The organism is Paenibacillus doosanensis (genome assembly GCF_025060755.1).
Classification (GTDB): Bacteria; Bacillota; Bacilli; order Paenibacillales; family NBRC-103111; genus Paenibacillus_S; species Paenibacillus_S doosanensis.
This window is the reverse complement of sequence record NZ_JANYUY010000018.1, coordinates 1-57,671: the sequence shown is the minus strand read 5'-3', so window position 1 is coordinate 57,671 and position 57,671 is coordinate 1. Positions and strand designations below refer to the sequence as shown.

The window sequence follows — 57,671 nt, the reverse complement described above, 5'->3', positions numbered from 1 at the left end:
GAACGATCCGGCCAAAAATAAAGTCATTTCCGGCGTCGATACGCTGCTGACGATTTCCAAAAACAGCAAGCATCCCGAAGAAGCCAAGAAATTCATCGAATTTATGCTGAAGCCGGAAAATGTGCAAACTTATATCGATGAGCAAAAAGCGTTCTCCGCTGTAAAAAATGTGAATCAAACCGATGACAGCGTGCAGGATTTGAACGCCTCGTTTGCGAGCGGCGCCATTGAAGATTTCTCCGACCACTACATTCCGGGCGCTGTGAAGGCCGATACGATTATTCAAAGCTATTTGCAGAAAAAAGATGTAGATGCTTACGTGAAGCAATTTGATACCGAGTGGGACAAAGTGGCCAGCCGCAAGTAAGCGCCGCTGCAATTTGCAGATGCAGGGCGCCGCGAGGCGCCCTCTCCCTATGGATTAAAGGAGGATCACCATGGTTTCGAGAAAAGCGGCGTTTTACAGTATGGCTGTGCCGGCGTTGCTGTTGTTTTTCGCCTTCCATACGTTTCCGGCCTTGCAGGGCGTTTATTACGCCTTTACGAATTGGGACGGATACAGCGAAAGCTACGACTTCGTCGGCTTCAAAAACTTCATTGGCCTATTTCAAGACGACAATGTGATCCATTCGTATGCGTTCACATTCAAATACGCTATCGTCGTTACTATACTTATCAATGTGATCAGTTTGCTCATCGCATTGGGGCTTAATTCGCGGATCAGATTCCGCAACTTTTTTCGGGGCGTTTATTTTCTTCCCAACGTGCTCGGCGTTCTGATTGTCGGTTATATTTTCAATTATATTTTTTCCAACGTAATCCCTGTGTGGGGAGAGAAGCTGGGAAGCGAATTTCTGTCAACGAACATTCTCGGCAACGAGCAGTGGGCATGGATCGGAATCGTGATCGTGGCGGTATGGCAGGGGATCGCTTTTAACACGATTCTGTATTTGTCAGGACTGCAGACGATTCCTCAAGATATTTACGAGGCGTCCGACTTGGACGGAGCCGGCAAATGGCAGACGTTTTGGAAAATTACGTTTCCGATGATTTCCTCCTTTTTCACGATCAATATGGTGCTTGCTATGAAAAGCTCTTTGATGGTTTTCGACCAGATCGTCGCTTTGACGGGAGGCGGACCCGGACGCGCTACTCAGTCCATCGCGTTCCTGATATATCAAGGCGGCTTCCAAGGCGGAGAATTTGCTTACCAATCGGCGAACGCCGTGATTTATTTTATCGTTATTGTGGTCATCTCCGTCATACAGCTTAAATTTTTGCAGAAACGGGAGATGGGTGCATAATGGCCAAACAATCCACGAACTGGGTCGTCACAATATTGATCGCATTGGGATCGCTGCTCATTTTGTTCCCTTTATATATGGCTGTCGCCATCGCTCTCAAAAACCCGGAAGAGATGGCCGAATCGGTCTTTTCGCTGCCGACCGGGCTGCATTTCGAGAATTTCGCGAATGCCATTGAGGCGACCGACTTTTTCTTGGCTTTAAGGAACAGCTTCATCATTACCGTATGTTCCGTCGCTTTTATTCTTTTGACCAATTCGCTCGTATCCTATGCGATCGCGCGGAATATGAACAAACCCTTTTTTAAAGGCTTATACTTTTATTTTATCAGCGCGATGTTCATCCCGTTCCAGATTATTATGCTTCCGATCGTCAAGCTGACGACGGCGCTGCATATGAACAACATGCCGGGATTGATTATTTTGTACATCGTGTACGGACTCGCGTTCAACATTTTTGTCTACGTCGGCTATATCAGAACGATCCCGATAGAGCTGGAGGAGGCCGCTACGGTAGACGGCGCTTCGACGTACGGCACCTTTTGGCGCATTATTTTCCCGCTGCTCGCGCCGATTAACGCGACGATCGTCATTTTGAGCTGCTTGTCGACGTGGAACGATTTCATGCTGCCGCTGATTATCCTCGGCAAGCCGGAATCCTACACGCTTCCGCTGGTGCAGTACGTGTTCCAAGGGCAATTCAGCACCGACTTTAACCTGGCGTTCGCTTCGTATTTGTTGGCGCTCGCTCCGATGGTCATCGTCTACCTGATTGCGCAAAAATGGATTATTAACGGCATTACGCAGGGCGCTGTGAAATAAAAGGACAGAAATACAAAGCGGATAGGAGCTTGAAGCATGAACAACATGAATCGAACCTGGTGGAAAGAAAGCGTCGTCTATCAGATCTATCCCCGCAGCTTTCAGGACAGCAACGGGGACGGCGTCGGAGACATTCCCGGCATTATCTCGAGGCTGGATTATTTAAAACAACTCGGAGTGGACGTCATCTGGCTCTCTCCGGTGTATGAATCCCCCAATGACGATAACGGCTACGACATCAGCAATTATCAAAGCATTATGGACGAATTCGGCACGCTGGACGATTGGGAGCAGCTGCTCGCCGGCTTGCACAGCCGCGGCATGAAGCTGATTATGGACCTTGTGGTCAATCACAGCTCCGACGAGCATGTATGGTTCGCCGAGTCCCGCAAGTCCAAGGACAATCCTTATCGGGATTATTATATATGGAGAGACGGGAAAGACGGCCGGGAGCCGAACAATTGGTCGTCCTTTTTCAGCGGACCGGCTTGGGAGCTGGACGAGCGGACGGGGCAGTACTTCCTTCATTTATTTTCCAAGAAACAGCCGGATTTGAATTGGGAAAATGAACGCGTACGCCGCGAGGTGTACGATATGATGACCTGGTGGCTCGATAAAGGCATCGACGGCTTTCGGATGGACGTTATCAACCTGATCAGCAAAGTAGAGGGCTTGCCTGACGCAGCGGGAGAGGGCGACTATCAGTTCGGCGGAGAATATTTTATGAACGGCCCGCGCATTCACGAGTTTCTGCAGGAGATGAACCGGGAGGTTCTGTCCAAATACGATATTATGACCGTAGGCGAAACGATCGGCGTAACGCCGGATGAAGCCGTTAAGTACGTGGGCGAGGATCGCGGCGAGCTGAACATGGTGTTCCAGTTCGAGCTGATGGATATCGACTCCGGCCCAGGCGGCAAGTGGAACATTCAGCCGTGGACGCTGTCCGAGTTTAAGCGCATTATGAGCAAATGGCAAAATGAGCTGTACGGCCGGGGCTGGAACAGCCTGTATCTGAACAATCACGACCAGCCGCGCATGGTGTCGCGCTTCGGCAACGACGGGCCGTACCGCAAGGAATCGGCCAAAATGCTGGCTACGCTGCTGCATACCTTGCAGGGGACGCCGTACATTTACCAAGGCGAAGAGCTTGGGATGACGAATGTCCGATTCGATTCCATCGATCAATATCGGGACATTGAGACGCTGAACATGTTCAACGAATATCGGGAAGCCGGGCATAGCGTGGAGAGCATCATGGCTTCCGTCTACGGCAAAGGGCGCGATAACGCCCGCACGCCGATGCAGTGGAGCGCGGCCCCGCACGGCGGCTTTACGACCGGAACGCCGTGGCTTTCCGTGAATCCGAACTACACGCGGATCAACGCCGAAGAGGCGATGAACGATCCGGATTCCGTGTTTCATTATTACCGCCGTTTGATTGAGCTGCGCAAGCGGCATGATGTGATCGTATACGGCAAATACGAGCTGCTGCTGGAGCAGGACGAGCAGATTTACGCCTATACGCGCACATTGGGAGACGAGCGCCTGCTCGTCGTGCTGAACTTCCGTGAGACGCCGGTCACCTTCGAGCTTCCGGATTCGGTGCCGAGCGGGTCGGCCGAGCGGCTCATAGGCAATTACGAGCTTCAGGAAGGATGGAATTTGCAGGCTCTTCCGCTGCGCCCTTATGAAGCCCAGGTGTTCAAACTCAACTAATGCCGTTCTCCGTTCTGCTTGCGAGCTTCGGCAGCACTGCAAAGTATCACATTGATGAAAAAGAGTTAAGCCGTATTTTGAAGATAATTCCTGTATTGCAAGAGGCCACTGGAAAGTCCTTGTTATGTAAAGAAAGCATAATTCTTCTCGAATTGGAGGAGGATTGTGCTTTTTTTCTGTATAATAAGGGTACTAAACCGAGTCATAAAAAGCTTATTGGTGGAAAAAGGGAAAGCTAGTGAGTTAATTGATCGGTCGTAGAAAAAATCATTATAAAAGAGGTGCTGTATGAAGGTATATATTCTGGAGGACAAAGATTCATTTTTATCCATTGTTGATGATAGTAAGATTAGATTATTGTATAACGGATTTAATGGTAAACCGATGAAAGAATCGTGGGAGGATATACTCCTAGAAGATATCAAGCCTAACATAAAGAAATATGATATTAGTAAGCTCTCATGTAACCCCATTTTTACAGAAAATGCTGTATCCGCTCTTAATGACTTGATGGTCGGGAAGGTTGAAATTCTGCCATATACTCATAAAACAGAGAAATATTTCGCAATCAATGTTGTTAATGTGTTAAATTGTGTTGACTTCTCCAAAGCTGATTGTCAGAAATATACAGATGGATTCGTTAAGTCAATAACAAAATATGCTTTTTATGAAAATATGATAATGGACGAGACTATATTTAAAATACCAGAGTTTATAGCTACTGAAGTTTTTGTAACAGATCAATTTCGGGATAGAGTACTTGAAGCCAAGCTTACCGGATTTGAATTTATAGAAGTATGGGATTCTTCTAAATCTTCAGAAAAAGAAATAGCTATAGAACAAATTCAATATCATGGTCAATCCTATCCCTTTAAAGAGGCCGTGCAACTAGTTATGCAGGGGAAAACCTTGGCAAGCGATATATGGCTGATGCAGCGAGTAAACGGAGAACTCTACATCAGAAGGACGGAGCGAAATGGGAGTTTTACATGGGTTCAGCCTATCTTTATCCCCCCGATTTTGCTCGATTTGCAGTGGTACATTGTGGACAAGGTTAACTATCCTGAGAAGTGAAAAGGGTTATGTATAATAAATATGAAATTCATAATTTACTTATATTCATAGAGGTGTCTATATGAAAGTTTATATTTTATTAGCGGAAAACTCGAATCTAGCATTTGAAAATGAAGAAGTACTAAAGGCTTTTCGTTTTAAATTTAAAGGGTTGCCAATGAGTAGCGATTGGGAAGCAGTTTGGATCGAAGACATTTCACCGAATGCTCCCAAACATGACATGAACGAATTAAAGTGTAACCCTATTTTTAGTGAAAAAGCAGTCTCGGTTCTTAATCATTTATTAGAAGGGAAAGCTGAAGTGCTTCCGTATCAGCATAAACATGACAAATATTTTGCTATTAATGTTACTAATATGATTGATTGCATTGATTTCTCTAAGGCGGATTTTTCCACGTATACAGGAAGTGATAGTGTAAAAGAAATTAATAAGTATGTGTTTATCGAAAGCCTTATTGCTAATGAATCCATTTTTAAAATTCCTCAATTTAGGGGGACACGAGTTTTTGTAACAGATCAATTTAGGGATAAAGTACTTGAAGCCAAGCTTACTGGATTTAAATTTAGAGAGGTATGGGATTCTGCTAGATCATCGGAGAAAGAACCGGTCATTGAACAAATTAAATATCAAGGGCAATCCTATCCCTTTAAAGAGGCAGAGCAATTAGTTATGCAGGGGAAAACCCTGGCAAGCGATATATGGCTGATGCAGCGAGTAAACGGAGAACTCTACATCAGGAAGACGGAACGAAATGGGAGTAATACATGGGTTGAGCCGATCTTTATCCCCCCGGTTTTACTCGATTTGCAGTGGTACATTGTAGACAAGGCCCAGTTTCCTGAAAAGTGAATGCCGGCTTCGGCACTCATAGCAAGAAGCCCCTGCCTTCAAATGAAGGCGAGGGACTTCTTTTTGCTTCTCCAATCCTCTAGGTCAGATGCCTTGGACCGTCTGGAATGACGAAGGATACGACGGTTCCTTCGCCGGGCTTGCTGATCACGGACAAGCCATGGCCGTACAGCTGTATGAGCCGCCGGTTCGTATTAGCGACCCCGATGCCTCCCTTGCCTTTCATGGTCGGCTGCAGCAGCTGCTCCACTATTTCCCGGTCCATGCCTTTGCCGTTATCCTTCACTTCTACGAGCGTAGAACCGGGTTGACGAACGACCCGAATGTGCACCGTGCCGCCTTTGCTGCGGCTGAGAAGGCCGTGCTTGACGGCATTTTCGACCAGCGGCTGAATGGACAGCGGAGGCAGAAACAAGCTGATGCCTTGCTCGACTTCCCATATGACAGCCAGCCTGTCCCCGAATCGCTCCTTTTCGATAAACAAATAGGCTTGGGTCAGCTCCAATTCATGCGATAGCTCGACCAGCTCCCCGGTATTTAGAAAGTCGAAGCTGATCCGCAAAAACGATGTAAACGCGTCCCCCAAATTCCGCATCTTCTCCGTGTCGATCTCGCTCAGCGCCATAATCGAGTTCAGCGCGTTGAACAGAAAATGCGGATGAATTTGCGCCTGTAGATATGCGGCTTCGATGCGCAGCCGTTCGTTGATGGACTGCTTCAATGAAATCAGCGCTCGGATGCGGTATTTGAGCTCCATCGCGTCCACAGGCTTGGTTACATAATCGTTCGCTCCCGATGAGAATCCGGTGTAGATGTCGGTAGGCTGGCTGCGCGCGGTCAAGAGCAGCACCGGAAGCTCCGATACGGAGTACTGTTCGCGTACTCTTTGGGTCAGCTCGTAGCCGGACATCTGCGGCATCATCACATCGGCAATGAGCAGATCCCATGGCTGCGCGCCGAGCAGCTCCAGCGCTTCCCGGGCCGAATGAGCCGTCGTAATCGCGTACGGCTCCGTCGACAAAATGCCGGCGAGCACATTCAGATTCACCGGATCGTCATCGACGGCAAGAATGTGCATCTTCCCTTCGTGCAGCAGCGGCGGGATCGCGGCGGAGGCGGCCGTCTCGGCGATTGCCGCGTCCGCCGCCGCGAAGTCGGCGAGCTCGATTTCCATCACGTCCGAGCCGGAGGGGCGATGAGCATCATCCTGCGGCAGCGGCAATTTCGACGCCTCGGCGAGCGGCAAATTGAAGCTGAACACGGAGCCTTTGCCGGGCTCGGAGCGGACGGTCAGCTCGCCTCCGTGCAGATCGACCAGCTGCTTGCATATGCTTAAGCCGAGCCCGATCCCCCGTCCGTCGCTGATGCCGTGAGAGCCTTGCTCATAAGGCAGGAACACCTTTGCCTGCGTTTCCTCGTCCATGCCGACGCCGGTATCGGAGACGCGGATGACGGCAAATCCGCCGCTCGTTTCGGCAGAGACGCGAACGGTTCCCTCCTCGGTGTACTTGAGGGCATTATGCAGCAGATTGTACAAAATTTGCACGAGCCGCTTCTCGTCCGCCATCACCCGAGGCAACGATTCTGGGACGTCCGCGCTCAACTTAATAGGCTTGCCCTCGATCATATATTTGAGCATGCCGATCACGCCGGGAACGACCGCTTGAATGTGCAGCGGTTCTTGCTTCAGCACGATGCGGCGCTCCTTCAGGCGAGCGACGTCCAGCAGATCGCCGAGCATATTCGACATGCGCCTGCTGATCGTAATGAGCAGCTCCATCTCTTTAAGGCTTTTCTCGTTAAGGGTCTCTTTCTCTTTGATGACGACGGTTTGAGCGATATTCATAATGCCGTGCAGCGGCGTTCGCAGCTCATGGGAAGTATTGGCGAGAAACTGGTCTTTCAGCTTATCGGCCTCCATCAGCTGCCGGTTCAGTTTGGCGATTTCTACGGCGTTGCGGAAATATTTTTTGAACCAATAGGTAGAGAACCCGATGATAGCTACGATAATATCGATCGGATAATAGACGGTGGTAACGTCTTTAGCCGCTTCGGCCAGGCTCCACAGCAGATTCGAAATAATTCCCGCGGCGCTCAGCAGCAGGAAGACGACATCTTTGTCGGTTTGCTTCTTGAAGATCATTGTCCCGACGATATACAGAAACCAGACGAACGGGAACATATAAAAGGCGGCGAACGCATAATAATCGTAAAATCCGTTCGCCCAGGAAGCCGGCGCGGCCGCCAGGAACGCCGTCAGAGCGGCGAGCGCCGCGGTATACGCCCGCAGCCATACGTTGCGCGACGGGGCCGAAGCGAATCTTCGGAATACGAGAAGAATAAACAGATTTTGCCATAGAAGCGAGATGAATCTGATTTTCAGACTCCATGCGTAACTGAGATGCAGCCATAGCGTCAGCAAATTATCGTGACCGGCCACAACGGCAATGCCGACCGATAGCGTCAGCAGACTCGTGATAAGCAGCGCCCGTTCACGGGGATAGAACAAGTAAAGGGTGTAGGAATATAAACCGTGCAGCAGCAAAATAATGAGCGCAATCATTTGAAAGCCGATCGAATACCAGCGTACGAAATCGATCGAGGCTTGAGAGCCGAAGCGGATCGTGCGCGTAAGTCCTCCGCGATAAGGCTCGTCGAAATTGGCCGCCCGTATAAGCACCTCGATCTCTGTCGCGCCCTCGGACATGTAAGAGGCGGTGTAAGAAACATTCCAGGGCGTATATTCGGCGGCATTGTCGGCAATCTTGCCGATGTGGGACGTCAAGACCCCGTTGATTTCCACCTCCGACGAAGCTTGAATGCCCTGCAGCCACAAAGCGACCGGCTGCTTGAGCGGATCGGTCAATATGCGCAGACGGTACGTTCCGTATCCGTACGAGGAGCCGGATTCCGGATCGAGCACGCGGCTCCAGTCTCCGGGCACCTGAATGCGTCGCAGCGAGGACGGCTCCGCCGGCTCATCCTGCCGGGTGACGAACGCCCCCGGATAAAACTGCCACTCGCCGTCCAACGCGAACGAGGGTGACTGTTCCAGATCCAAGCCGCGCAGGTCGAGCACGCCGTCGACGGGACTGGGATGATTGGCCGTATAAAAAGCCCCCGACCAAGCCAAGCGCAGACCGATAAGAACGCTAAAAAATACAATCATCAATGTCGCATATTTGAGGGCGGTATTGTTTATTATTCGCATCATACAAAAAACATTCGACGTGTACGGCGGGATTCCTTTTCGAGGAAAGTGCAGCTTGCGCCACAAAAATACGTATTTCGACAAAATTCATAAGTTTATTCAAGTCATCGGCGGTTAATGGTATACTTAGCTTGAATCTTGCTTGTTAATAAGTTTGCAAGGAGAATCGTTTGCATGACCAAAACATGGGGCGCCACCGCAGTTGCTATCCTCGCTGTCGCCGTCTTATTCGGATGCTTCTATCGGCTGTTGATCGGCGATATGGAGCTGCCGCACCGTTTGGGAGCCGACGGCTTTCCGGTCCATGAACGCACAATCAAAGTAATGTTTTCCGAGACGGATAATCAGAAAATAAGGGCGAACACGCCGATTCAGCAGGAAATCGCCAAGCGGACGGGGTTCCGGCTGATGTACACGGCGGTGCCGACCAGCAATTATAACGATAAGAAGAAGACGCTGCTGGCTGCGCAGAACGCGCCTGATATTATGCAGATCGATAAGCAGGACGTGAACGAATTTTCCTCGGCGGGCGCGTTTTTGCCGTTAATGGATTATATGAACCGGGGGCTAATGCCCAACTTCAAGAAGCTGTGGGACGAGAATCCCGATCTGGTCCGCTTGACCGTCGACGGCGAGCTGTACGGTTTCCCGGCCATCGTGCGCGACGAGGCGAAAAACGGCTTCGGACCGGTCATCCGGATGGATCTGCTGCAGAAGCATCATCTGCCGGTTCCGCGTTCGTTCGACGAGCTGCTTGATGTGCTGAAGCGATTGAAGGAGCTGTATCCCGAGTCGGCGCCGTGGTCCGTCCGCAAAGGAACGTCGCAGCTATTGGCGGCTTCCTCATACATGCTGGGAAGCGGTTATAACGTCGGCAACGGAATCTATTTCGATAAAGATAAGGACGGCGGCCGGTATGTGTACGGTCCGGCGTCGCCGCAGTTTAAGAACGTGCTGACTTTTCTGAATAAAGCGTATACATCGGGTGTGCTGGACCCGGATTATGCGGTTTTGACCCAGCAGCAGTGGACGGAGAAGCTGACCGGCGGCGAATCGTCCTTTTTCCTTGATAACAGCGGCTTCGGCCTGAATTTTACCAGAGCTTTGCGTACGGCCCATCCCGAAGCATTTTTTCAAGTGATGCCGATTCCCGAATATGCCGAAGGGAAGGCAAGAGCGCAGTTTTACATGAATACGTTTTCCGGCAAAATGTTTGCCGTCAGCTCCAAGGTGCAGGACCCTGAGTCGGTCGTAAAGCTGCTGGACTGGATGTATTCGGAGGAAGCGTTCCGGCTGATGAATTTCGGGATCGAAGGCGTGCACTATACTTTGGATGGCAACGGCCGGCCCGTTTACAAGAAAGATTTCGTCGAGACGTTCATCCACGCCCAGCCGACGCCGTATTATGCGCTCTATTCGGAACTGGGCTGCTGCCAGCTCAGCTTCACGCCTTATTATTCCAACACGTTGTCCCAGTTTCAGATCGAAAAGATGACGGGCACCTGGGATAAGCTCAACGAAGAGTATTGGAGTCTGATCGCCTCCGATCCGGCCTACCGTCCCTCTGTGATGGAGCCGCCGCTGACCAAGCGGGAAGCTGCCAGAGCCAAGGACATCCATTCGACGCTCAACGATATGCTGGACGAGCAATTCGACAAATTTATTATGGGGCTTAAGCCTATAGAAGGGTACGATCAAGTGATACGGCAAGCCCGCGAGCTGGGAGCGTCCGAATTGGAGGATATATACAACCGGGCGGCGGCCCGTTTGAATTCTGATAAAGAATCGGTCCGATGAAGGGAGGGGGACGGGAGTTGCGCTGGAACAGCTTCTTCCGCAATAGAGAGAACCGGCTGTATTTCAAAATATTATTTTATTTTCTCACACTGTTGATTCCGATCGTCATTATCGGGCTGTCCACGTATATGTACTCGCTCTATATAATGAAGAAAGATTTTAACGACCGGATCAAAACGAATCTGCAAAACGCCGCTCAGACGATCGACGCCAAAATGGGCTCGCTGCAAGAAATCAGCTTTAATTTTTTCAGCGATTACACCGTGCGGATGCTGTTAATGCCCGAGGAGCAGCAAAGCTTGGAAGTGAGGACGGAAATATGGCGTCTGCCAAAAATTATTCAGCGCAATGAAAACATTGTCAGCGACTTCACCGACCGGATGTTTGTGTACATCGATACATCGAACGTTTATGTCAGCGCGGGCGTGAACCGATTCGATTCTTTTTTTGGCACGATGTACAAATACGATCAATACGACGCCGATTACTGGGCGCAGAAGCTAAATTCGGACAAGTACATCGAGCTGCTGCCCGCAGCCTCCGTCAAGCGCGAAGGAATTTACGACAAGCAGGTCGTGCCCGTCGTCATCCGCGACCGGCTGCAAAGCTATAATGCCGTGATGGTCATCAACGTGGCGGTAGACGCGATTGAGAAAGCGCTCAAAGGCAACGCCGTCTTCGAATCGACCCGCTATGTGATTACGGACGGCAGCGGCAAGGCGCTGCTCGATCCGAACGGCTATATGGCGGACCCGCTATTCGCGGAAGCCGCTGCGGACCGTCAGGGCGATCAGGCGTTAAAGGGAGAAATGGACATCGCGGGGGAGCGTTATGAGGTGTCTCACGCCAAATCGGCGCTGTACGGCTGGGACTATTACTCGTTTACGCCGATCAGCGAATTTCACCGCCATACTTCAAGCATTCTTCTGATGACCTTGCTCTTATGCCTGGTGTTAGTCTTGATGGGCATCGTATTCTCCTTTGTGTTCAGCTCGCGAATTTATAATCCGATACGCAATATTCGCAATATTATCCTGGACAAAAGCGATTTATGGAGCCATGAAGGCCACGCGCCGGCGCAGCAGGTTAACGATTTTGAACAAATCCAACAGAGCCTTCGTTCGTTAACCGATTATCATCGGCAGTATAAAAGGAAATACGATCAGCATACGAGCGAATATGTCGAGTCATCCTTTTTATTTTTGCTGAAGGGACATACCTTGAATCAAGAGGAAATATTGCAGGAGACGCTGCAGGCGGAATTCGGCCTCGACAGAGCCGGGTATGTCTGCTGCGGAGTGTCCTTCGACTTTAAGGAGCCGTTCTACCAGGACATTCAGGATACGGACCGGATGCTGGTGATGAACGGGATTAAGAAAATCATTTGGACGCTGCTCGGGGAAATTGCGCCGTCGTACGTCATCGAGTACCGGCAAAATTTGTTCGTGGCGATCATCAACGTCGAGAATCGGGAACAGGCGGCGGCTTTGCATCCCACGTTCCAAAAGCTGATGAGCCTGTTTCAATACGACATTCATATGTACTACGACATGACCGTCGGCATCGGTACGTTCTATTCCGGTATTAACGAGATCGGAGCCTCGTATAACGAAGCGATGACGGCGATCGGCAAGCGCAGCGGCAAAGACCGGTTCCAGATCGTCGATTCCGAACAGCTCCAGATTGAAAACCGGTTCATGTACTCGCTGTTCGACGAGCAAAAAATATGGAATCATTTGAAGCTGGGCCATAAGGACGCCCTTCGCGATATTATCGACCAGATTGTGACGGCGAATGTGCAGGGCAGCATCTCGTACGAATATTTGGGGCTGTTGTTTCAGGAAATGTACACGACCGGCGCGCGGTTTCTTGTGGAGCGGGGAATGGATGTCCATTCCATCGCCGCGGACGAGAAGTTAAGCCGCCTGCTGGAGGGCGAGCGCAGCGTATCGTTCTCCGAGTATAGGGACATGCAGGAGGCGATTTACGCCTATTACGTGCAGATCATCGATGCGACGCGAACGGGCGGCGACGGCAAATCCGGCAGCCTCGTCTCCTTGATCGAAAAGTATATCGAGGACAATTACCGGCAGGATCTCGGCCTGGAACAAATCGCCGGAGAAATGGGCGTCTCGCTCAAATACGTATCCCGCGTGTTCAAAGAAAAGACGGGCGTCAATCTGACCGATTACATTAACCAGGTTCGCATGGATAAAGCGAAGAAGCTGCTGACCGAGACGGATATGCGGGTAAGCGATATCGCCGAGCAGATCGGCATCCCGAGCCGGACGACGTTTCTGCGGGTATTCAAAAAAATGGAAGGAATCGCGCCTAACGATTATCGTTCCCTGCACCGGAAATGAGGGCGCATCCGAATCAAGCTTGTTCATAACAGTTCAATAGAAGCCATAGACCCGCCTTGGTCTATGGCTTTTTGGCTATCTTATTTGGATTGGAAGGCAAGACTTTATGCGGCCGGGGAAAGACATGCGGCACGGCTTCGGCGGCGGATTGCCGGGGCTTCGCTCCCGTTTCTGGCGGCCCAAGGGGGAAAAATGGACACCGGTAGAAAGTTGAATCAAGCCCGCCGGAGTGCGAAAAGTGCATCGTCGGGTCGGGTATCGGTTCTTTTCAGACGGCGGCGGCGGTTTCTATAATAAGCTCACCGGGCGATGACCGGCTAGGGAACGTCCGAATCAGAAAGCATCCTGAAGCAACCTGTGCATACGGGAGAGGGATATGCGTTAAACCGGGAGGGGATTATGATTCATAGTCAAGAGACCAAACAGGCGGCCGCGTTCAGCTCGGCGAGAATACGCCACCCTGTCATCCAGGGGATGGCGAGGAGCAAATATTTGTACGCGATCTTTTTTATTCCGTTCTGCTATTATGTCATCTTTCATTATTGGCCGATGTACGGAATCATCATTGCGTTCAAAGATTACAACATCGTCAAGGGCATCTCGGGGAGCCCGTGGGTCGGGTTTCATCATTTCGAGAAATTTTTGAAAGACCCGTATTTCTGGAAGCTGATCCGCAACACGCTGCTGATTAACATTTATGAATTGATATGGGCGTTTCCGGCGCCGATCGTGCTTGCGCTCATGCTCAACGAGCTGAAAAATCAGGCGTTCAAACGGATCGTGCAAAGCATCAGCTATTTGCCGCATTTTATTTCGACTGTCGTCGTCTGCGGGATGATCGCGAACTTCTTGTCCTCGGACGGGCTGATCAATCAGGTTATTCAATGGCTGGGATTTGAACCCGTTAAATTTCTGATGCTGCCCGAGTGGTTCCGTACGATTTTCGTTGCCTCCGGCATATGGCAGAGCGTCGGCTGGGGCTCGATCATTTATTTGGCTGCACTGACCGGGGTCGACGTGGAGCTGTACGACGCCGCCAAGATCGACGGAGCGAACCGTTGGCATCAGCTGCTGAGCATTACGCTGCCGAGCATCGCGCCGACGATCTCCATTATGATGATTTTGAACTTGGGCAGGCTGATGTCGGTCGGATTCGAGAAAATCATTTTGCTTTACAACGGATCGACGTATGAAACCGCGGATGTTATTTCCACATTCGTTTATCGCAGGGGATTGCTCGGAAGCGATTTCAGCTACGCCACGGCGGTCGAGCTGTTTCAAGCGATCGTAGGCTTAGTGCTGCTGTATACCGCGAACAAAGCGTCCAAAAAAATAAGCCAAACCAGTTTGTGGTAGGGAGGGACAGAGAAGATGAACCGACAAGCAACGCTCGCATCCCGGCTGCTGGACGGCGTCATTATCGTACTGCTGCTGGCGCTCGTGTTCGTTACCTTATATCCGATTTACTATATTTTCATCGTCTCCATCAGCGACGGAAGCGCCGTGAACCGGGGCGACGTCAAGTGGATTCCGCATGACGTGACGATCGAAGCCTACAAAATTATTTTCAAAAACAAAGACATCTGGCATGCCTACGGAAATACGCTGCGTTACACGGTCATCGGTACGGCCATTAACGTCGTCTTCTCGGCGATGTGCGCCTTTGCGCTGTCGCGCAAGGATATGTACGGACGCAATGCGTTTATCTTTATGATCGCGTTTACGATGTTTTTAAGCGGAGGCATGATCCCTACGTATCTGGTCATTCAGAAGCTGGGGCTGATCGATACGATGTGGGCTATCGTTTTACCGCCCGCCATCAACACGTTCAATATGATCATTATGAAAACCTTCTTTGAAGGGATTCCCGTATCGCTGCAGGAATCGGCTTTTCTGGACGGGGCGAACGATATTCAGATTCTGCTTCGGATCATTCTCCCGTTATCGATGCCGATTATGGCGACGATGGTGCTGTTTTATGCGGTCCATCATTGGAACAGCTTCTTCCCGTCGCTGCTGTACTTGAACAGCAAGGATATGTACCCGGTGCAGGTACTGCTGAGGAATATCGTCATTGCCGGCGAATTTGCCGACCAGCAGGGGGATATCGGCAGCGCGGGTTCCAGCTTCCGGGTCGTGGCCGCCAACTATAAATACGCGGTCATCATCATTACGATCATTCCGATTCTTGCGGTGTACCCTTACCTGCAAAAGTATTTTGCCAAAGGGGTTATGATAGGCGCCTTAAAAGGCTGAGCAAGAAGACTAGAAGCTAAGAAAAACAAAGCTAATCATTCCAGGGAGGTAGTAAGTATGGCAAAAAGATGGTCTCGTATGGCGGCGGTTTCCTTGACGGGGATTGCGCTGACACTCGGCATGGCGGCATGCTCGGGAGGCAAGGAGGCGGCCCCGGCCGACACGGGCGGCAGTCAGGCGGCGGCAGGCGCGAAAATTGCGGATAAAGAGCGCACCGTGAAGGTCGTATTTCCCGAAAACGCCAATCAGCCGGTGAAAAATAATTCTCCGATTCAGCAGGAAATTTTCAAACGGACGAATGTGAAGCTCGACTTTGAAACGGTGCCGAGCAGCAATTACAACGACAAGAAGAAGACGCTGATCGCGACAAACAATTTGCCCGACATTATCCAGGTGGAAAAAACCGATTTGAACGACTTCGGCTCAACGGGCGTGTTCCTGCCTTTGATGGACTATATGAACAAAGGGCTGATGCCGAACTTCAAGAAGATATGGGACGCCAATCCCGACATGGTCAAGCTGACGGTGGACGGGGAGTTATACGGCTTCCCGGCGGTAGCCCGCAATGAGCTGAAGAACGGCTTCGGCCCGGTCATACGCGAGGATTTGCTGAAGAAGCATCAGCTGGAGCAGCCGAAAACTTTCGACGAGCTGCTTACCGTGTTGGCCAAGCTGAAGGAGCTGTACCCGGACTCCAAGCCATGGACGGTGCGCAACGGCACGCCGCAGCTGCTGGTGACGACCGCCTATATGCTGGGCAGCGGAGTCAACGGCACCAAAGGCAACGGCATGTACTACGATAAGGATATCGACGGTGGCAAATATGTCTACGGTCCCGCCACTCCGGCGTTTAAAAACGTGCTGTCCTATTTTAACAAAGCATATAAACTGGGCGTTCTTGATCCCGACTACGCCGTGACCACGCAGCAGCAGTGGACGGAGAAGCTGACCAGCGGGAAATCGTTCTTTTTCCTGGATAATAGCGGATTTTCCTTGAACTACACCCGCGATCTGCGCAAAACGCAGCCGGAAGGACAATTCCAGGTGCTGCCCATTCCGGAATATGCTCCTGGCAAAGCGCGCGCCAACTTCTATGCTACGGTATTCGGCGGCAAGACGTTCGCGATCAGCGCGAAGGCGAAAAATCCCGAGCAGCTGGTGAAGCTGCTGGATTGGATGTATTCGGAGGAAGGCTCCAATCTGATGAACTTCGGTATTGAAGGGGTGCATTACGCCCTGGACGATAAAGGCGAGCCGAAGTATAAGGAAGATTACGTAGCCAAATTCAAAGACGCTACGCCGACGCCGTACTATGCCTTGTATTCCGATCTAGGCTGCTGCCAGCTGAGCTTTACGCCTCATTATACGAACACGATGAGTCAGAACCAGATTGAGAAAATGACGGGCAACTGGGATGCGATTAACGATGAATATTGGGGCATTATCGCTAAAGATAAAGCATATAACGAACCTGTAATGGACCCGCCGCTGAGCAAAGAGGAAGCTTCCCGCGTCAAGGAGCTGAATGTTACCATTAATACGATGCTCGATCAGGAGTACGATAAATTTATTATGGGCGTGAAGAAGATCGACGAATATGACGCCGTGATCCAGAAAGCGCGCGACATGGGGGCCGACGAGCTGGAGAAAATCTATAACGACGCATTGGCCCGAATGAAAAAGTAATGCGTCACGAACAAGGAGCGGAATGCAGATGAAGATCAAGCAGTATACGAAACAATTTTTATTCGAGGAGGAGCGCCCGTTTGCCAGCTGCCACGCCTCGACGGTGATCGCTTTCCCGAACGGGGATTTGCTCGCCGCTTATTTTGCAGGCTCCAAGGAAGGCAATCCGGATGTAGGCATCTGGTGCTCCAAACGGACGAACGGCTCCTGGTCGGCGCCTTATCTTGTCGCCGACGAGCCTGATCTCGTCCACTGGAATCCCGTCCTGTTCCGCAAGGACGACGGGCAAATCGTTCTCCATTATAAGGTGGGACATCCGATTCCCGAATGGTATACGCGGGTTACCGTATCCGATGACGACGGCTTGACCTGGAGCCGCCCCGTCGATCTGGTGCCCGGCGATATCGGGGGAAGAGGGCCGGTAAAAAATAAGCTGATTCAGCTGCAGGACGGCACATGGGTTGCGCCGGCGTCGCTGGAAGGGACGTATTGGGACGCTTTCGCCGATATTTCGACCGATCAAGGGCTTACCTGGACGGCCAGCGCCAAGGTGCCGGTCCGCCATGAAGGTCAGGCCGAGGGCGAATACCCGGAAGGAGCGGAGCCGATCCGGGGCAAGGGCATTATCCAGCCGACGGTGTGGGAATCCGCGCCGGGGCAGGTGCATATGCTGACCCGCAGCACGGCGGGATTCATCTACCGGAGCGACTCCGGCGACTCGGGCCGCACCTGGTCGCCCGCTTACCGGACCTATTTGCCGAACAATAACAGCGGCATCGATCTGGCGAGAATGGACAACGGAGCGCTTGTGCTGGCTTATAACCCGATCGGCATGTACCGGGGGCCGCGCACTCCGCTTATGCTGAGCATCTCCACCGATAACGGGGAGACTTGGGAGCAGCTCAAAGTACTGGAGGGCGAGTATACGTCGTATACGGTGCCGATCGAATACGGCGAGTTTTCTTACCCCGCCGTCATCGCGCAGGGAAATTTCGTCCATGTGACCTATACCTGGAGGCGGGAGCGTATTGTGTGCTGGAGTCTGGAGCTGGAGTTTGAAGAAAGCTGACGGGGGTGGCTCACAATGAAGGAATGGACGGAACTGGCCGCTCTGAAGAAGGCGTTTCCGAATCCGCCTGCGGCCTACCGCTCGATGCCCTTCTGGTCATGGAATGACGAGCTGCGCGAAGAAGAGCTGGTCCGGCAGATTGAGGATATGAACGAGCAGGGGATGGGCGGATTTTTCATGCATTCGCGCGATGGGCTCGAAACGCCGTATATGGGAGAACAATGGATGGAAGCCGTCAAGGCTTCCGTCGCCCGCGCGGAGTCGCTTGGCATGCACGCCTGGCTCTATGACGAGGACCGTTGGCCGTCGGGATCGGCCGGGGGCACGGTGCCGGCCCAAGGGGACGAGTACCGCGCCAAGGGGCTGACCGTAGAAGTGACGAGAGGCTCTTTCGAGCCGGACGGATGCATGATCGCGCTGTTCAAGGCGGTTATCGGCGGGATGGAGCTTCAGCGCTGCGAGCGGCTGCCGCTCGACGAGGCTCCCGTGCTGGCGGGCGACGAGGCGCTGCTTGTGTTCCGGATCGAGGTGTCGGACGGAAGCGAATGGTTTAACGGCGAGGCGCCGCCCGACAGTATGAACGAAGAGACGGTCGCGCGCTTTATCGAATCGACCTATGAGCGCTATAAGGATGAGGTCGGCGGGCAGTTCGGGAAGGCGATTCGCGGGATATTCACCGACGAGCCGAGCGTGCATGACAGACACTGCCGGTTTACGACCGGCCGGGGCTGGCTGCCGTGGACGTACACGTTTCAGGAATACTTCCTGAAGCAAAGGGGTTATGACATAACCGGACTGCTGCCATATTTATATTTCGACGGCGAGCATTCGTCGGCTGCGCGGCATGATTACTGGCGCACCGTTACCGAGAAATACAGCGCGGCGTATTCCAAACAGCTTGGCGATTGGTGCGAGCGCAATCGTCTTGAATTTACCGGACATTATTTGTGGGAAAGCGCGCTCGGCGTAGCTACGCGCGTCGGCGGGGCGATTATGCCGCATTACCGCTACCAGCATGTGCCGGGCATCGATATGCTCTGCGAGCAGACGGACGAGTATATGACCGTCAAGCAATGCACCAGCGTGGCGAATCAATACGGCCGCCGGTTCGTCATCTCCGAGATGTACGGCTGCGCCGGATGGGAGTTTACCTTTGAAGGGCAAAAATGGATGGGAGACTGGCAGTACGCGCTCGGCGTCAACCTGCGCTCGCAGCATCTTGCCCAGTATTCGATCCGGGGCTGCCGCAAGAGAGATTATCCGCCGTTTTTCAATTACCAGACGAGCTGGTGGAAATATAACCGGATTGTGGAGGATTACTTCGCCCGGCTTGGGCTGATCTTGACGGAAGGCAAGCCGGTCCGAGATGTGCTGGTGCTTCATCCGGCAGCAACCGCATGGTCGATGCTCGGCACGAATCCCTACGGCAGCCCATCCCGGGGGAAGGACCGGGATATTCCGGGCATAGACGAATACGGCTATGCGTTTAACGATCTGCTGCGGCATTTTGCCCGTTCCCACTACGATTTCGATCTCGGGGACGAGACGATCATGGCCGAAGCGGGAGCGGTACATGGCGGGAAGCTGCATGTGAATCAGGCGGCCTATAAGCTTGTCGTCCTCCCGCCGATCCGCACGCTGCTGCGCAGCACGTATGAGCTGCTGCTCGGTTATTTGGACGCCGGAGGCAAGATCATCGCGATGACGCCCGGAGCTGCGATGATCGAGGGACGGTCGTCGGCGGAGGCGGCCAAGCTGTACGAGCATTCCGGCGTCACGATCGTAAGCGGCAAGGAGGAGGCGGTCCGCGCGCTGGAGCGGCATATGCCGCGGCCGGTCAGCCTCCGCAGCGCGTACGGGGCGGAAGCGCCGGAGCTGCTGTACATGCTGAAGGAAACCGACTCGTACTACTCGTTGTTCGTCGTTAATAACGACCGCGATCGGGCCGTCGACGTTATCGTTTCTACCGCGCTGACCGGCAGCGTAGAACGGTGGGACGCGCTGAACGGCCGGATTGATAAAGTCGCGGTAACGCTTGCCGGTGGAGAAATGCGTTTCGACGCCCGTTTTGGACCTGCGGACTCGATGCTGTACATCATCTATAAGGAGAAGCCGCCTGCGGAGGCTTGGGTCGGTGGAGCGGATGCGGGAGGGGCGCTGCCGTCTTCCGGGCTTGCCGTTGTGACCCGCCAAGCGGGTGCGGTGCTGGAACAAGCATTTGGACCCGCCTTCCGCTTCACGCGGACGATGCCTAACGTGTTGACGCTCGATACATGCCGGTTCCGGCTCGGCGATGCCGATTGGTCTGCGGAGGAAGCGGACGTTTGGGCCGCGCAGCGGCAAATTCGCGAAGTGCTCGGGATGCGGCCGGTTCATCACAACGGCATGACGCAGCGGTACAAATGGATTCACGAGCCGCATCCGAATGACGGCGCGCCGGCTGCCTTCCTCTTGACCTTCGAGGTCGCCGATGTGCCGGCTGCCGGCGTCGATCTGGTTATTGAGGGCGCCCGGCATTACCGGATTTTTCTTAACGGTATGGAGGTTTCCAACTCACCGACCGGCTGGTTCGTCGACCGCTCGATGGACCGCGTGCCTCTCGGCGGGCTCGTCCGGGGAATGAACGAGCTGGAGCTGCGCTGCTTGTACCGTCAGGCGCTGGAGGTCGAAGATGTCTATTTGATCGGTGACTTTGCGGTGAGTCCGGACCGGCGCATCGTGAAGGAGCCGTTAACGCTTCATGCCGGAGATTGGGGTCTCCAAGGCTATTATCACTATAACGGCAGCATCGTCTATCATGCCGATTACGAACATCAACCGGTGGCGCAGCGCAGATTCGTTCTGGAGCTGGGGGATTGCTCGGCCGTGACCGCGGAAATTCGCGTCAACGGGCGTACGGCCGGGCATATCCCTTGGAAAGTCGCGGACAGCGTCGATGTGACCTCCTACTTGGTCCCAGGCTCGAACCGACTGGAAATCGAGGTCATGGGCAGTCCGAGAAATATGTTCGGGCCGTTCCATCAAGCGTTGGGAGGCACGCCGACGACGAGCTGCGAATCGTTCCGCAAGGAAGGCAAAGACCGTACGCCGCAGTATCTTGTGCACCCGTACGGCTTGTTCGGGCAGATCAAGCTGTGGTCCGTACCTGCGCGATGACCGGCGGCGCTGTTTAGTGCGCTTTTAGAAGCGTGGCGAACAAGCGGCCGGAGAGTCGATAGTGAGTTGGAACAAACGAGCGGAAACTTCTATCAAGCGCAGTCCACGACGAAATCATCACCTTGTTGGAACCGGCGAAAAAACAGATAGAGCAAGCGAGGGCAATCTGGAGAAACGAAGCGCTTGCCTTTGTCCCCGATTTCAACAGCGATCGGAAGCAACGGACACAGCGGCCGTTATATTAATCCTATCGGCCATTTTGGATTTTTAACGGACACAGATGCAGCTATTGGTTGGCAAAGCCTTCATAGAAAGCCATTCGGAGCTATGTAAGCGCCATGACGTCCGTTACGTTTTAAATACGTCTGTTTGCGACGAATTTAGCTCCCCGGTGTCCGTTAGACTTAGAAACGATTCGATGCTCGGCAGCCGCAGGCCAATTGTTTTTCACCATACTTTTAGACAAGAAATGAACAAAGGGGGAAAACCGATGCAGGGACATATATCCGATGGAGTCTGGCCGACGATGGTCACTCCGTTTACCGACGATAATGAGATCGACTACGAGGCATTGGAGAAGCTGATTGAATGGTATATCGCGAAAGGGGTTGACGGGCTGTTCGCCGTATGTCAATCGAGCGAAATGTTTTATTTGCGTCTGGAAGAGCGGGTGAAGCTCACCTCCTTCGTGAAGGCCAAGGCGGCGGGCCGCGTGCCCGTAATCGCCTCCGGCCATATCGCCGACTCTCCGGAAGAGCAGCTGGAGGAGCTGCGGGCTATGGCGGCGACGGGGATCGACGCCTTGGTGCTGATTACGAATCGGCTGGCACGAGAGGATGAGCCGGACGATCTATGGCTGGCTAATCTCGAGAAGCTGCTGGCCGGGCTGCCGGATTCGGTTCCGCTCGGCTTCTACGAGTGTCCGTACCCTTACAAAAGGTTGATATCGCCGGAGCTGCTCAAACGATGCGCGGAAACCGGGCGCTTCCGCTTTCTTAAGGACACCAGCTGCGATGTCGGCAATATGCGAGCCAAGCTGGAGGCTGTAAGGGGAACGGGTCTGCGCATTTATAATGCCAACTCCGCCACGCTGCTGGAGACGATCAAGCTGGGCATGACGGGGTATAGCGGGGTTATGGCCAATTTTCATCCGGAGCTGTACGTACGGCTAATGAAGCAAGCGTCTGTCGAGCCGGAGGAAGCGGAGCTGCTGGCAAGCTTTCTCAGCATGGCGTCGCTGATCGAAAAGCAGCTGTACCCGGTTAACGCCAAATATTATTTGATGCTGGAAGGCGTCCTGTCCAATTTCGAGTGCCGTTCCAAAAGCGCCGGGGAGTTTACCGCGACCCATAAGCTGGAGGTCGAGCAGCTGCGCCGCCTCACCCGGTATATGACCGAACAATTAGGAGGAAAGCGAGAATGAGTACGATTCCGACAATCAACCGTCTGCAAGGAGACATGCCGAAGATTGGCATTCGCCCGGTCATCGACGGCCGCCGGGGCGGTATCCGTGAGTCGCTGGAGGAGCCGACGATGAACATGGCTATCGCTTGCGCGAAGCTGTTAAGCGATAACTTGCGACACTCGAACGGCCTGCCGGTCGAATGCGTCATTGCGGATACGACTATCGGCGGCGTGGCGGAAGCGGCCCGGGCGGCGGAGAAGTTCCGCAAGCAGGGCGTCGGGCTGACCATTACGGTAACCCCGTCCTGGTGCTACCCGCTGGAGACGATGGATACGGACCCGCACATGCCCAAAGCGATCTGGGGCTTTAACGGAACGGAGCGTCCGGGAGCGGTCTATCTGGCGGCGGCGCTGGCTGCGCATAATCAGAAGGGCTTGCCCGCGTTCGGTATTTACGGCCGAGACGTGCAGGATATCGGGGACGGCTCGATCCCCCGGGATGTACAGGCGAAGCTGCTTCAGTTCGCCAAGGCGGGGCTCGCCGCAGCTACTATGCGGGGCAAATCCTATCTTGCGCTCGGTACCGTATCGATGGGGATAGCGGGCTGCATTGCCGATGAGACGTTTTTCCAAAACTATTTGGGCATGCGCAACGAATATGTAGATATGAGCGAGTTCGTTCGCCGTATCGAGCGCGGTATTTACGACCGGGACGAATACGAGCGGGCTTTGGCTTGGACCCGGGAGAACTGCCGTATCGGGGCCGATCCGAACCCGCCCGGGCTCATCCGTTCCGAGGAGCAGAAGGCGCAGGATTGGGAGACGATGGTCAAAATGGCTCTCATCGCCCGCGATTTGATGGTCGGCAATGCCAAGCTGGCCGAGCTGGGCTACGAGGAGGAAGCCATGGGGCATAACGCCATTGCGGCGGGCTTCCAGGGACAGCGGGCGTGGACGGACCATTTTCCGAACGGCGATTTCATGGAAGCGATGCTGACCAGCTCGTTCGACTGGAACGGCATTCGCGAGCCGTACATGCTCGCTACCGAGAACGATAACTTGAACGCCGTTACGATGCTTTTCGGCCATTTGCTGACGAACCGCGCGCAAATTTTTGCCGACGTGCGGACGTATTGGAGTCCTGAGGCGGTGCGGCGCGTGACGGGACAAGACTTGACCGGCAGGGCCGCGGAGGGCGTCATTCATTTGATCAATTCGGGAGCGGCGGCGCTGGACGGAACCGGCCGGCAGACCGAAGACGGACAACCGGTCATGAAGCCGTTCTGGGACATCACGGACTCTGAAGTCCGGGATTGCCTGGAGGCGACGCAATGGCGCCCTGCCGTCGATTTTTTCCGCGGCGGCGGGTTCTCGACGGACTTTACGACTCGCGGCGGTATGCCGCTGACGATGGCGCGGATCAATCTGATCCGAGGAGTAGGTCCGGTATTGCAGCTAGCTGAAGGGTACTCTGTAGAGCTGCCGGAGGATGTTCACGATACGCTCGATCAGCGCTCTAACCCGACATGGCCGACAACCTGGTTCGTACCGAACTTGACTGGGGAGGGCGCATTCCGGGATGTATACTCGGTGATGAGCCATTGGGGCTCTAATCATGCCTCCGTCAGCTACGGTCACGTAGGCGCCGAGCTGATTACGCTGGCCGCCATGCTGCGCATTCCGGTCAGTATGCATAACGTGGACCCGGAACGCCTGTTCCGTCCGAGCTATTGGAGCGCCTTCGGAGCGGATGATCCGCAAGGCGCGGATTACAGAGCTTGCGCGGCATTGGGGCCGCTTTACGGTTAAGGCGGAAGGAGAATTTCGGCGATGGAGAAACGGTATGCGATAGGCATCGATTACGGAACGGAATCGGGAAGGGCATTGCTGGTCGACGTGAGCACGGGGGAAGAAGCGGCTTCTCACGTAACGCCGTATCCTCACGGCGTGATCGACGAGCGCCTGCCGGATTCCGGCAAGCTGCTGGAGCCCGATTGGGCTCTCCAGCATCCGGATGATTATATGGAAGTGTTAAGGAGATCGGTACCGGAGGTTTTGCGCCTCTCCGGCATCGATCCCGCGCAGGTGATCGGCGTAGGCATCGCCTTTACCGCAAGCACGGTGCTGCCGGTGGATAGCTCCGGCGCGCCCTTATGCTTTCAGGAGGCGCTGCGGGACGAGCCTCATGCCTACGTCAAGCTGTGGAAGCATCATGCCGCTCAGGAAGAAGCGAGCCGGATCAACGAGACTGCCCGGCGTTTAGGCGAGACGTTCCTGCGCCGGTACGGCGGCAAAAGCTCCTCGGAGTGGATGGCGGCCAAAGCCTGGCAGGTTCTCAACGAAGCTCCGTCCGTATACGGGATGGCGGACCGGTTTATCGAGGCGGCCGATTGGATCGTGGAGCGGCTGACGGACCATCCGGTACGAAGCGGCTGCGCCGCCGGGTACAAGGCTTTCTGGCATAAGCGGGAAGGCTATCCGGCGCGGTCCTTCTTCCGGGCGCTGGACCCCCGGCTGGAGCGCTTCGCGGAGACCAAGCTGCGGGGCGAGGTGCTTCCCCTCGGCTCCAAAGCCGGAGAGCTGACGGAGCAGGCTGCTGCGATAACGGGGCTGCGCCCGGGAACCGCGGTTGCCGTCGGCATTATCGACGCGCATGCGGGAGCCGTCGGCGCGGGGGCCGTGCGGCCGGGGCAGATGGTTATGGCGATGGGGACATCCTTATGCCATATGCTGCTTGGCGATAAAGAAGTGTGCGTGGAAGGGCTGTGCGGCGTCGTCGAAGACGGCATCATCCCGGGGCTGTACGGCTATGAAGCGGGGCAGCCGGCCGTCGGCGATCTGTTCGGCTGGTTTGTGGAGCAAGCTGCGCCGTCTTACGCCAAGCATGCCGCGGCGAGCGAAGGGTTGACCCTTCATGGCTGGCTGGAGAGGCGGGCTGCAGAGCTGCGGCCGGGTCAGCACGGGCTGCTGGCACTCGACTGGTGGAACGGCAATCGTACGGTGCTCGTCGACGCCGATTTAAGCGGCCTGATCGTCGGATTGACCTTGCAAACGAGGCCGGAGGAGATCTATCGGGCGCTTCTGGAGGCGACCGCTTTCGGCACGCGCAAAATTATCGAGACCTTCGAGACGTCCGGCATGGAGGTGAAGGAGCTTATTGCCTGCGGCGGATTGCCGCAGCGCAACCGGCTGCTGATGCAGATTTATGCGGATGTGACGAGGCGCGAAATCCGGATTGCCGATTCGACGGAGACGCCTGCGCTCGGAGCGGCGATGTTCGGCGCTGTAGCCGCCGGTCCCGCGAGGGGAGGCTGCGCGGGCATAACCGAAGCTGCGGAGCGCATGACCCGGCTGCGGGAAGAAAGCTACCGGCCGGTTGAAGAGCACGGCGCCGTGTATGACGAGCTGTATTCGGAGTATAATCGGCTGCACGAGCTGTTCGGAAGAGGCGGAAACGACGTGATGAAGACGTTAAAGCGGATGAAGCGGCTTCGGGATCGGGTAAACGATTGACAAAGCTTCGCCGCAATAGGTAAGGCCGTTGTAGCATTTGCATGCTGCGCGGCCTTTTGTCGTTGTATGAACGATTTGAATCGATTGATCGCGTGACGTAAATGGGAAAATAGGGATTCTCTTTCACTCCATTAATTTGTTAAAATGGGTAAAGAAGGGCTGGAATAGTTTTTTTCGTTGACTATCCTTGGTATGTAGGCAAATCCGTCGAATAGCGGAGGCGGGCGTAAAATGAAAAAGTTCCTCATGCGGCAAGCAGAGGAACTTTTATTGTGCATTAATCCGCGATAATGATCTCCACTCCTTCAAGCTCGTCGAGAAACTCGCGATCGGCTCCGGGATCGGTAATAATCGTATCGATTTGCGACGTTTCCGCGAAGGAAGCGATCGATCTGCGGTTAAGCTTGGAATGATCGAGCAGGGCGACGACCTTGCTTACGTTCGATATCATCGTCTTTTTGAGCTCCGCTTCATAAATGCTGAAATCGGAGAGCCCGGCAGTGACCGTAAAGCCGTGGGCGGAAGTAAAGAAGACGTCCGCATGAATTTGCCCGAGCAGCCCTTTTCCGAGCAGTCCCTCCAAAGAGCTTGAGCCGGGTCTTAACACGCCTCCGACGACAATGACGCTGATATGAGGATTGCGCGTCAGCTCCTGAGAGGTGGCAAGTCCGTTGGTAATGACGGTCAAATAATTGTAGTGCACCAGATGCCGGGCAAGCTCAAGCGACGTCGAGCTGGCGTCGAGAATAAGGCACTGTCCGTTTTGTACGAGCTTCGCCGCAGCTTTGCCGATCATTTTCTTCTCCTCTTGATTGGTCAAGCTGCGCGATTGAAACGTATACTCCGGCGTATGCGGTTTGGGCAGCACGGCTCCTCCGTGCGTTCGCTCCAGCAAGCCGTCTTCCTCCAATATTTTCAGGTCGTTCCGCAAGGTGCCTTCGGAAACGCCGAGCTCCAGCGAAACGTCCTTGACCAGCAGTTGCTTGTGTTCGTTCAAAATTTGCATAATTCGATTGCGGCGTTCGGGTGCTAACATCTTCGCATCTCCCATATTAAACGATTTATTGAAATTATATCAAATGAAAAATCATCATACAACAATTATATATAGAAAACATCTGAAAACAAAAATCAATTTATATAACGTTGGCAAAGTGAATTGCGTCCCTGAAGCTCGGGGCGTTTGCAAATTCACGAAACAATTATCAACATTTACCGACAATAAAGGGGATGCCGCTGACGCGAAGCGTGAGCCGAAATTGCAATGATAGGTTCATAGGAATATAGGTAAATGAAAACAAACAACATCAAATGATAAAAAACGTTGACAAAACATAAGGTAAATGCAAAAATAAATATAGATCATTTCCAAATTATTGATGATTATACTCAATCCATTTTATAGAGGAGGATTTCCTATGAACAATGTCAGCGTTCCGGAGAAAATGAAAGCGGTTGTCGCTTACTCCCCGGGCGATTACCGTCTGGAGACGGTTCCCGTGCCCAAGGCAGGTCCGGGGGAAATGGTAATCAAGGTGGAAGCATGCGGCATATGCGCCGGAGATATTAAAGCGTTTCAAGGGGCGCCGAGCTTCTGGGGGGATGAGACGCAGCCCGCTTATATTAAAGCGCCGATGATTCCGGGGCATGAATTTATCGGTTTCGTCGTTGAACTCGGCGAAGGAGTCGATGGCTATGCCGTCGGCGACCGGGTTATCTCCGAGCAAATCGTTCCCTGCTGGAAATGCCGTTTCTGCAACCGGGGACAGTATTGGATGTGCGAGAAGCATGATTTGTACGGATTCCAAAATAATGTAAACGGTGCCATGGCGGAATATATGAAATTTACCAAAGAAGCGATCAATTACAAGGTGCCGGATGATTTGCCGCTGGAGAAGGCGATTCTGATCGAGCCGTACGCCTGCTCGCTGCACGCGGTGCAACGGGCGCAGATCCAGTTAGGCGATACGGTCGTTATCTCCGGAGCCGGGACGCTCGGTCTCGGCATGGTCGGAGCGGCCAAACAATCCGGCGCCGGAACGCTCATCGTGCTCGACTTGTTCGAGGACCGGCTGAAGCTGGCTAAGCAGTTCGGCGCGGATATCGTGCTGAATCCGAATGAAGTCGACGTAGTGAAGGAGATCAAGCAGATGACCGAAGGCTACGGCTGCGACATTTATATCGAAGCGACGGGCCATCCCAAGTCGGTGGAACAAGGGCTTGCCATGATCCGCAAGCTGGGCCGTTTTGTGGAATTCAGCGTGTTCAAGGACCCGGTAACGGTAGACTGGAGCATTATCAGCGACAGAAAAGAACTGGACGTTCTCGGCTCTCATCTTGGCCCTTACTGCTATCCGCTTGTCATCGATGGAATCAAGAGCGGCATATTCCCGACGGAAGGCGTAGTTACCCATAAGCTTCCGCTTGAGCAGTATATGGAAGGCTTCGAGCTGATGAAAAAGGGAACGCAATCGCTCAAGATCGTCCTTATCCCATAACATAAGCGAAGGGGTTGTTCACCATGAAAATTGCGATTGGAGCCGATGAGGCCGGATACGACATGAAAGAAATGATTAAAACCTATCTTGAGGAGCGCAAGGTGGACTATGTCGATTTCGGTCCGTCTGACGGCACGCAGCCGATCGATTATCCGGATGTCGGATTTGCCGTCGCCGAAGAAATTGCTCAAGGTCGATTCGACCGGGGCATTCTGATATGCGGCACAGGCATCGGCATGACGATCACCGCGGATAAGGTTCCCGGTATTAGGGCGGCGCTCTGTCATGATACGTATTCGGCGGAGCGGGCGATGCGCAGCAACAACGCGCAGGTGCTGACTATGGGAGCGAGAGTGATCGGGCCGGAGCTGGCCAAACATATTGTACGCGCATGGCTCGAAGCCGAATTCGACGGAGGCAGTTCCGGCAGGAAGGTACAGAAGATTATGGACGGGGAGCAGAGACTGTTTGCCGCGGGCGGCGGGCGCAAGGAAAACTACTCCTGCTCATCCCCTTTGGTCATAGAAAGGAGCGAAGAAGCGTGAAGAAGCTGATGAATGAACCGAATGCGGTTGTAGATGAAATGATCGAGGGCTACGCCGCGGCATATGCCCGGCATGTTAAGGTGCTGCCGCAAAACAAGCGGGCGGTCGTAAGCGCCGGAGGGGCGCGTCCCGGCAAGGTCGGCGTCGTGATCGGCGGCGGGTCCGGCCACGAACCGGCGTTCATGGGGCTGATCGGGCGCGGGTTTGCCGACGGCGCACCGGTAGGCAACGTGTTCGCTTCGCCGCCGCCGGCGCCGATACTGGAAGTCACCCGCGCCGTAAACGGCGGCGCGGGCGTGATCTACATGTACGGCAACTACGCCGGCGACTGCATGAACTTTGACATGGCGGCCGAGCTTGCGGCCATGGAACATATCCGCGTCGAGACGGTGCTCGTAACCGACGATGTGGCTTCGGCGCCGCCGTCGCAAGCCCATCGCCGCCGCGGGATCGCCGGAGGCTTCCTCGTGTTCAAGGCGGCGGGAGCGGCAGCGGAGCGCGGGTACGGCCTCGAGGACGTCGTGCGAGTCGCTCGCAAGACGAACGATGCCATCCGCACGATGGGCGTAGCGCTGACGCCGTGCGCCGTGCCGCAGACGGGCAAGCCGAGCTTCGTGCTCGGCGAAGACGAGATGGAGATCGGGCTCGGCATTCACGGCGAGCCCGGCGTGGAACGCGGCAAGCTGCGGACCGCGGACGAAGTCGCGGACGCGCTGCTGGAGCGGATTCTCGCCGATATGCCGGTGGAGTCGGGCGACCGGGTCGCCGTACTCATCAACGGTCTCGGCTCGACGCCGCAAATGGAGCTGTTCATCGTATACCGGCGCGTAGCGCAGAGGCTTGCCGAGCTGGGGGCGCATATTCACCGCTCCTTCGTAGGGGAATATGTCACTTCGCTGGAGATGGGCGGATGCTCCGTCTCGGTATTGAAGCTCGACGACGAGCTCGCGGAGCTGGTCGATGACCCGGCGGATACGCCGATGTATGCGCAGCATAGAGAAGGAAAGGAAGGGTGAAGCGGCGGTGGAGATAACGATTCGCGAGTGGAAAGGTCTCTTTACGCATATTGCGGAGCGGATAGAGGAGACGAAGGAAGAGCTGTCGGAGCTGGACCGCGCCGTAGGGGACGGAGATCACGGCGTGACGATGTCGCTCGGGTGGCAGGCGATCGCAGGGGTGATCGGGACGTACGAAGGGACCGATTGCGGCGCGCTGTGCCAACAGATGGCGATGACGTTTTTGAATGCGGTCGGCTCCTCGGTCGGCCCGCTGTATGCGACGGCGTTTTTGCGGGGCGGCGCCGTGCTGCAGGGGAAGGAAGTGCTGACTGAAGACGATATCGCACAATTTTGGCTGACGGCGGTGCGGGGCATTCAGGAGCGCGGGAAGGCGCAGCTGGGCGACAAGACGATGATGGATGCGTGGCTGCCGGCGATGGATGCGCTGGAGCAAGCGAGAGCCGCAGGCAAGGGGCTGTCCGACTGCTTGGAGGCTGCGGTTCGTGCCGGAGAAGAGGGGATGCGCTCGACGGCGGCGCTCGTATCGCAGCTGGGCCGCTCCAGCCGGCTCGGAGAGCGGTCGGCCGGCCATATCGATCCCGGAGCGGCTTCGGCCTGCCATATTCTCGCCGCCTTCGCCGAGCAGTGGAAGCGCGCGGTGACGGAAGGGGCCGGCGCATGAATCATCTCGCGCTTGATTTTTTGCGGGTGACTCAGTCGGCGGCTTTTGCCGCCAAGCCGTGGATCGGAAGAGGCTGCAAGCATGAAGCCGACGATGCGGCAACGACGGCGATGCGCGGAGTGCTGCAGCGGATGGAAATGGACGGCGTCGTCGTCATAGGCGAAGGCGAGCTGGACGAAGCGCCGATGCTGTACATCGGGGAACGTCTCGGCACCGGCAGGGGGCCGCGGGTCGATATTGCGGTCGATCCGCTCGAAGGCACGACGCTTGTCGCCTCCGGCCAAGATAATTCGACGGCCGTGATCGCCGCGGCGCCGCGCGGTACGCTGCTGCATGCCCCCGATATGTATATGGAGAAGCTGGCCGTCGGACCCAAGGCCAAAGGCGCCGCTAGCTTGGAGCGACCGCTCGTTGATAACGTGGCCGCAGTGGCGGCAGCGCTGCACAAAGATATTTCCGACGTCACGGTGATGATGCAGTACCGGGATCGGCATCAAGCGGCGATTGACATGGTTCGCCGGACCGGGGCGAGGGTGCGGCTGTTCGACGACGGAGACGTAACATGCGCGATTTCGGTCGCGGTCGAAGAAACGGGCGTCGACCTGTTTTACGGCATAGGCGGAGCTCCGGAGGGCGTCATTTCGGCAGTCGCGTTGAAGGGGCTGGGCGGCGAAATGCAGGCGAGGCTGCTGCCTGGAACCGAGGCGGAATACGAACGATGCCGCTCGATGGGAATAGCCGATCCCCATAAGCTGCTGACGCTGCATGATCTCGTCTCTTCGGACGACTGCGTGTTCGCGGCTACGGGAATTACGACAGGACTGCTGCTGGCGGGCATTTCCAAGGATGCGGGTCATGCGGAGATAACGCATTCCCTGATCGTTTGCGGCGGGCAGGCGGGAACTCATTTCATCCGCTCCGTCCATGAGCGGGAGGAACAAGTATGAACAACATACGATTGATCGTGAGCGATCTTGACGGTACGTTGCTATCCGAGGATCATTCCTTGACCGAACCGGTCAAGGAGGCGGTTCGCCGGTTCAGGGCGAACGGAGGGATGTTCACCATCGCGACGGGACGCTTCGGGCTCGCCGCCCAAAAAATCGTCGAGGAGCTGGATATCGACATCCCGTTTATTTTGTGCAACGGCAGCGTAATTGCCGACCGTAGCCGGGTTTGGTCGGCTTCGACGCTGGAGCTGCGGGAGCTGACGCCTTTTTTGCTGGCGGCGGAGCGGTCGGGCGTTACGGTGATGCTGTTTGAGGAAGCGGGAGTTTCGGTGCTCAGCCGGACGGCCGCCGTCGAGCAATTCGAGATAAAAGAGGGAATTCGCTGCGTCGTCGTCGATCCAAGCGAAGAAGGATGGCAGGGCAAGCCGCTGCAAAAGATTTTGCTCATCGGCGATATGAGGCGCATCCGAGAGCTGTGGGAACTGCATCTTCCGAGCTTCAACCGAAGCTATGCTACGATTCAGTCGGAGGACGATTATTTTGAAGTTATTCCTCCGAACCAGAGCAAAGGTTCTGCGTTGAAAAAGCTGGCGGAGCTGCTGCAAGTAACGCCCGCCGAGGTGCTCGGCATAGGCAATCAGCTGAACGATATGGATATGATAGAGTACGCCGGCGTAGGGGCGGCCGTAGCTAACAGCCATCCCGAGCTGAAAGCGAAGGCTTCGTTTGTATGCAGCCGCTGCTATGGAGACGGCGTTGTCGAGGCGATGGAGGCGCTTGGCCTGTTAAGCCCGGTTTCGGAGACGGAGGAGGATATAAGATGAAAGTAAGAGGCATCGCTCATCGGGGATACCCCGTGCGGTATCCGGAAAATACGCTGGTTTCGTTTCAAGCCGCATGCGAGCTGTCGTATTCGCATCTGGAGCTGGACGTGCAGCTGAGCAAGGACGGAGTTCCCGTCGTCATTCACGACACTTCCGTCGACAGGATGACGGACGGCTCGGGACGTGTTCAAGATTTGACGTTAGCGGAGCTGAAGCAGCTGACGGTCGGGGGAAGCGAACGTATTCCGACCTTGGAGGAAGCGCTTGAGTTGCTGAACGGCCGTTTGATCGTCGATATTGAATTGAAGCAGATGGGGGATCTTTACCCGGGATTGGAAGAAGCCGTTATTCAGACGGTGAAGAAAAAAGGAATGCAGGAGCAAGTATTTCTGACATCCTTCGATCATTACTCGCTTGCCAGGGTGAGGGAGCTTGACGACCGAATCGATATCGGGCTCATTAATCAGGGAGCCTCTCCGGCGTTCTTTCCTTGGGCCCGGGAAATGAAATGCGGCTACATGTCCATTTATTATCCATATATGACGGAGGAGTTCATTCGCCGCTGCGAGCGGGAGCATGTTCAGCTTATCTCTTGGACGGTCGATAAGGAAAGCGATATGAAGAAGCTGGCCGCCTATCCTTCGCTGCTTATTTGCACGAACGAATTGGAGTTGTGGGCAGCGGTCGCGGGCTAAAGCATCGAGCCGGCAGCGGTGAAGCGGCGCCGGACCCAAGCCCCCGGCTCAATGATTATCCGAATTACTTGGGAAGAGGAACGCATAAACCCGCGCAAAAAGGCTGCCGTCAGGCGCCTCTTGCGCGGGTTTTCTTGTTGTTTAGGAAATGATGCGCAGCCATTTCCTGTGGATATCCGGGGGCTCCCCCGAAAGTAAAGTCTACCCATAGAACGATCCTAGCTGAATGGTTAGACGCCGATCCAGCTTAGGCTGGATGCGGACGGAATAAGCTTCAGAGCATCACGTCACTACCCTGGAAATTACTCTTGGTACCCCATTTCCATTGTCTGTGGTGCCGCGTCGGCGGCATGGATGGCTTTTGGGGGATTTGTTCTGTTCGTCTGCCGTGCCGGTGAGCTCTGCGGACCGTTACAGTCTGGCGGCGCGGATAGCTTCGGCCAGTCTGGCCGCTCCGACGGGAATATCGCTTAATCCTGGCCGGGAATAGGACAGCCTGACATAGCCCGACTCGGAGCCGTACACGCTTCCGGGGACGAACAGGATGCTGCGTTTGATCCCTTCCTCCAGCAGCCGCGAATCGCTGATCGGCTGCCGTATTTTACACCATAAATTGAGGCCGCCTTCAGGTCGGCGGCAAGAAATCTCTTCGGGCAGGTGCTGCCGGAGCGATTCCAGCAGCAAATCGCGTCTTGCCTTCAGTGCCTGACGCAGCTCATGCAGATGCTGCGGGAAATGCTCCGATTGCAGAAACGCATTGGCGATCCATTGCGGGAAGATGCTCAGCCCGAAATCCATCTGCAGCCTGGCGTCCGTCAAGCGGCTGACGATTTCCTGGGGAGCGATCAGCCAACCGATGCGAAAGCCCGAAGCGGCGATCTTGGACAAGCTTCCGATGTAGAGCACCGCCCCATCCGTATCCAGCGATTTAAGCGGCAGCGGCAACGGCGTGTCGCCGCAGGCGGTCAAGCTGAACGGATCATCCTCCACGATCGGTACGCCGAGCTCTGCGGCCAGCTCCAGCATTCGCTTCCTGCGCGCCGGAAGCAGCACGCTGCCGGTCGGATTCTGAAAGTTCGGATTGAGAAAAATCATCTTCAGCTTATGCTTGCGGTGCAGGGCGACGACATCCTCGGGCCGCGCGCCGCCCTCGTCGACAGGCAGTCTGAACAAGCGAAGGCCCGCCGATTGGAACATCGGCAGCGAGTAGGCGTACGAAGGGTCCTCGATAGCGACGGCGTCGCCCGGGCTGAGCAGGCATTGCGTGATGAGATATAGCGACTGCTGCGAGCCCGAAGTGATGAAGACGGACGCTTCGGTGGCCTGAATCTGATGATACCGCTGCAGGTAGGCGGTCAGCGTTTCCCGCAAGGGCAAATACCCTTGCGGATCGTGATAGCCCAGATGATCCGTGAACGGCTGCTCCTTCATCAGCTTCCGTACCGCATCGTTGGGGAACAAATCCGCAGCGAGCTCTCCGCTTGAGAAATCGATTAGCGGCGTCTCCGACCGCTTCGCCTCGCGCAAGCGGCGGATGAACGGCAAATTGGGCATGAACGTGCCGCCTTCCGCGTACTGCCGCCAATTGGGCGGCGTATGCTTGGGGGCGATGCCCCATTTATAACGGCTCACCCGTCGGCCGCTTCCCGGGATGCTTTCGATTAAGCCGGATGCCCGCAATTCTTCATAAGCTTGAATGACCGTGCTCCGGTTAACCTCCCACTGCTGGGCCAGCTTTCGCTCGGAGGGCAGGGCGGAGCCGGGAGGCAATTCGCCGAATGCGATTCTGCGCTCGATATGCTCGGCTATTTGCTGGTAGATGGGCTTATCGCCCGAGCGATCCGGCTTCCACATGGTCTGCTTCCTCCCGATGCGCGAATTTTATCAGCTGAAAGCCCACAAGACGTAAGCAAGGTAACCGCCTACAATAGCGATAATGTAATAAACGGCCAGCCTCAGAAAAATTTTGCCTGTGCTTTTGTCGTAATTGGGGTTGCCTTCTCGGTTTTTCTGCGAAACGCCGATGACGATGGTAGCCGTCAATCCGAACATTGCGACGATAAATATAAGAATGTACAAAACCGTCAGATTCATACAATCACCTTCTATATGGAATGGATTATGGATTGTTATCCGGTTTTATTGTAACGTAATTGCGCCAATAAGTAACCATCCAATTGGATGGATCGATAGCCAGCCAGTTGGACACAATCTGTTCAAGTTTTCCTGCGGGCCGCATGGATGGGGAATATTTTGAAGAACGGGGATATACCTTTCCGTTACGTCATCGTTTACAATACTAGATGGAGGGGAACGGATGAAAATCAATGAGCTTGCACGGCGCCTCGATGTGACGCCGAGAGCGATTCGCTTCTATGAAGAGAAGGGGCTGCTTCATCCGGTCTACGGAGAGAACGGCTACCGTTATTATACCGAGGAAGACGCGTGGAGATTGCAGGCTATCGCCGCCTTCCGCGAGCTCGGCTTCAGCGTCGGAGGCATTGCCAAGCTGCTGCAGTATGCGGATCGGGGCGATCAAGAGAGCTTCCGTCATTATTTGGAGCTGCAGCGGGCCGTCTTAGTATCGCAGTGGGTCGAGTGGAAGCATGTGCTTGCCGCGATGGACAAGCTGATCGGCAAGAGCGCGGAGCGCAGGCCGCTTGCCTTGGACGATCTGTTCGGGCTGGCTGCAAGCATGAAACGGCTAAAATCGACCCGCTCGTCCTGGGAGGATCGTTGGGATTACGACGGCCTGGCGGAGCAATTCGACCGCAGCGGCGGTGAACAAAGCGCGAGCCCGGTCGGTTTCATGGCGTCCGCCGCCGATTATGAGCGGGCTCTCAGCTTTACCGGGCAGTGGCTCGCGCCGCGTCCGGGAGAAGCCGGACTTGATATCGGGGCCGGGACAGGAACTTTGGCCGGCCGGCTGCAGCAGGCGGGGGCGAGGATGTCCGCCGTCGAGCAATCGCGCCAAATGCTGGTTCGCTGCCGCAACAACTATCCGGATGTACAGGCCAAGCTGGGCAATTTCTTGGCGCTGCCGTTTCTGGAAGCCGAGTTTGATTTTGCAGCAACGCATTTTGCTTTTCACCATCTGAACGAAGAACAGCAAACGCTGGCTTTGGAGGAGATGGACCGGGTGCTGAAGCCGCACGGAAGAATCGTCATCACCGCCTTGATGTTCGAGCATAAAGAGGCGCAGGAGGCGAGGATGAACGAATTGCGGCTGGCGGGGCGGCAGGAGCTGCTGACCGGCCTGTCGCAGCGCTTTCCCGCCGATCGCTCCAAAATCATCGGCTGGTTTCGCGGACATGACTATATTACCGTGCAGCAGCAGTTGAACGATTGGGTTCATATGGTTTATGCCGTGCGCAAGCATTAAAAGAAGCGCGAGCGGGCGTTTTTCCGTTCGTTATCATTTGACAGACAGCGACAGATAACCCGGAGGCAGGCAAAAAAAATTATCATTTTAGTATAAATTAGTTTGTTTTTCTATTAGAAATGTACAATTTCATTAAAAGTTAGCATATTTATGCAGGGTAATATCTGCATTTGTCGAAAAGATAGAATAATAGAAACACTCACGCGACAGATCCGCGAGACGGCCCTTCACGAGGCTTCCCGACAACCATGCCGCAGAAGACGAGCAGGATTCGGAGCGGATCGGAGAAACCGCGCGTGTTTTCGTACTGTAAACGGTTAATCGCTACATAAGGAAAGGTGATAAATATGAAACACAAGATCGCCCTGGTAACAGGAGGCGTTCGAGGGATCGGCGAGGCCATCGGTAAAGAGCTGGCACGCTGCGGTTATATTGCTTATGCGGCGAGCCGCCGCGCGAGCGAAGGATATCGCGAAGGAAACTGGATTCATCTTCCGATGGATCTGCGCAAGGAAGGAAGCGTCGAGGAGGCGTTCGACCTGATCGCCCGAGAGCACGGAGCTTTGGACGTTCTGGTCAATAACGCGGCAGTTATGATCAACGGCCCGTTCGAGCAATTTCAGCCGAAGGCATGGGAGGATACGTTCGAAACCAACGTGTACGGCCCCATCCAATGCATGAAGCGGGCGTTTCCTTTAATGAAAGAAAACGGCGGAAGAATCATCAATATTTCTTCGATTATGACGGAGAAGCCGCTGCCGCAATCCGCTCTTTATACCGCTTCCAAGCATGCGCTGAACGGTATGGGCGAGGCGCTGGCCGAGGAATGGCATCCGCACCGGATTTTCCTGACCAAGCTGTGCCTTGGGGCCACGTACACCGATCTATGGGCCGAGGCGGAAGGCTTCACTCAAGACGATATGCTGCATGTGGAGGATGCTGCCCGGGCGGCCGCCTTTATCGCGCAGACGCCGCTGCATGTCCGGATAGACGAGATAACGATGACGCCTCCCAAAGGAGTTATTTAAATCGCCGCTCGTCTGACTGCCAAATACAATCGAATTTCAAAAGTGGGAGCTGAATTCATGATTTATTTAAGCAGGAAAATTCATTTTTCCGCTGCTCATGTGTATCATGTCGACGCATGGAGCGAAGAGGAGAATAAAAGAGTGTTCGGATTGTGCAGCAACCCGCACGGGCACGGCCATGACTACGTACTGGAGATTATGGTGCGCGGCGAGCTCGATCCTTTATCGGGAATCGTCGTCAACATTACGGATATCGACCGGGTAGCCAAGGGCTTGATCGAAGAAGAGCTGGACGGCAAATTTCTCGACCGGGAGCACCCGTATTTCCGGGAGCGTATCCCGACGACCGAAAATATCGTTCAATACTTATGGGATGCTTTGAGCGGCAAATTTCCGGATTGTGAGCTGTACAAACTCATTTTGCGTGAAAATCATTATTTACATTCGGAAAAGGAGCTGGATTCCATGGTTCGTTTGACCAGAAAATATCATTTCAGCGCGGCGCATCGTTTGCATAGTCATTTGCTCAGCGATGAGGAAAATAAACGGATTTTCGGCAAGTGCAACAATCCGAACGGACACGGGCATAACTACTATTTGGACGTAACCGTTCAGGGCGAGCCGGACCCTGTCACGGGGATGATTATGAACTTGGCTGATCTTGACGCGATCGTCGACGAGCTTGTCATCAAGAAATTCGACCATAAGCATTTGAATCTCGATACGGAAGAGTTTAAAGAGTTGAATCCGACATCCGACGTGGTCGTCATGGTCATTTGCCAGATGCTGGCCGCACGGATTCCCAAATTGTATAAAGTGGGTCTGTGGGAAACCGAGAAAAACTACTTTGAATACTTCGCGTGACATCTATGATCTACGACTCGGTTTAAGTTGGAGGGATTCGATTGCCTCTTCGAAAAAAATTAGCGATTACCTTTATGCTCGTCGTCACTCTGATTATGGGATTGTACAATTTTTTGAATTATTATTTCTCGAGGGATTTGCTGATCAAAGACCAGGAGAAGCAGATGGATCTTTTGGCCAAACAAATCGGCATTTCCATTGAGCAATCCCAGTTCGGAGCCCAATATGTCGAAGATCTGATAGGCAACAAGCTGCGCGTTGCGGCGATCGCCGCCCGGAATGCGCTGAATCCCGACATTGCGAACGTAACCAATGAAGAGCTCGCCCGGCTGTCCGAGGAGCTGGGCATCTCGCATATTACTCTCATGCAAGAGGTAGGCGACGACATCGTAGGGGTTAAATCGTCCGATCCCAAAGAGATCAATATGAGCACGAAGGATTGGGACTATTGGTTCGTAGCCTTCAAGCAGCTGCTGACGGATAAAAATACGAACGTATCTCAAGGATTGAAGCTGCCGAATTTTTGGTCGGGACCGGTCAATATCTCGTATACGGACCCCGATCATGTGGATAAATGGGGGTATTACTTCGACGGTACGACAAACTACATTATTAATCCCTACATCCGGGATACGCAGATTTTGAAGTTCCAGCAAATTTTGGGGCCGCAATCGATCCTGGAGAAGATTCTCAACAATAATAAAAGCGTTTTGGAAATTACCGGATTTAATCCGAAGACATTCGGAGAGCCGCCGGTCTACTCGGAAGCGAACGGGCAAAAGTATATCGATCTGGTCAACCGCGACATCCAGTTCGGGCAGTACGAATATAAGGAGCCGGATGACGTAAGCAACGTCAAGAAATCGTTCCAATCCGGCAAAATTCTCAGTGTCGTAGCCGAATCAAACGGCAAAAAGGTGCTGAAGAGCTTCATCCCGATCTCATCGGCCAATCCTTACATTATCGGAATTGTTACCGACTATCAGATGATTCAGGATATATTAAACGAGCAGTTTTTAAACAATACGGTCATTTCGATTATCGTGCTGCTGTTCGTGCTGGGCATCAGTTTTCTGCTTGCCAATTATATCGCGAGGCCGGTAAATCATATTTTGTACAAGGTCAATGAAATCGCGGAAGGCAACTTCGGCGCCAAAATTTCGATCAACCGCAGCGACGAGCTCGGGCTGTTGTCCAAGCGGGTCAATACGATGTCGATGAATCTCGACGCGTACACCCGAGAGCTCAAGGATAAGAACGAGGAGATTGAATTTCGCGCCAATTACGATTTCCTTACCGGGCTGCCGAACATCCGGCTGTTCAACGAGCGGTTCCAGGGAACGTTGGAGTCGGTGAAGAAGGATGGCACCTCTATCGCGGTTCTTTTTTTGGACTTGGACCGGTTCAAATGGATTAACGATACGTTCGGTCACTCCAGCGGAGATTATCTGCTCAAAGAGGTCGCCAGACGCATCGCCGATTTGTCGGCGGAAGACGAGGTAGGTTCGCGGATCGGCGGAGACGAGTTTGTCCTGCTGCTGCCCGGCTATACCCGCGAGATGACGGAGCAGAAGGCGGAGCAAATTCTTCAGCTGCTGTCGCAGCCCGTCCTCTACGAAGGGCAGGAGCTGTCGGTCACGCCGAGCATCGGCATCAGCATGTTCCCGGCCGACGGCGGGGACATCGATTCGCTGATCAAAAATGCGGATATCGCCATGTACCGCGCCAAGGAACAGGGACGGAACAACTATCAATTCTATGCGCTGGAAATGAAAAATAAATTTCTGCGGCGAGCCGTGCTTGAGAAGGGGATGCGCAAAGCGCTGGAACGCAATGAATTCAGGCTGCACTACCAGCCGCAGATCGATCTGCAGACCGGGCATATTGTCGGGGTCGAAGCGCTTATCCGCTGGATTCATCCGGAGGAAGGCATGATCTCGCCGATCGAATTTATTCCTTTGGCGGAGGAGACCGGCTTGATCGCTCCGATCGGTGAATGGATTTTGGAGACGGCATGCAGTCAAATTATGCAGTGGCAGGGTAAAGGATTTCCGCTAATGCGGGTTTCCGTCAATCTCTCGGCGCGGCAAATTCAGCAGCAAAATCTCGTCGGCTACGTCGGAACGGTGCTCGAACGAACGGGACTCGATCCTAAGCTGCTGGAGCTCGAAATCACCGAGAGCATTGCGATGTATAACGAGGATTACGTGATCAACAAGCTGAACTCGCTCAAGCGGCTGGGCTTGCAAATTGCGATCGACGATTTCGGAACCGGGTATTCGTCTTTGAATTATTTGAATAAATTCCCTATCGATACGCTTAAGATCGACAAGTCGTTTATTAATCAAATCACCGACGCGTCCGATCATAATGAAATCATTACGACGATCATAGCGATGGCGCGCAACCTCAAGCTGAAAGTCATTGCCGAAGGCGTGGAGACGGTCGAGCAGCTGCATTACTTGCAAAATCAAAAATGCAATGAAGCGCAGGGTTATTTCTTCAGCAAGCCGTTATCCGTTGAAGATTTCGAATTGTTATTCCGGCAAATCGCCAGCTCGGCTGCCGGCAAAGTCGAAAGCTAGACCGCTATCAATCCGCCTTAAGCGGACCGGGCGGGCTTGCAATACGTAAGGTTATCGAAACCCTTTGGGCTGGAAGCTCGGCGAGGGGGACGGTAACCTTTTTCTTTTACCGAGTCCCCTCTGTTTGTGAAAGCTTGTGAAAGCGGATTGCGGGCTCTACCCGGGCAACAGCCCGATACGCTCCAGCAGCCACCAGAGAGCCTGCAGGAAAATAGCCGCCGAGCCGTAAATCACCAAAGCGCGGTAGCCCGCTTTTTTGCGCAGCCATAAGAGGATCGGCATGACGGCCGCCACGACGGCCAATTGGCCGGTTTCGACGCCGAGGTTAAAGGTGAGAAGCGAGCTGGCGAAGGCAAATGGGGGCAGTCCGATTTCTCCGAGCGCGCCGGCGAATCCCATGCCGTGAATGAGGCCGAACACGAAGGTTACCAGCCAGCGCTGCTCGTGCCTGGACGACCATATGTTTTCGAGCGCCACATAGCAGATCGTGGCCGCGATACCGGCTTCGACCCAGTTGGAGGACGGGTGAATCCATCCCGTCGACGCTGCGATCAGCGTGATGCTGTGAGCGACGGTGAAGGCGGTGACGATGCGAAGCATGTCCATGTAACGCACCGCGATCAACAGGAGCGAGAACAGGAAGAGCAGATGGTCGTAGCCGGTCAAAATATGCTCGATGCCCAGGACGAAGTAACGCCAAACCGTCGTCAAGGCCGTAGCCGGATGCAGCGATTGATAGCGATAGGTGCGGTGCTGGGCGTCGAAGATCGTCTGGTCCGCATCGTCGCCGTCCAAAATAACGGCAAAATTCAAATGATTCGGGTCTGCATCGTCAAAAAGCAGGTTATATTGAATAGTAAAGCCGCTTATCGGTTGAGCGCTAGTATAATAGAGAGAGAAGCTGACGCCGGGAATCGATTCCTTCTCGGTCCGCTGCCAGCCGCGGAAGCTGAACTCCATATCCGTCATGTCCTGCTGAAGCTGCAAATGCGCTCGGAGCTCTTGCTCGATTTGCGCTTGCTGGGAGGATAGTTCGTTTTCCGTCAGGCGGCCGTCATGGTCGGTATCGTAGGCGGTCAAGCTATACTCGGGAATAAAGAGCCGGTAGTCCACTCCGGTTTCCTGCACCGTAATTTCCGAATAGCCGTTGTTCAGAGGATGAGCCTGGGACGTTTCTCTATCATTGCTAATGCAAAAAAAAGATGCTAAAATTAATAGAATTAAACACCGACGTATATTTACACTCATGGATCGACTCATCTTACACCTCTATTATGTTGGATTACCTACTACATCATAACGAATTTCGACCATGAATCAAATAGACGCGTTAGTCTTGGGAGGAATGGCATATGCTGCGTTTGGGGCAAAAAGTATATATCGTCGCAGACCGTTTTGAGCAAAATTTGCCTGTGGGGGATTACGGATACATTATCGCTTACGACCGCAATGCGGATAACGTGTTTGATTATGTGGTTCGCGTTCCTAAAATAAACAAGCATTTTTTCGTTGCCGCCGATGATATCGAGCTGGAGGAAGTGCTCATTCAGCAGGAGGTCGACCGGTTGGAGCGGGAAGCGCTGATCGATTTCGCGCTGGCTACGAAGAACGAAGAGCTGTTCCGCCGCATTATGAACGGGGACGAAGAACCGGAAGAGGCCGCCGAGGCCGCGAAGGATGTTATGTCTCAGGAAGATTTTATTAAGCAAGTCAATTTGAAAGCTTGGATTTGAAATATGACCAACGGCAGTCCCATTCGGAGCTTTTCCGGAGGCGGGCTGTTTTTGCTGTTTGGAAATTGCTTTAGATCGTCGGCCACTTTGGGGGATTTGTTTCTGTATGCGCTTTTGGGCAATTGAGTTCAATATACATCTGGTCTATAATGTTAAGGATGAGTTTTCGGTGAATTTGTCGAAAATGAAAGTGACTACGAAGCGGGGGGAGTCAAGTGAGTATTACAATCAAAGATGTAGAGCATGTGGCGAAATTGGCGAGGCTGGAACTCAGCAATCAAGAGAATGAACAGCTCACGGAGCAGTTGAACGCCATCTTAAAATATGCAGAGAAACTCAATGAGCTGGACACGGAGCATGTGGAGCCGACCAGCCATCCGATGCCGCTGTCCAATGTGATGCGCGAAGATACGGCCAGAGAGTCGCTGCCGCTTGAGAAGGTGCTGCTGAACGCGCCTGACGAGGAAGACGGCCAAATTAGAGTGCCTGCCGTTTTGGAATAGCCGATCGATACAGCTGAAGGGAGGATGCAGTTTTGTCTTTATTTGATCTCAAATTACAAGAAATACATAGCAAGCTCAGCGCCAAGGAGCTTTCCGTCTCCGACCTGGTGAACGCTTCGTACGAGCGAATCGGTCAGGTGGAAGATAAAGTCAAGGCGTTTTTGACGCTGGATGAAGAGAACGCCCGCAAGACGGCGCAATTATTGGACGAGCAGCTCGGCAAAAGCGATGAGAGAGGGCTGCTTTTCGGTCTGCCGATCGGCATCAAAGACAATATTGTGACCGAAGGCGTAACGACGACTTGCGCCAGCCAATTTCTGCGGAATTTCAACCCTGTCTACGACGCTACGGTAGTCCGGAAATTGAAAGAGGCGCAAGCCGTATCCGTCGGCAAGCTGAACATGGACGAATTTGCGATGGGCGGTTCCAACGAAAATTCGAGCTTCCACACCACCTATAACCCATGGAACACCGAATATGTTCCGGGCGGCTCCAGCGGCGGCTCCGCGGCGGCGGTTGCGGCGGGCGAGGTGTATTTCTCGCTCGGCTCCGACACGGGCGGCTCCATCCGCCAGCCGGCGGCTTACTGCGGCATCGTCGGGATGAAGCCGACCTACGGCCTCGTATCCCGTTTCGGCCTAGTCGCGTTCGCCTCTTCCTTGGACCAGATCGGTCCGCTGAGCAAAAACGTCGAGGACAGCGCCTACCTGCTGCAGGCGATCGCCGGACATGATCCGCAGGATTCCACTTCCGCCAACGTGAACATCCCGGATTACTTGAGCGCTTTGACCGGCGACGTTCAAGGCTTGCGCATTGCGGTGCCGAAGGAATACATGGGAGAAGGAATCGACCCGCAAGTCCGCGAAGCGGTTGTTAGCGCGCTGAAGGTGCTCGAAGGTCTCGGCGCCGTCGTCGAGGAAGTGTCTCTTCCTCATACGGAATACGCGGTAGCATCTTATTATTTGCTGGCTTCGTCGGAGGCGTCCTCCAACCTGGCCCGCTTTGACGGCGTGCGCTACGGCGTGCGTGCGGACAATCCGAAAAACCTGCTCGATCTGTACCTGAAATCGCGCAGCGAAGGCTTCGGACCGGAAGTGAAGCGGCGGATTATGCTGGGGACCTATTCCTTGAGCTCCGGCTACTACGACGCTTATTATCTGAAAGCGCAAAAAGTGCGCACCCTAATCAAGCAAGATTTCGATAAAGTATTCGAACAATACGACGTGGTGATCGGGCCTACGGCGCCGACGACGGCTTTCAAAGTCGGTTCGCAGGTGGACGATCCGATCACGATGTATTTGAACGATATATTGACGATTCCGGTCAACCTTGCGGGCATTCCGGCGATCAGCGTTCCTTGCGGCTTGGCGGACGGCCTGCCGGTCGGCTTGCAAATTATCGGCAAAGCGCTGGACGAGTCGACCGTACTGCGCGTAGCCCATGCTTACGAGCAGCATACCGATCATCATAAACGGCGTCCGCAGCTGTAAGAGAATAGACGAAAGGAGCAAGCGAAGCATGTCAGCAACCGAAACAAAATATGAAACGGTCATCGGGCTGGAGGTTCACGTCGAGCTTCACACCAAGTCCAAAATTTTTTGCGGATGCTCCACCGAATTCGGAGCTCCGCCGAATACCCATACATGCCCGGTCTGTCTCGGCTACCCGGGCGTTCTGCCGGTGCTTAACAAGCAGGCGGTAGAGTACGCGATGAAAGCGGCGATGGCGCTGAACTGCCAAATTGCGACGGAGAGTAAATTCGACCGCAAAAACTACTTCTACCCCGATTCGCCGAAGGCGTATCAAATCTCCCAGTACGACAAGCCGATCGGCGAGCACGGCTGGATCGAGATCGAAGTGAACGGACAGACGAAGCGAATCGGCGTGACCCGCGTCCATCTCGAAGAGGATGCGGGCAAGCTGACGCACGTGGACGGCGGTTACGCAACGCTGGCGGACTACAACCGCGTAGGAACCCCGCTGATCGAGATCGTGTCCGAGCCGGATCTGCGTTCGCCCGAAGAGGCGCGCGCTTATTTGGAGAAGCTGAAGGCGATTATGCAGTATTGCGACGTTTCCGACGTCAAGATGGAGGAAGGCTCGCTGCGCTGCGACGCGAATATCAGTATTCGCCCGTACGGCCAGGAGAAGTTCGGCACAAGAGCGGAGCTGAAGAACATGAACTCGTTCCGCGGCGTGCAGAGAGGGCTTGAGTACGAGGAATGGCGTCAAGCGGATATTTTGGACGGCGGCGGCGAAGTCGTGCAGGAGACGCGCCGCTGGGACGAAGCCCAAGGCAAGACGCTGACGATGCGCGGCAAAGAGGAAGCGCATGATTACCGCTACTTCCCGGACCCGGATCTGGTGCGGCTCTACATCGACGACGAATGGAAGGAGCGCGTGCGCGTAAGCATTCCCGAGCTTCCGGATGCCCGCAAGAAGCGCTATATCGAGGAATACAGCCTTCCTAGCTATGACGCGGAAGTGATTACATCCTCGATGAAGCTGGCCGATTTCTTCGAAGAGAGCCTGAACTATACGAAGGACGCCAAAGCCGTGTCCAACTGGATTATGGGCGATTTGCTCGGCTATTTGAACGCCAACAATCTTGAGCTGCAGGACGTCAAGATTACCGGCAAAGGGCTGGGCGAGATGATCGGCTTGATAGAAAAAGGAACGATCAGCAGCAAAATTGCCAAAACGGTCTTTAAAGCGATGCTGGAAACCGGCAAAGCTCCGCAAACGATCGTAGAGGAACAGGGCTTGGTGCAAATCAGCGACGAAGGCGCCATTAAAGCGGTCGTGGAGCAGGTGATCGCGAATAATCCGCAGTCCGTCGCCGATTTCAAGGCGGGCAAGGATAAAGCCGTCGGCTTCCTCGTCGGCCAGGTGATGAAGGAAACCAAAGGTAAAGCCAATCCGGGATTAGTTAACAAACTGATTGTGGAGTGCTTGAATCAATAGAAGGCGCAGTGAAGGAGAAGAAGTCGTACGCAGTCATGTTGCGTAAACGGCTTCTTTTTTCGTAAAAAGGAGTTTTTTCGCGGCGGCTTATTGGGAACGATTGGAATCGGTGCCGTTCTGGTGTATACTTCTAATAACTTGTAAGCAGGAGGGAATCTATGATCCGGTCCATCGATCTATCGAACGACCAGTTGGTGCTGGAGCTTTTGATGCTTCAACAATTGTCCTACCGCGTAGAAGCTGAACGGATCGGCTTTGACGAGATTCCCCCTCTATGGGATTCTCCCAAGACGATAAGAGAAAGCGGCGAGCAATTTTTCGGTTATTTTATAGAGGAGCAATTGGCAGGAGCCGTCTCCGTCAAGCAGAGCGCCAAGGAACTGATCATATGCCGGATGATGGTGCACCCGTCCTTTTTCCGCAGAGGCATCGCCGGCGAATTGCTTCGATTCGCAGAAGGCTGCGCCGTACCCGGACTCCCTATCAAGGTTTCGACCGGAACCAAGAATGATCCCGCCATTCGTCTCTACCGCAAATACGGTTACGAGTCCTGCCAAATTATCGAGATCGCACCGGATGTAACGCTCACCGTATTTTACAAGCAAATGCCCTCGTTGGGCACTTAACGAAAAGCCGTGAAGCGCCGAAAAAAGCGCATCACGGCTTATTTAAACAATAGCTCCGAACTAGCGGACTAGCGAATAATGTAGTCGTCCTTGCGGACAGGAGTGCCGTTTACTGTGGCGAGAGGGCCGGAGAAGCCGAGCGTTAGAGCAAGCTCGTCCCGCTTTCTTGTCGTATAACGGACGCTGACACCTTTAGCTTCCGTTCCGCTCTCCTGGACGGTCGGCTGGAACAGCGCTTGCCGAGTCTGTGCCGCGGCGGCAAACTGGGCCAAATTGTTAATGCCGAACCGGGCCGCTTCTTCCGCGGACATAGCTTCCATAACGACTCCGTTCAAGCCGTCGACCAGCGGACTGGCGATGGAGAAGCGGTCTGAGCGCTCTTCCGCCGTGAACGGGTTCATCAAGTGAAAAACGATGTATATACGGCCAACCTTCCCGCAGCCGCTGCGTTCGGCAAATGTCCAATCTCCCTTGGGCAGACAGCCGATAAGCCCCGGATGAGCCGCCGTATCCTCGGCCGGGACCGCCCACAGCTGAATCGCGGTATCTTGATGCAGGAGAACTTCGCCGTAATTGCTGGCGTGACGGTCGTCGCCTTCCTTGTATTTGGCTCCCGGATGGAAGAAGAACGCCTGATTCACGCCTTCCTGGGCTGCCGGGTCCGTCAGCGGCAGCGTAATGTCCCAGCGCTGCTGCTCGTTATCGAATTCCTCGCGGCGCTCCCAGATGCCTCCTGCGGCATAGTCCGGCGTTATATACGCGTACGTATGCGCTTCTTCCTGCACCTGGCTGTTCGCTCCGGCGAAACGGATTTTCCGCTTCAGCTCCTCCGCTCCGCTGCGTTCTACGCCCCGTTTATACATGCTCTCCGGGATTTGGTACGTGTACAAATACGCTCCTTCCAATCGGGTAATGACAGAAGGCTGCGGAAAGTCGCCGAATTGGATATAATCGAGCAAGGTGTTATTATCCTTCGGCCCGTCATGGGGCCATTGCCTGGATTGCGCTCCGACCCATGCGCCCTTCAGGTAGACATCGGCGCGCAGGCTCCACAGATGCTCCAGCATGGCCGTAACCGTCTCGCGAACCGCAGAATCGTCTACAACCTGCCACACGCAGGTAAACGACTGAATCCAGTGCCAATGCCACGGCAATGCGCCATATTCCTTGAAGCCGAAAGTGCGGATATGCTCCAGCTGCTGTTTGGCGAAGCGCAGTCCTTGTCCGAGCAGCTCCTGATCGTCGAATTGATGCCCGAGCAGCAGCTTGAGCGACGTGTGCTTGGCTTCATGATGATGGATTTGCTCCAGCTGCTGACGGTACACGCTGCTTTGATACATATGAACAATTGCGATATTCAGCTCGCTCTTCAGCTCCAGAGGGAGTACGTCCTGATATTGGTTATAAAATAAGATGATTAAGCAGCCCATCAGCTCCACGGGAAGTCCGCTTGGCTTCGCCGCAGCCGGGTCGCTGCCGAGATTCAGCGGCCAATGGCCGTACATCGGATGCTCCGGATGCTGCACTTGCAGGCTCAGCACTCTACTGATCATGCCGGAGGCAAGCTTCAGCGCATTTTGGCGTTCGGTTTCGCCGAGTTCGGGACATGTCCCCGGATCTGAGCAATAAGCAAACAAATGAATGGCGTAGTAGAAGTTATCGCGCACATCGTTATGGAACCAGAAGCCGCTCGGCAGGAGGGGCAGCTCCAGCGCTTTGTTGGCGGCCAGTTTGCGGATGGCGTTGCGTCTTTCTATAAAAGCTTGAGAATAGGTGGTCATGTGATGTCCTCCGTTTTAGTCGATGCAAAATTAACTCTTTAAACGTTTCATCCCTACCCTTTAGTGTAGCGTCATCGGAGGGGAAGTCAACTGCAAGCCAAATTTTTTGGATGAATTTGAAGGGGGCGAACGGCAGCCTGACGTCTTATACTTAGAACAACATGCAAAGGCGGTGAAACGATGGAGCAATTGACGGATGAGCAGTTGGTCGACCAGATCCGTCAAGGCGATGAAGAAGCCTACCGCTTCTTAATCGAGCGGCATAAGCATTACATTTATACCCTCGTATATCGCATGGTCGAGCATCGCGAAACCGCCGAAGATTTGACGCAGGAAATTTTCATTAAACTGTACCGGTCGCTGGTTCATTTTCGGGGGGACGCCAAGTTTACAACTTGGGTATACCGCTTAACGGTCAATTTGGTTACGGATTACCGCCGTTCGCAGCGCCGCAAGCCGTACGAAGCGATTTTGGATAAAGTCAAGGGCTGGTTCGGCAACCGTATGGAAGAGCCGGAAGCCGCGGCGCTGCAAAAAGAAGAGCAGCAGACGATGCTGCGGCTGTTATCCGAGCTTCCCGACAAATATAGACTGATTCTTTATTTGTATCATTACAAGCAGCTCAGCTATCAGGAGATTGCCGAAGCGACGCAGCTTCCGCTCAAAACCATCGAAACCAGACTGTATCGGGGCAAGGCGCTGCTCAAACAAAAATGGCAGGAGGTACGCTACAATGAACAAACATCATCTGCATCCGGACGACCGCGCTCTTCAACAATTTCTAAATAATGCTTGCTCCGAGCTGGAGCTGAAAAAAATCGGACGGCATATTCAATCCTGTCCGGTCTGCCGGACCCGACTTCGCGCGTATCTCGATATGGAATCGCTTCTTGATTCGCTGCCGCTTCTCCACGCTTCGCCCGGCCTTGAAGATCGGGTGATGCAAGCTATTGCCGCCCCGCCGCGAGCCGCAAGCGGGCAGCCGGAAGCCCGTCCGGCAAGCGCACGGAAGCCGCGATGGCGCGCCGAGCTGCTGCACGGACTGGTGGCTGCTGCAGCCACTTACTTGTTCGTGTCCTCCGGCGTCCTAGGCAAAATCATTTCCATTAACGCCGAGCAATGGGGCGCCGACGTGCAGAGCAAGGTCGCCGCAGTCGAATGGATCGTGCAGCGGCTCTCAAGCTGATCGGGTTCGGATGTAACAGCCGCTCTGAGCTTAACGTATATTTCCGCAAAACAAACTGTGTAATGAATGGAGGTCAATTCTAGATGGAAGAACAACGCAAAGAACCTATTGCAAATGAAGAAGAGAGAGAAGACGAATTTTTGCGGGAGCGGATGGAACGATGGAACCAGCCTCACTCAAACCGCCAACCGCCGTTTGATCCGTTTCGGATAGCGCCGCGCAAGAGCAAAATCGTCGCCTGTCTGTTATCTTTCCTGATCCCCGGAACCGGCCAGCTGTATCTCGGTCTCATGCAGCGGGGCATGATGATTATGCTGCTGCTTATATTGGATATATTCGCTATCGTTTTTTTTGCTACAAGCTCCAGTACCAGCATTCCGCTGATCGTGCTGTTTTCCTTGTTCGTGCCGGTCATTTATTTTTACAACATTTTCGATGCGCTGCAGCAAACCGACAAGGTGAACGGGCAATGGGGAGGCTTATACTCCGATTCCTTCGGCGAGCCGGGAGGGAACGGAGGATTGACGGGACGCAAGTGGCCGAAGGGGAGCACGCTCGGTTACCTGCTCATTATCGGCGGCGTCTTTCTATTTCTCGTCAGCAGCAAGCCGGAGTGGCTTAACCGGATTTTCGATCTCCTAGGTTCCTCGATCGGCGCGGTCATTTTGATCGTCGTAGGAGTCGTGCTGTTTTTGCGGGAATCGACTAAAAAATAAAGCGTCCGGCAAAGCGGACCAAGGTAGAGAGGAGACATGATGTATGCATAAAGCAGGCCGTTATACAGCCGCTCTTCTCCTAGTCGCCGTCGGCGCTTCGGTTATTGCGGATCAATATGCGGGGTCGCATTGGACCGATATGCTGATTCAGTGGTGGCCGGTGCTGTTTGTGGCGCTCGGAATCGAGTACATTTTATTTAATATGAAATACGGAGAGAGCGAAAAACAGCTGAAGCTCGATATTGGAGGAGTCGTCTTCGCCGTGGTGATTTCGGCGCTGGTGATAGGCAGCACGCAGTCGGCTTCCGCCTTGCGCAACTGGTTCGGCCATTTTGATCTGGGCGTTGCCATGAACTCTATTACGAAGGGAGAAAGCCGCAAGTTTGATAAGGGCGTCACGGAGATTCCCATTGACGCGGGGGTCAACCGCATCGTCGTGAAAAATCCTTCCGGAGGAAATATCGTCCTCCAACAGGGAACCGCTGACGAGCTGCAAATTCAGTCTATCGTATACGTAGCGCTGGAGGATGAGCAGGAGGCCGGACGTATCGCGGAGCAAACCCGGCTGGAGCACAGCGTCGGCGGCGGCACGCTCACGATCAAGGCGGAAGGCAATACGGCGGTTAGCGGGTTTTGGCAGCAGTTTTTGGTGAGGACGGATCTGGTGATCAGCGTTCCGCCGCATGCCGACGTCGATATGAATGTTGAATCATCCAACGGGCAAATAACGGCCGGGCAGCTGAAATTCCCTAAGGAATTCAAGGCCAACACGACGAACGGGACCATTCAGCTTTCTTCGCTGGAAGCGCTCAAAGTAGATCTGGAATCAACGAATGCCCGCATCGTCATAACGGATAGCATAGGAAAATTGCGGGCCGAGACGACCAACGGCGAGATTCAGGTAACAGGCCATCAAGGGGATGTGGAGCTGGAGTCGACCAACGGCGGCTTGACCTTAAGCCAAGTGAGCGGCAGTATGGACGTCGAGACGACGAACGGCAACATTCAAATCAGCGAGGCGCCTCAAGCCGTCAAAGCCCGTACGACCAACGGGTCGGTGGAAGTAAGCGCTCATAAGGTTGACGGAGATTGGAGCGTGGAAACAAGTCATGGCGATATCCGGTTAGAACTTCCTTCCGCAGGGGATTATACCGTTAAAGGCTCCGGCGAAAACGGAAGCATCCGCTCGGAGCTGCCGCTGGATATAGGCAAAAAATCGGTGAACGGCACTGTCGGCAGCGGCAAAAATAAAATTCAGATTGACACGAAAGGGTCCATTTCGATCCGAAGATCCAGCTGATCCTTTCGGCGATTTCCCCGGGTGAAAGGGCCCTTATGGATTGACAAACCGCTTCCGAGCCGCATAGAATAGATTGATACTCTTTTCTCGGATTAGGCGGTGAGACAGCATGGATGAACGATTGGAGCAAGCGTTGCAAAAGTTAAGGCAGTTGGGCGTGCGCATGACCCCGCAAAGACATGCCATTCTCGCCTATTTATTGAATACGATGAGCCATCCTACGGCGGATGAGATTTATAAAGCGCTAGCTCCGCAATTTCCAAGCATGAGCGTAGCGACGGTCTATAATAATCTGAAGGTGTTTATCGAAGTCGGATTGGTCAGGGAAATGACGTACGGAGATCATTCCAGCCGCTTCGATGCGGATATGTCCGATCATTATCATGCTTTGTGCGAGGAATGCGGCAAACTGGTCGATTTCGCTTACAAGCCGCTTGACGATCTGGAGAAGACGGCCGGACAGGAGACGGGCTTTCTTGTCAAAAGCCATCGTGTGGAAGTGTACGGTATATGCGCGGAATGCGCTACGGCGAAGCGGGCGTAACAATTGCGTGGAATGGCGCGCGGCAAATAAGGTATAATGGACGTGCTTAGGCTAACTTGTCTGACAAGTGGCTTTTCGCACGTCTTTTTTGTTAATATAATACAGAGATTACTAGAGTCAACATGGGAGTGAAGTAATGGAACTCGATAATAGGACTTACAGATCTAAGCGAAGAAAGTCGAAAAAATGGCGCGTTTGGACACTGCTGTCCGCTATCCTGCTCGGAGCCGCGGCTGTATGGTTTTGGGATGAATACGTCCCTACCGGCAAGCATGAGGACCCTTCCTTTGACGGTATGGGTAAGCCTATTTTCTATCAAGGGAGCATGCTCGACAAGCCGGCGCAGGGCCAGGCGGAGAGCCTGAAGCTGCCCTTCGACATTGTGAAGGAACTGGTGGACCCGACGATGATTTACGAGGCGGCCAGCGATTCTACTATCATAACGACTCAGGACAAAGTGGTGCGCCTCAGAACCAGTCAATTGACGGGACTGATGAACGAGAAGCCTTTCAACCTTAAATTTCCTTTGGAGAAGATAGACGGGACTTTATATTTGCCTATGGAACCGCTCAAGCAGCTGTACCGGATCGAGCTGAGAGAGTCGGCCGATACCGGGGCCGTAATAATGGCTAAGGAAGGCGATGCCATCCGCTGGGCAGGGGCGGCTTCCTACCCGGATAAGCCGGATAAAACCGTCGCCATGCGCAAAGAGCCTTCGATCAAATCTCCCATTCTCGCCGATTTAAAGCAAGGAGAGGAAGTGATGATCTGGTCGGAGGACGCCGAATGGTATCGGGTACAGCTCAAGAACGGGTATTTAGGCTACGTTAAGAAAGGGCAGCTTGCGTCTGAACGGACGGAGACGATTCCGAAGGATGAGCAGCCTCCTAGCTTTGTGCCTCCGAAACTGGCCGGGGGGAAGATCAACATGACGTGGGAGCAGGTAGCCGGCCCCAAAAATCCGGATACGAGCAAAATTCCGGCGATGCCCGGACTTAACGTCGTAAGCCCTACCTGGTTTCATCTTGACGACGCCGAGGGCAACTTGAAGAACCTGGCTGACCCGGCTTACGTCAAATGGGCGCATAATCAAAACTATCAAGTATGGGCGCTCTTCGATAACGGATTCGAGCCTAAGCAGACCTCGGAGGCCTTATCCTCCTACGACAAAAGAATGAAGATGATCAAGCAGCTTCTCAGCTATGCGCAGCTGTACTCTTTGCAAGGAATCAACATTGATTTCGAGAACGTCAATACGAAGGACAAAGACAATCTCGTCCAATTCGTGCGTGAAATGGTTCCTTTAATGCACGAGCAGGGGCTTGTCGTCTCGATGGACGTGACCCCGAAGTCGGGGAGCGAGATGTGGTCGGCATTCTATGACCGCAAAGCACTTATCGAATCTTTGGATTATATGATGATTATGGCATACGACGAATTTTGGGCGAGCAGTCCGACGGCCGGCTCGGTCGCATCGCTGCCGTGGGTCGAGAAGAACGTCGTGAAGCTGATGCAAGAGGATAACATTCCCGCCGACAAACTTATTCTCGGAGTTCCTTTCTACACCCGAATATGGACGGAGGAGACGGTGAACGGCAAGAAGAAGGTCAGCTCGCGCGCGGTGTACATGGACAATCCGCAGAAAGTGATCAAGGAAAAGAACCTTACCCCGGTATTTTTGCCGGAAGCGGGACAAAATTATGTGGAGTATAAAGACGGGGACAAACTGATCAAAATATGGATCGAAGACGAGGTTTCCATGAAAGCGCGCATGGACCTTGTGAAGAAGTATAAGCTGGCAGGCGTCGCTTCCTGGAGAAGGGGCTACGAAAACCCGGCCATCTGGGAGCTTATCCGTACTTCATTGGCCCAATGAGCAGGCTGTTGACACAGCTTTGCGGCATACCAAAAAAACTGGCCTCTTTCACTGCCGTCAAGGCGGGAGAGAGCCAGTTTTTTTGTTGTTTAGGAAATGATGCGCAGCCATTTCCTGTGGATATCCGGGGGCTTCCCCCGAAAGTAATGTCTAGCCATAGAACGATCCCGGCGGATTGGTTAGACGCCGATCCAGCCGAAGCTGGATGCGGACGGAATAAGCTTCAGAGCATCACGTCACTTTGGGGGGATTTGTTCCATTCGCCGGCGTTCGGCGGCCGTAGAGGGGGATGGCCGAACGGCTATCCGTTTACATTGGCGTTGGCTTTTGCAGTCGGATCGTGAGCGGGGTCGAGAGACAGGATCGTTTTGCAGAACATGCAGCGGTCGGTTTTGCCGAGAATTTTGGTTTGTTTCCCGCATTCCGGACATTCCACGACAGTCGTGCTGGTGGACATCATCCCCGCCCAGAAGTAGACGGCCATACTGGCCAGCATCGAGATAGCGCCGAGCACCATAAATACGCCCGCCATAATTTTCCCGAACGTTCCCCAGTTAAAAACGATCCCTGCGAGTCCGACAATCATCAGCAGCATACCCCCTAAAGTAAGCAGCAGCCCCCAGAGTCTGAACTCATTGACTTTACTGGATTTTAACCTCAACATTGGTCACTTCTTTCTTGTAATATAAATTGTGATATTTGTCACGAATGCGATGCAGGAGAAAGACCCGCATTTGTAGAAATAAGATGCATCATGGAATGGACTATAGGAGGCTGCAGCGATGAATGCCCTAAAGGAACAACGGGTTGCTACGCTCCGGGATGATGACGCGGTTATCAGCATATTGGCGGTGGATAATCCGTCGATGTTTTCTGCGGTTACGGACGGATTCGATCTCCTGCTGCTTGTCGTTACCGACGAAGACCAGCGAACAAACCAACAGTATCATTATATAAAAGACAACTGTCGTATACAAGAAAGATGGCTAAGCATTTCCGAACTAAGCCGGCTTATTGTGCACGGAGAGCATCGCAACCTCATTTACTGGATCTTAAAAGGAGAGATTCTTCTGGATAAGAATACGTATTTGGAAGGCTTGCGGCATCGGATGCTGGAGTTTCCTCCGGATATGCGCGAACATAAACTATTGATCGAGTTCGCCCGTTTTCTGCGGAGATATTTGGACAGCAAGGAGTATGTACTGTACGACCATTTGCTTGATGCGTATAACGATATCCTTGAAGCTCTGCATCATTGGGCGCGGATCGTCATTATCGAGGCGGGCATCCATCCCGAGATTACCGTCTGGCGGCAGGTCAAGAACATCAATCCAGGCGTATACAAGCTGTATGAGGAGCTGACGTTAAGCAACGAGACGCTGAAGCAAAGAGTTCAACTCGTGCTGCTTGCCTGTGAGTTCTCCGTCATGTCCAAGATGGAGCGCTGCTGCAAACCGCTGCTCGATGTATTGTCAAGCCGCGAGGAAGCTTGGAGCCTGCAGGAGCTTCAGCAGATCGACAAGCTGTCCGACATTCAGTTCGAGCTTCCGCTTATTCTGAATAAGCTGGTCAAAAAATCGTTGACCAAAGAGATCATTTATACCGTGGATGAGCAGGTGTCTACGTTTGAGATCCGCTATCTGAACAGCTGAATCGGGAAAGAGATAAGGAACGGGAAGCGACAATATCTTTTTTTTCTGATATAATAAAGTGAATTGAATAGCCACTAGGGGAGCCCTATTATGCGGGGCTGAGATAAGGAAGCCGTTCCTTGACCCTTGGAACCTGATACGGCATGTTGCATTAACATGCTTCTGGATGATACCAGCGTAGGGAAGTGGACGAACGTAACGATGCCGACCGACGGCTTTCGTACAAAGTCAACCCTTGCGCGGGTTGGCTTTTTTGTTTGGAAAACGATGCGCAGCCGTTCATGTACGACGGAATTTGTTCTGTGCGTCATCAACTGCAGCGGAAAGCGGGGTGTCTCATCATGAAGCTGATTATTAACGGGGAACCGCGCGAGATCGCGGAGGTATCCTCTGTCGCCGATTTGCTGGTGTCGTTTAAGCTGGAGCAAAAAATATTGGTCATCGAGCTGAACCGGGAAATCGTGGAACGTTCCGCTTATGCGGATACGCTTTTGAAGGACGGCGACTCGCTTGAAATCGTCCATTTTGTAGGCGGAGGCTAATAAGCTATTGGCTTATCCGGCATCATTTAGATCATTATTATGGAGGCATTGATCATGAACGATATTTTGAAAATTGGACCTTATGAATTTAAATCCCGCTTGCTTTTGGGCACAGGGAAATTTTCCGCGCTCGATATTCAAAGTGAAGCGGTGCGAGCGTCGGAAGCGGAAATATTGACGTTCGCGATTCGCCGTCTGCCTATCGACAATCCGGAGGCGCCTAACTTTCTTGAAACGCTCGATCTGAAAAAATTCACGCTGCTCCCCAATACGGCCGGCGCTTTTACAGTAGATGAAGCCGTGCGAATAGCCAAACTGGCGAAAGCTTCCGGGTTGTGCGATATGATCAAAGTCGAAGTGATCGGTGATCCGAAAACGCTGCTGCCCGATCCGATAGGTACGCTGGAAGCGACCAAAATTTTGGTCGACTTGGGATTCATCGTTCTTCCGTATACTTCGGATGACCCTATTTTGGCGCGCAAGCTTCAAGAAGCGGGCGCTGCGGCGGTGATGCCGGGGGCATCGCCGATCGGCTCCGGCCAAGGCATTGCGAACCCGAACCAGCTGCGTTTTATTATCGAGGAAGCCAAAGTGCCTGTCATCGTGGACGCAGGAATCGGCGGGCCGGCCGATGCGGCGCTGGCGATGGAGCTCGGAGCGGATGGCGTTCTTCTTAACACGGCGGTAGCGGGAGCGCAAAATCCCGCGCTTATGGCGGAAGCGTTCAAGCATGCCGTCATCGCCGGCCGCAAAGGGTTTCAAGCCGGCCGCATTCCTAAAAAACGCTACGCGTCTGCCAGCAGCCCCGTAGAAGGTATGATTGAATAACAAAGCGAGGCATGCCTTGGATAAGGTGTGCCTTTTTTATTGTTTAGCGTGCCCAGAGGCACGCATCTTCTAGCCGGTGAAAATCCGGTCGCGGGAGGGGCCAAGCCCCCGCGTAGCTAGGATGCCTGCGTACGGCGAAATCTGTG

At 53.9% G+C, this 57,671-nt stretch carries 48 protein-coding genes and 1 riboswitch (1 of these 49 running past the window's edge); of the genes, 41 read left to right on the top strand and 7 right to left on the bottom strand.

All coding sequences use genetic code 11. From position 1 onward, the window contains the following. The 6 genes from N0M98_RS14710 to N0M98_RS14685 all read left to right on the top strand — a co-directional run. Positions 1 to 367, top strand: partial view of an ABC transporter substrate-binding protein gene (locus tag N0M98_RS14710; protein WP_249865686.1) — the 3' portion only. Its footprint begins 899 nt before the window's first position; 367 of the gene's 1,266 nt are visible here — the last part of the coding sequence; the start codon falls outside the window, past its left edge; the stop codon is at positions 365 to 367. A gap of 70 nt (positions 368 to 437) precedes the next feature. Beyond that, a complete protein-coding gene (locus N0M98_RS14705; protein ID WP_249865685.1) occupies positions 438 to 1,304 on the top strand; it encodes a carbohydrate ABC transporter permease in 867 nt (288 codons plus the stop codon). Then, on the top strand, positions 1,304 to 2,125 hold the full coding sequence (locus N0M98_RS14700; RefSeq protein WP_259618348.1) for a carbohydrate ABC transporter permease: 822 nt from the start codon (positions 1,304 to 1,306) through the stop codon (positions 2,123 to 2,125). Before N0M98_RS14705 ends, N0M98_RS14700 begins: the two co-directional genes overlap by 1 nt. A 45-nt stretch (positions 2,126 to 2,170) precedes the next feature. Next, positions 2,171 to 3,844, top strand: coding sequence for a glycoside hydrolase family 13 protein (locus N0M98_RS14695; protein ID WP_259618396.1), 1,674 nt, complete (start codon positions 2,171 to 2,173; stop codon positions 3,842 to 3,844). 288 nt (positions 3,845 to 4,132) lie between these two features. Then, positions 4,133 to 4,918: an imm11 family protein gene (locus N0M98_RS14690; RefSeq protein ID WP_259618347.1), complete on the top strand. Its 786-nt coding sequence runs from the start codon at positions 4,133 to 4,135 to the stop codon at positions 4,916 to 4,918. A gap of 61 nt (positions 4,919 to 4,979) precedes the next feature. Next, positions 4,980 to 5,768: an imm11 family protein gene (locus N0M98_RS14685; protein ID WP_259618346.1), complete on the top strand. Its 789-nt coding sequence runs from the start codon at positions 4,980 to 4,982 to the stop codon at positions 5,766 to 5,768. A 79-nt stretch (positions 5,769 to 5,847) separates the two neighbouring features. Here N0M98_RS14685 and N0M98_RS14680 read toward each other — a convergent pair whose 3' ends face one another. Next, complete coding sequence (locus tag N0M98_RS14680; RefSeq protein WP_259618345.1) at positions 5,848 to 8,982, bottom strand: hybrid sensor histidine kinase/response regulator; 3,135 nt, start codon at positions 8,980 to 8,982, stop codon at positions 5,848 to 5,850. Positions 8,983 to 9,153: 171 nt separating this feature from the next. Here N0M98_RS14680 and N0M98_RS14675 point away from each other — a divergent pair, with 171 nt between their 5' ends. From N0M98_RS14675 to N0M98_RS14630, 10 genes are all read left to right on the top strand, one after another. Beyond that, a complete protein-coding gene (locus tag N0M98_RS14675) occupies positions 9,154 to 10,776 on the top strand; it encodes an extracellular solute-binding protein (protein WP_259618344.1) in 1,623 nt (540 codons plus the stop codon). Between the two features lie 17 nt (positions 10,777 to 10,793). Beyond that, the gene (locus tag N0M98_RS14670; protein ID WP_259618343.1) at positions 10,794 to 13,139 is read left to right on the top strand and encodes a helix-turn-helix domain-containing protein; all 2,346 of its coding nucleotides are present in this window, start codon (positions 10,794 to 10,796) and stop codon (positions 13,137 to 13,139) included. A gap of 399 nt (positions 13,140 to 13,538) precedes the next feature. Then, on the top strand, positions 13,539 to 14,495 hold the full coding sequence (locus tag N0M98_RS14665) for an ABC transporter permease (RefSeq protein WP_249865677.1): 957 nt from the start codon (positions 13,539 to 13,541) through the stop codon (positions 14,493 to 14,495). Between the two features lie 15 nt (positions 14,496 to 14,510). Then, positions 14,511 to 15,395, top strand: coding sequence for a carbohydrate ABC transporter permease (locus N0M98_RS14660; RefSeq protein WP_249865676.1), 885 nt, complete (start codon positions 14,511 to 14,513; stop codon positions 15,393 to 15,395). Between the two features lie 57 nt (positions 15,396 to 15,452). Beyond that, positions 15,453 to 17,081: an extracellular solute-binding protein gene (locus N0M98_RS14655; RefSeq protein WP_259618342.1), complete on the top strand. Its 1,629-nt coding sequence runs from the start codon at positions 15,453 to 15,455 to the stop codon at positions 17,079 to 17,081. Between the two features lie 28 nt (positions 17,082 to 17,109). Then, positions 17,110 to 18,150, top strand: coding sequence for a sialidase family protein (locus tag N0M98_RS14650; RefSeq protein WP_259618341.1), 1,041 nt, complete (start codon positions 17,110 to 17,112; stop codon positions 18,148 to 18,150). A 15-nt stretch (positions 18,151 to 18,165) separates the two neighbouring features. After that, the gene (locus N0M98_RS14645; protein WP_259618340.1) at positions 18,166 to 21,306 is read left to right on the top strand and encodes a glycosyl hydrolase; all 3,141 of its coding nucleotides are present in this window, start codon (positions 18,166 to 18,168) and stop codon (positions 21,304 to 21,306) included. A gap of 490 nt (positions 21,307 to 21,796) precedes the next feature. After that, positions 21,797 to 22,729, top strand: a complete 933-nt coding sequence (locus tag N0M98_RS14640; RefSeq protein WP_259618339.1) for a dihydrodipicolinate synthase family protein — start codon at positions 21,797 to 21,799, stop codon at positions 22,727 to 22,729. Next, positions 22,726 to 24,519: an L-fucose isomerase gene (locus tag N0M98_RS14635; RefSeq protein ID WP_259618338.1), complete on the top strand. Its 1,794-nt coding sequence runs from the start codon at positions 22,726 to 22,728 to the stop codon at positions 24,517 to 24,519. The genes N0M98_RS14640 and N0M98_RS14635 overlap by 4 nt, the downstream gene beginning before the upstream one ends. Positions 24,520 to 24,540: 21 nt before the next feature. After that, complete coding sequence (locus N0M98_RS14630; RefSeq protein WP_259618337.1) at positions 24,541 to 26,223, top strand: ribulokinase; 1,683 nt, start codon at positions 24,541 to 24,543, stop codon at positions 26,221 to 26,223. 277 nt (positions 26,224 to 26,500) lie between these two features. Here the strand turns inward: N0M98_RS14630 and N0M98_RS14625 are convergent, their stop codons facing one another. Further along, complete coding sequence (locus N0M98_RS14625) at positions 26,501 to 27,259, bottom strand: DeoR/GlpR family DNA-binding transcription regulator (protein WP_259618336.1); 759 nt, start codon at positions 27,257 to 27,259, stop codon at positions 26,501 to 26,503. Between the two features lie 382 nt (positions 27,260 to 27,641). On the opposite strand from N0M98_RS14625, the gene N0M98_RS14620 reads away from it, so the two are divergent. From N0M98_RS14620 to N0M98_RS14590, 7 genes are read left to right on the top strand one after another with little or no spacing between them, the layout of a single operon-like run. Further along, a complete protein-coding gene (locus N0M98_RS14620; protein ID WP_259618335.1) occupies positions 27,642 to 28,721 on the top strand; it encodes an MDR/zinc-dependent alcohol dehydrogenase-like family protein in 1,080 nt (359 codons plus the stop codon). Positions 28,722 to 28,744: 23 nt separating this feature from the next. Next, entirely contained in the window at positions 28,745 to 29,266 is a 522-nt protein-coding gene (gene rpiB / locus N0M98_RS14615; protein ID WP_249865667.1) for a ribose 5-phosphate isomerase B, read from the top strand. Next, the gene (locus tag N0M98_RS14610) at positions 29,263 to 30,282 is read left to right on the top strand and encodes a dihydroxyacetone kinase subunit DhaK (RefSeq protein ID WP_259618334.1); all 1,020 of its coding nucleotides are present in this window, start codon (positions 29,263 to 29,265) and stop codon (positions 30,280 to 30,282) included. The genes rpiB and N0M98_RS14610 overlap by 4 nt, the downstream gene beginning before the upstream one ends. Then, on the top strand, positions 30,251 to 30,946 hold the full coding sequence (dhaL, locus tag N0M98_RS14605; RefSeq protein ID WP_310943743.1) for a dihydroxyacetone kinase subunit DhaL: 696 nt from the start codon (positions 30,251 to 30,253) through the stop codon (positions 30,944 to 30,946). The genes N0M98_RS14610 and dhaL overlap by 32 nt, the downstream gene beginning before the upstream one ends. Next, the gene (glpX, locus tag N0M98_RS14600) at positions 30,943 to 31,893 is read left to right on the top strand and encodes a class II fructose-bisphosphatase (protein ID WP_259618333.1); all 951 of its coding nucleotides are present in this window, start codon (positions 30,943 to 30,945) and stop codon (positions 31,891 to 31,893) included. Before dhaL ends, glpX begins: the two co-directional genes overlap by 4 nt. Next, the gene (locus N0M98_RS14595; RefSeq protein WP_259618332.1) at positions 31,890 to 32,720 is read left to right on the top strand and encodes an HAD family hydrolase; all 831 of its coding nucleotides are present in this window, start codon (positions 31,890 to 31,892) and stop codon (positions 32,718 to 32,720) included. Before glpX ends, N0M98_RS14595 begins: the two co-directional genes overlap by 4 nt. Beyond that, on the top strand, positions 32,717 to 33,415 hold the full coding sequence (locus N0M98_RS14590; protein ID WP_259618331.1) for a glycerophosphodiester phosphodiesterase: 699 nt from the start codon (positions 32,717 to 32,719) through the stop codon (positions 33,413 to 33,415). The genes N0M98_RS14595 and N0M98_RS14590 overlap by 4 nt, the downstream gene beginning before the upstream one ends. A 411-nt stretch (positions 33,416 to 33,826) precedes the next feature. On the opposite strand, the gene pdxR is transcribed toward N0M98_RS14590, so the two are convergent. Together pdxR and N0M98_RS14580 are read right to left on the bottom strand one after the other, a co-directional pair. Then, positions 33,827 to 35,269 (bottom strand): MocR-like pyridoxine biosynthesis transcription factor PdxR, encoded by a 1,443-nt coding sequence (gene pdxR / locus N0M98_RS14585; protein ID WP_259618330.1) that lies wholly within the window; start codon positions 35,267 to 35,269, stop codon positions 33,827 to 33,829. Positions 35,270 to 35,299: 30 nt separating this feature from the next. Further along, the gene (locus tag N0M98_RS14580; RefSeq protein WP_249865661.1) at positions 35,300 to 35,509 is read right to left on the bottom strand and encodes a hypothetical protein; all 210 of its coding nucleotides are present in this window, start codon (positions 35,507 to 35,509) and stop codon (positions 35,300 to 35,302) included. Between the two features lie 223 nt (positions 35,510 to 35,732). On the opposite strand from N0M98_RS14580, the gene N0M98_RS14575 reads away from it, so the two are divergent. From N0M98_RS14575 to N0M98_RS14560, 4 genes are all read left to right on the top strand, one after another. Further along, positions 35,733 to 36,797, top strand: coding sequence for a MerR family transcriptional regulator (locus tag N0M98_RS14575; protein ID WP_259618329.1), 1,065 nt, complete (start codon positions 35,733 to 35,735; stop codon positions 36,795 to 36,797). 347 nt (positions 36,798 to 37,144) lie between these two features. After that, positions 37,145 to 37,825 carry an SDR family NAD(P)-dependent oxidoreductase gene (locus N0M98_RS14570; protein ID WP_249865659.1) on the top strand — a complete coding sequence of 227 codons (681 nt, stop codon included), beginning with the start codon at positions 37,145 to 37,147 and terminating at the stop codon, positions 37,823 to 37,825. A gap of 57 nt (positions 37,826 to 37,882) precedes the next feature. Next, entirely contained in the window at positions 37,883 to 38,689 is an 807-nt protein-coding gene (locus tag N0M98_RS14565) for a 6-carboxytetrahydropterin synthase (RefSeq protein ID WP_249865658.1), read from the top strand. 41 nt (positions 38,690 to 38,730) lie between these two features. Next, positions 38,731 to 41,274 carry an EAL domain-containing protein gene (locus N0M98_RS14560; RefSeq protein ID WP_259618328.1) on the top strand — a complete coding sequence of 848 codons (2,544 nt, stop codon included), beginning with the start codon at positions 38,731 to 38,733 and terminating at the stop codon, positions 41,272 to 41,274. Positions 41,275 to 41,430: 156 nt separating this feature from the next. Here N0M98_RS14560 and N0M98_RS14555 read toward each other — a convergent pair whose 3' ends face one another. Continuing rightward, a complete protein-coding gene (locus N0M98_RS14555; protein ID WP_259618327.1) occupies positions 41,431 to 42,402 on the bottom strand; it encodes a HupE/UreJ family protein in 972 nt (323 codons plus the stop codon). Positions 42,403 to 42,626: 224 nt separating this feature from the next. Between N0M98_RS14555 and N0M98_RS14550 the strand changes: the two genes are divergently transcribed. From N0M98_RS14550 to N0M98_RS14530, 5 genes are all read left to right on the top strand, one after another. Beyond that, on the top strand, positions 42,627 to 43,007 hold the full coding sequence (locus tag N0M98_RS14550) for an ATPase (protein ID WP_249865655.1): 381 nt from the start codon (positions 42,627 to 42,629) through the stop codon (positions 43,005 to 43,007). A gap of 215 nt (positions 43,008 to 43,222) precedes the next feature. Then, positions 43,223 to 43,510 carry an Asp-tRNA(Asn)/Glu-tRNA(Gln) amidotransferase subunit GatC gene (gene gatC / locus N0M98_RS14545; RefSeq protein WP_259618326.1) on the top strand — a complete coding sequence of 96 codons (288 nt, stop codon included), beginning with the start codon at positions 43,223 to 43,225 and terminating at the stop codon, positions 43,508 to 43,510. 32 nt (positions 43,511 to 43,542) lie between these two features. Beyond that, a complete protein-coding gene (gatA, locus tag N0M98_RS14540; RefSeq protein WP_249865653.1) occupies positions 43,543 to 45,000 on the top strand; it encodes an Asp-tRNA(Asn)/Glu-tRNA(Gln) amidotransferase subunit GatA in 1,458 nt (485 codons plus the stop codon). 28 nt (positions 45,001 to 45,028) lie between these two features. Next, on the top strand, positions 45,029 to 46,474 hold the full coding sequence (gatB, locus tag N0M98_RS14535) for an Asp-tRNA(Asn)/Glu-tRNA(Gln) amidotransferase subunit GatB (RefSeq protein ID WP_249865652.1): 1,446 nt from the start codon (positions 45,029 to 45,031) through the stop codon (positions 46,472 to 46,474). A gap of 158 nt (positions 46,475 to 46,632) precedes the next feature. Further along, positions 46,633 to 47,100 carry a GNAT family N-acetyltransferase gene (locus tag N0M98_RS14530; RefSeq protein ID WP_249865651.1) on the top strand — a complete coding sequence of 156 codons (468 nt, stop codon included), beginning with the start codon at positions 46,633 to 46,635 and terminating at the stop codon, positions 47,098 to 47,100. Positions 47,101 to 47,168: 68 nt separating this feature from the next. Here N0M98_RS14530 and N0M98_RS14525 read toward each other — a convergent pair whose 3' ends face one another. Continuing rightward, entirely contained in the window at positions 47,169 to 48,881 is a 1,713-nt protein-coding gene (locus N0M98_RS14525) for a hypothetical protein (RefSeq protein ID WP_259618325.1), read from the bottom strand. Positions 48,882 to 49,061: 180 nt separating this feature from the next. Here N0M98_RS14525 and N0M98_RS14520 point away from each other — a divergent pair, with 180 nt between their 5' ends. From N0M98_RS14520 to N0M98_RS14495, 6 genes are all read left to right on the top strand, one after another. After that, positions 49,062 to 49,670: an RNA polymerase sigma factor gene (locus N0M98_RS14520; RefSeq protein WP_259618324.1), complete on the top strand. Its 609-nt coding sequence runs from the start codon at positions 49,062 to 49,064 to the stop codon at positions 49,668 to 49,670. Beyond that, the gene (locus tag N0M98_RS14515) at positions 49,615 to 50,067 is read left to right on the top strand and encodes an anti-sigma factor family protein (RefSeq protein ID WP_249865647.1); all 453 of its coding nucleotides are present in this window, start codon (positions 49,615 to 49,617) and stop codon (positions 50,065 to 50,067) included. Before N0M98_RS14520 ends, N0M98_RS14515 begins: the two co-directional genes overlap by 56 nt. An 83-nt stretch (positions 50,068 to 50,150) precedes the next feature. Continuing rightward, complete coding sequence (locus tag N0M98_RS14510) at positions 50,151 to 50,783, top strand: hypothetical protein (protein WP_259618323.1); 633 nt, start codon at positions 50,151 to 50,153, stop codon at positions 50,781 to 50,783. A gap of 43 nt (positions 50,784 to 50,826) precedes the next feature. Continuing rightward, complete coding sequence (locus N0M98_RS14505; protein ID WP_259618322.1) at positions 50,827 to 52,083, top strand: DUF4097 family beta strand repeat-containing protein; 1,257 nt, start codon at positions 50,827 to 50,829, stop codon at positions 52,081 to 52,083. 109 nt (positions 52,084 to 52,192) lie between these two features. Further along, positions 52,193 to 52,627 (top strand): peroxide-responsive transcriptional repressor PerR, encoded by a 435-nt coding sequence (gene perR, locus N0M98_RS14500; protein WP_249865644.1) that lies wholly within the window; start codon positions 52,193 to 52,195, stop codon positions 52,625 to 52,627. A gap of 136 nt (positions 52,628 to 52,763) precedes the next feature. Continuing rightward, a complete protein-coding gene (locus tag N0M98_RS14495; protein WP_249865643.1) occupies positions 52,764 to 54,503 on the top strand; it encodes a glycosyl hydrolase family 18 protein in 1,740 nt (579 codons plus the stop codon). A gap of 301 nt (positions 54,504 to 54,804) precedes the next feature. Here N0M98_RS14495 and N0M98_RS14490 read toward each other — a convergent pair whose 3' ends face one another. Beyond that, a complete protein-coding gene (locus tag N0M98_RS14490; RefSeq protein ID WP_249866297.1) occupies positions 54,805 to 55,164 on the bottom strand; it encodes a DUF2614 family zinc ribbon-containing protein in 360 nt (119 codons plus the stop codon). A 121-nt stretch (positions 55,165 to 55,285) separates the two neighbouring features. On the opposite strand from N0M98_RS14490, the gene N0M98_RS14485 reads away from it, so the two are divergent. The 3 genes from N0M98_RS14485 to N0M98_RS14475 all read left to right on the top strand — a co-directional run bounded on the left by N0M98_RS14485 (position 55,286) and on the right by N0M98_RS14475 (position 57,525). After that, positions 55,286 to 56,155: a nucleotidyltransferase-like protein gene (locus tag N0M98_RS14485; protein ID WP_249865642.1), complete on the top strand. Its 870-nt coding sequence runs from the start codon at positions 55,286 to 55,288 to the stop codon at positions 56,153 to 56,155. A 66-nt stretch (positions 56,156 to 56,221) separates the two neighbouring features. Next, a riboswitch (TPP riboswitch) is annotated at positions 56,222 to 56,356 on the top strand. A 140-nt stretch (positions 56,357 to 56,496) separates the two neighbouring features. Beyond that, positions 56,497 to 56,697 carry a sulfur carrier protein ThiS gene (thiS, locus tag N0M98_RS14480; RefSeq protein WP_249865641.1) on the top strand — a complete coding sequence of 67 codons (201 nt, stop codon included), beginning with the start codon at positions 56,497 to 56,499 and terminating at the stop codon, positions 56,695 to 56,697. 54 nt (positions 56,698 to 56,751) lie between these two features. Further along, a complete protein-coding gene (locus tag N0M98_RS14475) occupies positions 56,752 to 57,525 on the top strand; it encodes a thiazole synthase (protein ID WP_283942822.1) in 774 nt (257 codons plus the stop codon). The last annotated feature ends 146 nt before the right edge of the window (positions 57,526 to 57,671 follow it).

Bases quoted from the DNA above. Each gene is read 5' to 3' on its own strand.
- N0M98_RS14520 (WP_259618324.1), top strand. From the start codon at position 49,062: ATGGAGCAATTGACGGATGAGCAGTTGGTCGACCAGATCCGTCAAGGC.
- rpiB (WP_249865667.1), top strand. From the start codon at position 28,745: ATGAAAATTGCGATTGGAGCCGATGAGGCCGGATACGACATGAAAGAA.
- N0M98_RS14495 (WP_249865643.1), top strand. From the start codon at position 52,764: ATGGAACTCGATAATAGGACTTACAGATCTAAGCGAAGAAAGTCGAAA.
- N0M98_RS14515 (WP_249865647.1), top strand. From the start codon at position 49,615: ATGAACAAACATCATCTGCATCCGGACGACCGCGCTCTTCAACAATTT.
- N0M98_RS14565 (WP_249865658.1), top strand. From the start codon at position 37,883: ATGATTTATTTAAGCAGGAAAATTCATTTTTCCGCTGCTCATGTGTAT.
- N0M98_RS14630 (WP_259618337.1), top strand. From the start codon at position 24,541: ATGGAGAAACGGTATGCGATAGGCATCGATTACGGAACGGAATCGGGA.
- N0M98_RS14530 (WP_249865651.1), top strand. From the start codon at position 46,633: ATGATCCGGTCCATCGATCTATCGAACGACCAGTTGGTGCTGGAGCTT.
- N0M98_RS14675 (WP_259618344.1), top strand. From the start codon at position 9,154: ATGACCAAAACATGGGGCGCCACCGCAGTTGCTATCCTCGCTGTCGCC.
- N0M98_RS14575 (WP_259618329.1), top strand. From the start codon at position 35,733: ATGAAAATCAATGAGCTTGCACGGCGCCTCGATGTGACGCCGAGAGCG.
- N0M98_RS14580 (WP_249865661.1), bottom strand. From the start codon at position 35,509: ATGAATCTGACGGTTTTGTACATTCTTATATTTATCGTCGCAATGTTC.
- N0M98_RS14690 (WP_259618347.1), top strand. From the start codon at position 4,133: ATGAAGGTATATATTCTGGAGGACAAAGATTCATTTTTATCCATTGTT.
- N0M98_RS14510 (WP_259618323.1), top strand. From the start codon at position 50,151: ATGGAAGAACAACGCAAAGAACCTATTGCAAATGAAGAAGAGAGAGAA.
- N0M98_RS14635 (WP_259618338.1), top strand. From the start codon at position 22,726: ATGAGTACGATTCCGACAATCAACCGTCTGCAAGGAGACATGCCGAAG.
- N0M98_RS14505 (WP_259618322.1), top strand. From the start codon at position 50,827: ATGCATAAAGCAGGCCGTTATACAGCCGCTCTTCTCCTAGTCGCCGTC.
- N0M98_RS14650 (WP_259618341.1), top strand. From the start codon at position 17,110: ATGAAGATCAAGCAGTATACGAAACAATTTTTATTCGAGGAGGAGCGC.
- glpX (WP_259618333.1), top strand. From the start codon at position 30,943: ATGAATCATCTCGCGCTTGATTTTTTGCGGGTGACTCAGTCGGCGGCT.
- N0M98_RS14685 (WP_259618346.1), top strand. From the start codon at position 4,980: ATGAAAGTTTATATTTTATTAGCGGAAAACTCGAATCTAGCATTTGAA.
- N0M98_RS14525 (WP_259618325.1), bottom strand. From the start codon at position 48,881: ATGACCACCTATTCTCAAGCTTTTATAGAAAGACGCAACGCCATCCGC.
- dhaL (WP_310943743.1), top strand. From the start codon at position 30,251: ATGCGCAGCATAGAGAAGGAAAGGAAGGGTGAAGCGGCGGTGGAGATA.
- N0M98_RS14640 (WP_259618339.1), top strand. From the start codon at position 21,797: ATGCAGGGACATATATCCGATGGAGTCTGGCCGACGATGGTCACTCCG.
- N0M98_RS14705 (WP_249865685.1), top strand. From the start codon at position 438: ATGGTTTCGAGAAAAGCGGCGTTTTACAGTATGGCTGTGCCGGCGTTG.
- N0M98_RS14485 (WP_249865642.1), top strand. From the start codon at position 55,286: ATGAATGCCCTAAAGGAACAACGGGTTGCTACGCTCCGGGATGATGAC.
- N0M98_RS14665 (WP_249865677.1), top strand. From the start codon at position 13,539: ATGATTCATAGTCAAGAGACCAAACAGGCGGCCGCGTTCAGCTCGGCG.
- N0M98_RS14695 (WP_259618396.1), top strand. From the start codon at position 2,171: ATGAATCGAACCTGGTGGAAAGAAAGCGTCGTCTATCAGATCTATCCC.
- N0M98_RS14680 (WP_259618345.1), bottom strand. From the start codon at position 8,982: ATGATGCGAATAATAAACAATACCGCCCTCAAATATGCGACATTGATG.
- thiS (WP_249865641.1), top strand. From the start codon at position 56,497: ATGAAGCTGATTATTAACGGGGAACCGCGCGAGATCGCGGAGGTATCC.
- N0M98_RS14550 (WP_249865655.1), top strand. From the start codon at position 42,627: ATGCTGCGTTTGGGGCAAAAAGTATATATCGTCGCAGACCGTTTTGAG.
- N0M98_RS14595 (WP_259618332.1), top strand. From the start codon at position 31,890: ATGAACAACATACGATTGATCGTGAGCGATCTTGACGGTACGTTGCTA.
- N0M98_RS14645 (WP_259618340.1), top strand. From the start codon at position 18,166: ATGAAGGAATGGACGGAACTGGCCGCTCTGAAGAAGGCGTTTCCGAAT.
- N0M98_RS14625 (WP_259618336.1), bottom strand. From the start codon at position 27,259: ATGTTAGCACCCGAACGCCGCAATCGAATTATGCAAATTTTGAACGAA.
- N0M98_RS14620 (WP_259618335.1), top strand. From the start codon at position 27,642: ATGAACAATGTCAGCGTTCCGGAGAAAATGAAAGCGGTTGTCGCTTAC.
- N0M98_RS14660 (WP_249865676.1), top strand. From the start codon at position 14,511: ATGAACCGACAAGCAACGCTCGCATCCCGGCTGCTGGACGGCGTCATT.
- N0M98_RS14700 (WP_259618348.1), top strand. From the start codon at position 1,304: ATGGCCAAACAATCCACGAACTGGGTCGTCACAATATTGATCGCATTG.
- pdxR (WP_259618330.1), bottom strand. From the start codon at position 35,269: ATGTGGAAGCCGGATCGCTCGGGCGATAAGCCCATCTACCAGCAAATA.
- N0M98_RS14475 (WP_283942822.1), top strand. From the start codon at position 56,752: ATGAACGATATTTTGAAAATTGGACCTTATGAATTTAAATCCCGCTTG.
- N0M98_RS14570 (WP_249865659.1), top strand. From the start codon at position 37,145: ATGAAACACAAGATCGCCCTGGTAACAGGAGGCGTTCGAGGGATCGGC.
- gatB (WP_249865652.1), top strand. From the start codon at position 45,029: ATGTCAGCAACCGAAACAAAATATGAAACGGTCATCGGGCTGGAGGTT.
- perR (WP_249865644.1), top strand. From the start codon at position 52,193: ATGGATGAACGATTGGAGCAAGCGTTGCAAAAGTTAAGGCAGTTGGGC.
- N0M98_RS14655 (WP_259618342.1), top strand. From the start codon at position 15,453: ATGGCAAAAAGATGGTCTCGTATGGCGGCGGTTTCCTTGACGGGGATT.
- N0M98_RS14590 (WP_259618331.1), top strand. From the start codon at position 32,717: ATGAAAGTAAGAGGCATCGCTCATCGGGGATACCCCGTGCGGTATCCG.